Origin of the sequence: Pseudoalteromonas sp. S554 (assembly GCF_005930865.1) — a bacterium.
Classification (GTDB): domain Bacteria; phylum Pseudomonadota; class Gammaproteobacteria; order Enterobacterales; family Alteromonadaceae; genus Pseudoalteromonas; species Pseudoalteromonas marina.
This window is the reverse complement of the sequence record NZ_PNDV01000043.1, coordinates 1-57,671: the sequence shown is the minus strand read 5'-3', so window position 1 is coordinate 57,671 and position 57,671 is coordinate 1. Positions and strand designations below refer to the sequence as shown.

The following is a 57,671-nucleotide window of genomic DNA, read 5'->3' as shown; positions in this document are numbered from 1 at the left end:
TTCGCGTATGAAAAAGGCTATATGGCTTGATGTCAACGGGGATAACTTACTTGATATAATGACGTTAAAAGAAGATGGGTCAACGAACAAGTTGTATTGGTTTATGCACCTTAATTTTGGTGGCGGGCAATTTTCAACAGGATCAAACACAGGGCTACCAGAGTTTAATGTGTGGGCTGATGCACGTGAAAATACATATGAAGAGTCGACAATTAATAGCTTTGTACAAGTGTTTGATTATGATAATGACGGGCGAATGGATATTCTTGCCCCTTATAGAAGAGCATATGCTTACCATTGTTGGGATGCAACCAACAATCAAGTTTGTTTAATTAGGGATGAAGATACAGGGGAGCGTAGTTATTATCATAAATATGATGTGTGGACTTGGCGTGTTCTTAAACCGAACGAAAATGGTTTAACATTTGAAGAGATAATATTACAAGCCGATGGTGCAGATTTATTAGGCGGCTTAGCAACAACGAGTGTTGTTGATGTAAACGGTGATGGCTGGCAAGAAGTAGTTACAGCTCTTGGCTTTAGGCAACATTCTTCAGATACATCTTGCGGTGTACAAATACCTTATTCAAGCGGTCGTTTTTATTGTTATCCTGATGCAGCACCTGATGCGGGGATTTATACATATGCATTAGAAGGTGGGACAAGTCGGACGTTAAAACGCATTGATAATGACTTTGGTTTAGTGGCAGAGTTTGAATACCAACAACTTGGCCGCAATGCAAACTTGAGTACAGGTATTTACAGTGTTAATAATGCGCCTTTAGCTGATGTGACATTGAGAAAGCTAGGGTCTTCACAAAAAGTTGTTGCTAAATTTAAGCAGCCGAACGGGCTTGGTGAAACACGTAGTAAGCAATACCACTACATTGATGGTGTTTACCAAACGCAAGGCCGTGGTTTTATGGGTTTTAAATCAATTATAGAAAAAGATGTAGATCGTGCTTTAGTCACTCAAACTGATTTTGAGCAAATTTTTCCGTATCAAGGCAAGCTAAAGCGACAAGCTACATTTAGCGAAGATGATTATGCAACAAGGGGAAGCGGGCACCTAGGTATTAGTGATAATGAAACCTATGCGGTAAGTTATTCAAATACTGAGTGGCAAGAGAACTCAACTCACAGTGTAACTGACGTTTATAATTTATACCCAAATGAAACTACACAAATTACTCGAGATTTAGTTACTAAACAAGATCTAACACGCATCGATAAAAATATTACTAGGTTAGATCAATATGGCAATGTAACTGCATCATCTACGCAAGTTGAAGACGCTTGGGGTACGTATACCACAAGTGAAACACGCGAGTATGAGGGTAACGAAAGTAACTGGTGGTTAAATAAACTTAATACTAAAATACAAACTATAGCTCGTGTAGCTGGGCGCAGTACAAACGACCCAATAACGGATGCAGACTTAGATCAAGAAACGAGCATTAGAAGTGAATACAGTAATTACCATGGTAGTAGACAGCCACAAACAATAACAACTACAGCAACACTTGGTGGCTCATCATCTGGTTATGGGAGTGAAATAGATACTATCTATAATGCCTACGGCCTTCCATTATCTGTTAGTCAAACCACAAAAGTGCGTAATAGTAGTGGTAGTTGGATCGACCAAACACGTACAACTTCAACCACCTACAGTAAAGACGGAACTGTTGAAGCTACTGACGGTTATTTTCCATATAAACAAACTAATGCTAAAGGGCATATTAGCTACACCGAAGTAAACCCTGCAACAGGGCAGATAACCCAAACTCGTCAGCAGCTTAGTAGCAATAGCTATCAAGTGACAAACTTTGGTTACGATGATTATAACCGCCCTTACAGTATTCAGACTGATGGCAGTCCGGCCCGTTACAGTGCAATGCAAACACCTGACGCACAAGCACCAGCTAATGCAATAATACAAGTGTTAAATGTCTCAGCAGGGCAGCCTATGCAAAAAATCTATCTAGATGCGCTGGGACGAACATTACGTACAGCTGTGCAGAATTTCGATGGTGACTGGGTGTTTAGTGACGTTAATTATAACAGCCTTGGCTATAAAACGTTTGAATCTATGCCCTATAAAGAAGGAGGTGCAGTTTATGGTACGTCATACACCGAACACGATGCACTTGGCCGCGTAATCGAAAAAGTAACCAATCAACATTGCGGTAACATGACTACTAATTACAGCTACAGTGGACTTAAGACAGATATTGAGGTCTATGATAGTTGTTATGGCATCACCTTGGATATGTCGCGTACCTACAATAGCCTTAAACAGCTTATGCAAACGGTGGATGCTGATAATGGTGTTACTCGTTACAGCTATAATAACCAAGGCTTACCTATTGTTATTCAAGATGCTAATGGCAACAACATAGAGGCAACCTACAACGGCTTAGGCCAAAAAACACAGGTGGATGACCCTAACCAAGGCGTCACTAATTTTGAGTACAACGGCTTTGGTGAGCTGCAACGAGAGGCACGCGTTGGCAGTAAAACATTGACTTATGTCACCGACGTATTAGGCCGTGTAACGCGGCGCACCGCCACAGGTGAAAATACATTAACGTATACCTATGACAGCGCAACGTATGGTTTAGGGCAGTTAAACCAAGCCACAGGCAATGGCGTAACCAAAACCTACACTTACGACAGTCGCGGTCGCCCAAGCGGTCAAACCATTGCAGGCAGTGGTAAAAGCTATACCACAACCACCTTCTACGACAGTAATTATGGCCGCGTAAAAGGGCTGCGTTACCCCAACAACCTCACACTTGAATACAGTTACAATGACGTAGGCTATCAAACGCAGGTAAAAAATGCGGCTAGTGGTTATGTGTATAAAAATATAACTGAATTCGACATATTTGGTAATGGCTCTCAAAATACGCTAGGTAATGGACTCACTGAAAATACTGCTTACAGTAACAAAAGTGGGCAAATGCTCCTAAAAACAATAGCTAAAAATAATAGCAACATTATGAACATCGATTACTCCGCGTACGATGGTTTTGGTAATTTAAAAGCAGTTGATATTACGACAGGTAATATTGGCAATCAGCATAGCTTTAGTGAAACTTACAGCTACGATGCACTACACCGTTTAGAGAGTAATGCCGTTAATGGTATCAGCACAATCAACTATAGCTATGATGCGGTGGGTAATTTGTTATCAAAATCAGACTATGCAACGCAGTATGATTATGAAAACGGCGTAACAGGCGGGCCCAATGCAGTAAAACGTGTTTATCGCGGTGGTTGGAAGTCGTTTGGTTATGATACGAGAGGCAACATGACCAGTGGTGATGGTTTAACCAGCGCTGCCTATAACGCGATGGATAAACCCACACAAATAGTAAAGGACGGTAAAACTCTCAATTTTACTTATGGCCCGCAGCATATGCGCTTTAAACAAGTAAATGGCAGCGTGACTACTTTTTACAGTGATAAATTATATGAAGAAGAAGTTACTGGCACAAAAACCACCTGGCGAGCTTACATAGACGACATTGCCGTAATAAGCCAAACCACTAATGAGGGCGCAACCATCCGCTATACCCACCGCGATCGCCTAGGCAGTGCGCGGGTATTTACCGACCACAACGGGCAAGTAGAATCAGAGCGAAACTACGACCCATTTGGCAAACCACGTTTAGCCAGTGGTGGATTAAAATCATTTGGGGCTTCAAAACTAGATGATTTGGCGGATGCAAAAACGAATCGAGGCTTTACTGACCATGAGCATTTAGATAGTGTAGAGCTAATCCATATGAACGGTCGGGTGTACGATTATAACCTAGGTCGGTTTATGAGTGTTGATCCTGTTATTCAAAGCCCAACGAATAGCCAGAGTATTAATCCTTACTCGTATATAATGAATAATCCTGTGAATGGGCATGATCCTTCAGGCTATGAAGAGGAGCCTCTTGATATTGTGATAACTTGCGCTCCGGATCCTTGTGCAAAGGAAGAACAAAATAACCCTAGTAATAGCGCAGCATCTGGAGATACGAGTCGAGATGGTAATAGTGATAACCCTAGTGCACCCATAAACAATACACCTAGTAATGGAGCACCAAATAAACAAGAGAAAGCGCGAGCTACAGGACCAAATTTACCAGATATAAACTCACCGAGCGAAACTGCTAATAACTTAAGTGACTTTACTTCAGGAAGTATAACGCCTATATCAGGTAGTCGTGCCTTTGGCTATCTTAAGTCAGTAGTTAAGACAGCATCATTTGATATTTTGTACGGAAATAGTTCGCGACTTCCTTGGTTACATCCATCTCCACAAAGTGTTGCTGATATGGATGCATATGAAAAAGAAGCAGGGTGGGAACAGTATGCTACATTAATAATTCCTGGAACTTTGGCAAGTAAAGCTCAGCAAGGGATAAGAGCATCATTTTCTATACCAATAATTAGTCCTACTTTCGCCAATTTGCAAGGAATTGCGAAAGGCTTTCAAGCGCATCATATTTTACCTAGGTATTTAGGGAAAATGTTAGGGTACACTGAAAGTATGATGAAAAATCATCCTGCTACAATGATAACGCAGTTTTCTCATACAGGTGCGGGAAATCCAAAATCCATGCACAGTGCAATTAGAAAGTACCTCCCCCCAATGGTTGGAGGTAAAAAAGCTGAATATAGTTCAGAACAAATAAGAACAGGGTTAGAAAAAGCGTATAATGATTTAGGACGGCCTGATTTATATCGGTCAATTGAACATCTGATACAATAAGGTTGATTAGATTTGGATAAGCAAGTTTATGATTTAAAAGAAGAAGACATTAAAGGGTGTCCAGTGTGGTATTTCCCATTGGATGACTCAGTTGAAGATGAACTTACAGTACGTCCGCTTAAAAAAGAAGACTATTTAAATAATTATCAGTTGTTAGTTCGAACTAATTTTGAAGATAGTTTAGGTAATATTTACATGGGATATGTTTATTGGGATAAATCTAATTCAGTTGAATATATTCAGCCAGTAATATTCACTAATAATGACGAGTGTATCAATTTATGGAACGGTATGATTGAAGCTACATGGGAAGATTATAATAATGAACAGCAAAAAATAAGGAATTACTTCCCTATTAAATATACTTCTCAGTGTTTCTCTAATTTACCATCATTAGTTGGTACACTGGATGGTATTTACTATTTAGCAGGTAATAAAATTAAATGTAAACCTTAATGAATTTATCCTTTGAAAAATTAACAGGGTCAGGTCTTGCATCTTGCAAACCCCTTAAAAGTCTACAAACTGGTACTATAATTAGCCTCGTTTTTAAAGTGATTAGGGTCAAATCTTGACTTCAGACATCAAAGATCTAAATTTATGTCTACAGCTAATTGCTTATGGGGTCAGGTCTTGTTTTTTGCTTTTTAGCCGACTAGTGCTTAATCTTTAGTTATTAATTTACTAACATAGATAGGTAAAAAAGTGGCTAGGCCGTTAATATTAGAGTTCGAAGGTGCTTTGTATCATGTTACGTCGTGAGGGAATGAGCGAAGAAGGCGGCTTACGTGCACAAATTTATCTGCCTATAAAAATACAAAACTCTGCACAATAACCTGTGCAGAGTTTTGTATTTGTAACACTTAAATATCTGTAAAACTGATATAACCGTGAAGCCTAAAGTGCTTTAAAGCGGATGGCAGTGCCGCCGCTTGTTGCTAGTTTTAAAGTTAGCTTATCGTTTGCACTAACTACGCGCTTTTCGATATCTAAATCATACGGCTTGTTTTTCCATTCAGCGTTTTTGCCGTCTTGGTATATATGCGCTTCAAACTCTTTACCCTTTTCTAAAAAGTCGAGTTTTACTTCAATAGTGCGGGCTTTTTCGTCAGTCACTGCACCTAAGTACCAATCGTTTCCTGAGTATTTATCGCGTTTTCGTTCTTTACGAGCGAATACAATAAAGTCGCCCACCTCGCCATCAAGCGCAATACTCTGCTGCCAATCGGTTGGTACATCTTGAATAAACTGAAAAGCATCGGGTTTAGCTAAGTAGTTTTTAGGTAGGTCGGCAGCCATTTGAATCGGGCTATACAGCACAACATAAAGTGCAAGTTGCTTGGCAAGCGTTGTTTGTGGGCGGTTTGTATCATCGCCTAAGCCATTAAAGCCCATATCAAATATACCGGGAGTAAAGTCCATTGGCCCTGCCAGCATACGGGTAAACGCAAGCATAGGGATATGCTCTGGCGGGTTAGGCGGTGTGCCCCATGCATTAAACTCTTGCCCACGTGCGCCTTCGCGCGCAATCCAGTTTGGGTAGGTACGGCGCAGGCCAGTGTCTTTTATAGGTTCGTGAGTGTTGATACTAATTTTATGTTTAGCAGCGAGCTTTACGTTATAAAGGTATTCGTTAACCATAAATTGACCGTCGTGCCACTCATGGCGGGCAATGCCGTTTTCATCTATGCGTTTTATGTTTCCGCCATCGGCCACATAGCCCGTTTTAACTTGGCTTACGTTTGACTTTTCGTAAAGGGCAAAGGCATCTTCCATTTGATTGCGATAGTTAGTTACATTGCCTGAGGTTTCGTGGTGGCCAATTAACTGCACCCCTTTTTGCTTACCGTAGCGGGTAAGCTCCTCAATATCGAAGTCGTCGTAGGGTTGTGTAAAGCTAAACACATCGCCATTAAAAAACCAGTCGCCATCCCAGCCTATGTTCCATCCTTCTACTAGCACGCCGTCAAAGCCATACTCTGCGGCAAAGTCCATGTAGTATTTGGTTGTTTGAGTTGTAGCACCGTGTTTTTCACCACTGCCCCATGTTTGCGTATTTATATGCATACCCCACCAAATACCGACGTATTTACCCGGTTTTACCCACGAAACATCACCTAATTTATTTGGCTCATTAAGGTTTAAAATAATATCGGAGTTAATCAGGTCGACTGCTTTACTGCCTATTTGAATAGTACGCCACGGTGTATTAAATGCGCCTTGCTTTTTTACTGCAATGCCGTCAGACCACGGTGTTAAATCAGCTTGAAAAACACCTGGTCGACGCTGGTTAAGGGTCATACCTGCATAATCGACAAGGGCTGCTTCGTGAATGCTAACGTGTACGCCCTCTTTGTTTTTAAACGTAAAAGGGGTGTGTACTAAGGGAGCGTCGTTAACTGGGGTGGTGTTATAAACATATTCGTAACGGTTCCAGCCTCGGGCTGGGATCCACCACGCTGTTGCACTTTGGCTGTCGGTAATGGCAAATTCGGTAAGTTCTTTTGTGATTTCTATATTTTCAAAACCGGGTTGCTTGGGTACTTCGTATCTAAAGCCCACGCCGTTGTTAAAGGCTCTAAATTTAACAGTAAATACGCCGCCTTGTGGTTTTTTAAATGTAACAGCAACTTCGTTATGGTTGTCGGTAACGATTTGTCGTTCGCCCCAAGGTTGTTGCCACTGGGTGTTTTGTGTGTTTTGTTGTGTGTGGGTTATTTTAAAACCTTCGCTAAAGGGGGCTTGTTGTTTAAATTTAAAACCAAGCGCGGAGCTATTAATAACCGGTTTGTTTTTAAAGTCGATTGAATAGCTTGGGGTCGTTAATTCGTCAGAAATAGTTATTTTAATATTGCCGTTGGGCGATTGTAATGTGGCTGTTTGTGCAAAACAGCTGCCCGAAAAAGCGAAAAGCAAAAGTGCTGATGTTCTCATTTAAGAGATCCTTACTGTGTCAGTGTGACTTATCAGAATAAAGGCTGTTGTTAACAAATACGAATATCTACATACGTATTCATTTATCAATAAAATAGAAAGAAATAAGTAATCTAATAGGTCTATACTGTAAATAATTTGAAAAATAAGAATAGTAAGATGATGTTCAAATATTTAACGTTAATTATTGTCATGTTATTAACTTGGCAGGCACAAGCGGTTTCTATCACGGTTAACAATAATAAAAACGAGCCTATGGCTGATGCCGTGGTGTGGCTGACTTCTGAGGTGCTTTCTAGTCAATCCAGCCAAGTAGATATGCTTTATTCTATGGTGCAAAAAGATAGGGAGTTTACACCGCGCATTTTAGTTGTACCACAAAATGCAAAAGTGGAATTTCCAAACGCCGATTCAATTTTGCATCATGTGTATTCGTTTTCTGAGGCAAAAACGTTTGAATTAAAGTTATATAAGGAACAACCCAAGGCGCCATTAGTGTTTGATCAAACCGGTGTTGTTGAGTTGGGATGTAACATTCATGATTGGATGCTTGGTTATATTGTGGTTGTTGATAGCCCTATTTTTGATATTACCGATAACAGCGGACATGTAAATTTAACCGTAGAGCCAGGTGAGTACACCCTTAATGTGTGGCATTCAGGGTTTGGCGATATAAGCCATGTTGAGTCTAAAAAAGTAACCATAGGGCAAGCTCCATTTATATATAAAATTAAACAAGCGATAACTGAGCAGTTTGATTTTGCTACGGATGAATTTGATGATTATTAACCACATGCTTAAATATGCGGTTGTGAGTGGTGTGTTTTTATTTAGCGCGTCAATCAGTGCACAGGTTAAGGGGCTGCTACAAGTGCGTGCAGTTCAAGGTGATGCGCTAAAAAGTTTTCAAGATGGAGGCACCGGCTTATACCGACACGATGCTAAAAACGATGGCGTTTTATTATCGCAAGGTATTATTGACGTGCGCGCCGATTTAGCAACAAGTTGGTCTGCTCATGGGGTGTTAAACGTTAATCAAGACCCTGATGTAGGTTTAGGTTTAACACAAGCCTATTTTACATATAAACCATTAACTAGTAGCGCTTATAAGTGGCATGTACGAGTGGGTGGGTTTTATCCGCTAATGTCGTTAGAGAACCCAGATATTGGCTGGACATCTCCTTACAACTATACCAATTCAGCAATTAATAGTTGGATAGGTGAAGAGCTTAGAACCGTTGGCGCAGAGGTAACAATAAAACGCCCCGCTAAACGTTTTAACAGCCCGCATAGTTTTAGTTTAGTGGGGGCAACATTTAAAGGTAACGACCCTACAGGCACGTTACTATCTTGGCGTGGCTTTGCCATGCACGACAGGCAAACTACATTTAACGAAGGTATTAGGTTTGCACCCGTTGCGGCACTTGATGACTTTTCACTGCGTTGGCAGGCAAATCAGGTTTTACCATTTGAAGAAGTTGATGGGCGCTTTGGTTATTACCTTGGTGCACACTGGGATTATTTAAAACAATCACAATTTAGAGTTTATTATTATGACAATAATGGCGATCCAACTAAACTGAACATTAGCTCAGGACAATATGCATGGCATACACGTTTTACCAGTGCTGCATGGTTATATAAATTTAATAATAAAACGCGTTTTATAACACAGGTACTAAGCGGTAAAACCGAAATGGGGCATAGCAAATTAATAGATAACGACTTTTACAGCCATTATTTAATGCTAAGCCATAAAGAAGGTAAACATAGAATATCGTTGCGGTACGATTACTTTAAAGTAACCGATAACGACACGACGGTATTTGACCCAAATGCAAGCAATGGCGAAGGGGTAACAGCCTCTTGGCGTTACGCGTTTAGCAAACATGGTCAAATTGGTATTGAAGGCTCAGCACTAAAAAGTTTTGTAGACAATAGAGTTGCAATGGGGCTGCAGCAGCGAGCTTCGCAGCAGCAAGTAATGATTAACACGCAATGGAAGTTTTAGGTTTTATCAACCTACTGCAATTTTAGGTTTAATTTGTAAGAGGCGTTTAGGGCCTTGCAGGGTGATAAAATGAATTTGCATAGTATTCGCGTTAAAGTGTCGTTTCCGATAGTTGTTTTAGGACTTGCCATACTCTCGTTAATTGTGGGGTATACCTACTTAATAACCTTACAAAAAAATGCACTTGATGTGCAGTCTGAAAAGTTTATTAAGGCGCTGTCTCTTGCTTTAAACGCAGACCGCGACCTATACCAAGCTAAAGTGGCCGAATTAAATTTAGTAGCTCATTCAAAAAATACAGAAAAGTACCAGGCAGAGCACGAAGAAAATGCAATGCAAGTTACTGATAAACTTAATCAGTATTTATCTTTAATGAAAGATTACCCCAGTATAGCTAAAGAGCTAAATGGCTTTGAAAACGACTTTAATGCTTGGCTTGCAGCGTCAAAAAGCTACATGGCTGATAAAAATAGCCAAGCTAAACAAACGAATTCAGAGCAAGCATTTGCCACTTTAAGGATTAGGCTTGATAAAGCCGGTGAGCTGGCTGAAAAAACCTCTGAGCAAGAAATCATCACGCTTTCATCCAATATCATTTCAACAAAAATGATGATGCTGACAGTGGTTACTATTATTTTAATTGCAGCGAGTTGGTTTAGTTACAGTGTACCTAAACAACTTACTCGCCAAATTAATTATGTAACTAAGCGTATTAGTGATATTGCCTCAGGAGATGGCGATTTAACTGGCCGAATACAAGTAACGTCTAAAGATGAGTTTTCTGACTTAGCCACCGAATTTAATACTTTTTTAGATAATTTACAGCAATTAATACGCGATATATTAGAGCAATCTAAAGAGTTAAATGGTTTAGGTGTTGAGCTTAGCAAAGTGGCTACCCAAAATAACAGTGTAAACCAAGCCTTGGGACAAGCGTCAGAATCTATTGTAAGCGCAGTACATGAAATGAGCACCGCTAGCAAGGAGGTTGCAGGGGTTGCACAGCAGTCATCAAGCGAAGCCGATAATTCGTTAAAACTAGCGCAACAAGGGCTTAGTGCGGTGGCTAATTCTAGTTCGCGAATTACCTCTCTCTCTAGCAACATGGAGCAAGCTATGGCGCGCTCTACTGAGCTACAGCAAAGCTCTGACAACATCGCTAAAGTTTTAGAGGTGATTCGTGCCATAGCAGAACAAACAAACTTATTAGCACTTAATGCAGCAATAGAGGCGGCACGTGCTGGCGAATACGGACGAGGCTTTGCGGTTGTGGCTGACGAAGTAAGGACGCTCGCTACGCGCACACAAGATAGTACCAACGATATTCAACAAATGATTGAGTTGTTTGCATCGAGTGTATCGCAGTCGATTAATGCTATAGGTGAGAGTAAGCAATTTGCAGATGATGCTGTGGAGTCGTTTTCGCAAACTAACGATATACTCAATGCCATGCAAAGTTCATCTACTAAAGTAAACGATATGGCTATGCAAACTGCGCAAGCTACCGAAGAGCAAACAACGGTTTCTGATGAAATAAGCCATAACTTATCGTCACTTAACGATCAAACCTTAGAAGGTGGGTCGCTGGCGCGCACAACGCAAGATGTATCAACTAAAATGGAGCAGCTAACAGATGAGCTTAATCGATTAGTTAATCGGTTTAAGGTTTAATATAACAAAAAGGGAGCCTGTAGAGCTCCCTTTTTGGCGTATTAGCATTTATTATTTTTTATCAAACGCGCGTTTCATAAAGTTAGGTGTTGCTAATGCACCATGGTGAATACCGCTGTTGTAGTATTCACTTTGCTCGGCTATTTGTGCTGCGCCATCTTCTCTGAAGCCGTTAAAGGTTTCAGACTTACGAGCAAGTGTTACCGACCATAAACCGCTTGGGTAAATTGGTTGTGGGAATGGTAATGTTTGTAAATCGTTAAAGCCAACACTTAACATCGCTTCACGCATTTCAACCAGTAGTGGCATATGCATAAGTGGCGATTCACTTTGCTGTACTAAAATACCACCAGGGCGAAGTGCATTTAAGCAGCTTGTGTAAAATGCATGGTTAAATAGACCTTCGCCAGGTCCTACCGGGTCAGTACCATCAACAATAACCACGTCGATAGACTCACTAGCTGCTTCGCGCATGTACTTAATACCATCGTCAAACATAACTGTAGCGCGTGCATCGTTATTAGACTCGCATAGCTCTGGGAAATATTTTAACGACATTTGCGTGACTACTTCGTCTATGTCAATTTGCGTTACGCTTTCTACGCCAGGGTGCTTTAATACTTCACGTAACGTGCCGCAGTCGCCGCCACCAATAATAACCACATTTTTAGGGTTTGGGTGTGCTAAAAGTGCAGGGTGGCTGATCATTTCATGATAAAAAAAGTTTTCGCGGGTTGATACCATGGTACAACCGTCGATGATCATTAAATTACCAAAGTCTGTGGTTTCGAACATTTCTACTTTTTGAAAAGGAGACTGTTTTTCATCTAACTTTTTGTTAATACGTAATGAAAATGCGCTGCCGTCACGGTCGCTAATTTCAGTAAACCACTTACTTTGATCTAAGTTTGCCATAGTTGCTGATACACTTTTTAGGTTGAGGTAAAAAAAGGGCAATTCTGCCAGTGCTTGGCGGTTTGCTCAATGACATTTTAACTGATTTAGCGAATAAAGTTAGTGAGGAGTGAGTGAAAGTTCAATTTTTGTTAGCCTAGGAGATAGCGACGTATTAAAATGCGCCTTTATACCTAATTGACGAAAGAAGAGTTGCCATGACCTGGGGTTTAGAAACAGCACGTGCCACTTATAATGTTGCTCATTGGAGTGATGGCTATTTTGATATTAATGCACAAGGCGAATTGGTTGCCTACCCCGACGGCGATCAAAGCAAAGCTGCAATCTCTTTAACCGATTTAACTGAGCAATTTAAACAGCAAGGGTTAACACTGCCTGTTTTAGTGCGCTTTACCGACATTTTAAAAAATCGTGTCGATACGCTTACTAATGCTTTTACTAAAGCGCGCAGCAGTCGTGAGTACAATGGTAAATACACCTGTGTTTATCCTATCAAAGTAAATCAGCAGCGCTCTGTTGTTAGTAAATTATTGGCGCACCCAAGCGGGTTAGTTGGCCTTGAAGCGGGCTCAAAACCAGAGTTAATGGCTATTTTAGGTGTGGCAAAAGAGCCAATCACTATTGTATGTAATGGCTATAAAGACAGTGAGTTTTTACGTTTAGCGTGCATTGGCCAAGCTATGGGGCACAGCGTAAAAATAGTAGTAGAAAAGCTATCTGAGCTAACCACTTTACTTGAAGAAATCGATAATTTGGGTATTGAACCTGCAATAGGTATTCGTATACGCTTAAATTCGGTGGGTAAAGGTAAGTGGCAAAATACCGGTGGCGAAAAAGGTAAGTTTGGTTTAACTGCAGGGCAAGTATTAAGTGCGGTAGAAGTGCTTAAAAAACACAATAAATTACACTTGATGCAAATGGTGCATTTTCATATTGGCTCTCAAATTGCCAATATACGTGATATACACCGCGCACTTCGTGAATGTGCGCGTCACTTTGCAGAATTAACACAGCTAGGTGTGCCGCTCAATACCGTAGATGTTGGGGGCGGTTTAGGCGTTGATTATGAAGGCTCGGGCTCTCGTAGTGCATGCTCAATGAACTACACAGTGGAAGAGTATGCTCGTAATGTAGTCAATGCGTTTGCTGAGGTGTGCGACCAACACGATTTAACCCATCCGGCTATTATTACAGAATCAGGCCGTGCTTTAACCGCGCATCATGCGGTACTCATCACCGATGTGATTGACGTTGAAAAAGCACCCAATCATTTAAATCCAGAACCACCGCTTGAAAACAGCGTGTTAGTGCTTGATGAAATGTGGCAATGCTTACAGCGTTTGAATCCGCGTATGGCGCTAGAAATTTACCACGATGCGATGCACTTATTTAGCGAAGCTCACGATCAGTACGTACATGGTTTAGTAAGCATGTTAGAGTGGGCGAAAATAGAGCAGCTTTATTTTACTATTTTACACCGCGTGCGTGCATCGCTTAGCAATAACGCCCGCGCACACCGAGAAGTACTTGACGATTTAAATGAAAAATTAGCCGATAAACTGTTTGTTAATTTTTCACTTTTTCAGTCGTTACCAGATGTGTGGGGCATACAGCAGTTGTTTCCGGTTATGCCAATCGAAAACTTAACGCAACCACTTACTCAGCGCGCCATAATCCAAGATATTACTTGTGACTCGGATGGGCAAATACGCGAATACGTTGAAGGTGCAGGTATTGAAACAAGTTTACCAATCCCCGAATATAAGCATGGCGAACAATACCACCTTGCTATGTTTATGGTGGGCGCGTATCAAGAAATATTAGGCGATTTACATAACCTATTTGGCGACACCGATTCAGTGCATGTTGAGCTAAACGACGACGGCTATGTATTAACCAATGCCATAAAAGGTGATAGCGTTAAGGATGTATTAAAGTTTGTTGATTACGATAGCGCTATTTTAGCTGAAAATTTTGCTTATCAAATTAATAAACTAGATGCCTCAGAGCAGTGTAAAGCAAGTTACCTGGCTGAACTTAATGCAGGGCTTGAAGGCTACACCTATTTTGAAGATTAATTTTTAAGTATAAAAGCGCAGTGTTTGCTGCTGCGCACCGTTAAAGGAATAGAAGTAATGTCAGTTATTCGTAGTGTTTTTAGTCTTATTTTTTATGCATTAAACACACTTTTTTGGTTTATACCTATTTTTATATGTGGCTTGTTAAAGCTTATTCCTATTAAACCATTACAAAAGTTATTGAGCTGGATTGCTAAACAGTGCGCCACTATTTGGGTGTCGTTTAATACCTTAAACCAGCGGCTGTTTACACCAACAAAACTTAACGTGACGGGCTTGGATTCTCTGAAACTAAAAGATTGGTATTTGGTGATTGCCAATCATCAAAGCTGGGTTGATATTTTAGTATTGCAGCGCGTATTTAATCGCAAAATTCCGTTTTTAAATTTCTTTTTAAAGAAAGAGCTTATTTATGTGCCTATTTTGGGCTTATGTTGGTGGGCGCTCGACTTTCCATTTATGACGCGCACGAGCAAAAGTCAGCTTAAAAAGAACCCTAAATTACGTGGCAAAGACTTAGAAACAACACGTAAAGCCTGCGAAAAATTTAAAGAAATGCCTGTGACGGTAGTTAACTTTGTTGAAGGTACGCGCTTTACACAAAGTAAACATGCAAAACAGCAAAGCCCATTTCCGCATTTATTAAAACCAAAAGCCGGTGGTATTGCCTTTGTTATGCAAGCAATGGGTGAGCAAATTTCTCAAGTAGTGAATGTTACCTTGCATTACCCTGACGGTATTCCTACGTTTATGGATTTTGCTGGCGGAAAAGTAAAAAATATTAATGTACACGTGAATGTCATGCCGGTAAGTGATGAGTTAATTGGTGATTACACGGGTGATTCTGAATTTAGAGTTCGTTTTCAAAGCGAGTTAAATCGTTTATGGGAAGAAAAAGAACAAACGTTGCAATCACTTGACGCCCCAACAAGTACAAAATAACACGGTGAGCTTACAGTTATGCTAAAAAAATGGTTACCAAATTGGCTAAACGGCCTAATTGTAGGCTGCGTATTATTTACTAACCTTATAATTTTTGGCGTGTTGGTATTACTTTTGGGATTAGTGAAACTATTACTGCCTATTCATGCTGTTAATCGTTTATTACATAGCGCTTATCGGGGATGGTGTAATGGTAATCGATTAGGTTTATGGCTAGGTTGCCCAGACATTAAAATTGATGTGAAAGGTGATTTAAATTCAAAAAGTTGGTACTTACTAATTTGTAACCATATGAGTTGGTTAGATATTACGGTGCTTAGCTCTATGCATGCGTTACCCGCTCCTAAGTTTTTTTTAAAAGACGATTTAAAATACGTGCCATTTATTGGCACAGGTGCGTGGGCGATGGGAATGCCATTTATGAAACGTGTAAGCAAAGCGCAAATAGCTCAAAACCCAAAGCTTAAAGGGTTAGACATAGAGCGTACCAAAAACAGCTGTCGTAACTTTCGTAACCATCCAACAACTATTATCAACTTTGTTGAAGGAACGCGTTATACACCCGCTAAACACGCACAACAGCAAAGCCCGTTTAAGCATTTACTAAAACCAAAAGCAGGTGGAATTGCATTTGCACTTGAGGTACTTGGAACCCAGTTTGATGCTATGTTAAATACCAGTTTGGTCTATAGCGGTAAGTCAGATCATGTGTGCCGCAACTTATTAAAAGGTGAGCTAGACTCTATTCACGTATCAATTGATGTAATGGCTATTACCGACACTATGTTAGGTAGTTACCAAACAGATGAAGCGTTCAAAGCTAACTTTCAACAGTATGTGAACGACTTATGGGTTGCAAAAGATAAGCAATTGGCAGGTATTTATGCTCAGCAAGCTATGCCAGATGCACAAATTAGTAAGGAAGCCAAAACACTATGACCAACACCCATATACAAGAGCTAATTGCCCCTTGGTTTGAAAACGTCCCCGACGCTGCTTTTTTTAGTGCACTAACGGCTACCGCCATTGGCATTTGTTCGTTATTTGTTGTGTATTTATTTACTCGCAGGCTTATGCTGCCAGGTATTCAAAAGGTGGTTACTAAGTTATCACCTGAGCGTATTGGCGCGCTTTCTCCAATGTTAACTAAGCTTAATAAGCGTATTGCTGGGCTACTGTGTTGTGTACTGTTTTTAGCCACCTTCGATAGTGTATATCCGGTTGGTGAGTTAGCGGCTGAAATACTTAAAACCATAGGCCAAGCTTTATTAATTATTTATACCGGTTTTATTATCAGCAGTATTGTAAGTCTTGCGGCTGCTATTTATAACCAATTAGACTTTGCTCGAGAAGTCCCCATTCAGGGCCTTGTGCAAGTTGTAAAGCTAATTACCTTTATTGTTTGTGGCATTTTAATTGTTAGTATTGTGCTTGAAAAATCACCAACGTATATTCTTTCGGGTTTTGGTGCGATTGCCGCCGTCACTTTATTAGTATTTAAAGATACGATTTTAGGGTTTGTTGCCAGTATACAAATTGCGGCTAACCGATTAGTTACTTATGGTGATTGGATACAAGTTGATAATTATGGCGCCGATGGTGAGGTAATAGACTTAGGCTTAAACACGGTAAAAGTACGTAACTGGGATAACACTATTACGACTATTCCTACGTACATGCTGGTGGCAGGCTCGTTTAAAAACTGGCGTGGTATGCAGGAGTCGGGTGGAAGGCGGATTAAGCGCTCACTCAATATTGATATGAACAGCATTTGCTTAGTAAACGACGAGTTTAGAGCGCAAATAGACGCCGCTATTCCGCTGCACGAGTATATTCGTGTATCGGCATTGCCAGAGCCTGTGTCTAATTTAGGGCTGTTTCGTCGTTATGCCGAAGGGTATTTAAAGCAGCATAGTAAAATAAACTCTTCGCTTACTTTAATGGTGCGGGAGCTTCAACCTTTAAACCACGGTTTACCTATTGAGTTTTACTGCTTTAGTGAAGATAAGCGCTGGATTTCTTACGAACATTTGCAAGCCGAAATAATGGATCACTTACTTGCCGTGCTGCCTATTTTTGGATTGCGCGCTTATCAAAGTGTGAGTGGGCAGTTAAGCCCACCAACCAATGCAGGGCAAACTGAAAAGCCCAGTATTAAAGTGCCCAATAATGCTGTGCAAGACCCACACTAATAAATAATATTAATAGCCACCAAATAGGTGGCTTTTTAAGTCGTAGCCATGCAAAAGCTACAACAACTAACCCAATATGTAACCAGCTGTGCACTGCCGATGTCCAAATAGGTGAGTATAAAGCTGCGGCCAAAAAGCCCACAACGGCGGCATTAAGTGCGGCAATTGAACTAGCAAAACGCGGTTTATTAGCCAAGTTAAGCCAGCTTTTTTGAAATGCTAACATCAATAAAAAGCCGGGTGCAAAAATTAATAACGTAGCAACCAGTGCGCCAAATAAAGGCTGCGCAGTATTAAGTTGTGCACCTAAATAAGTAGCAATAGTAAACATAGGGCCAGGGATTGCTTGAGCGCTGGCATAAGCACTTAAAAATTGGTCATCACTCAGCGCAGGTACACCAGCTTGCAGTACGGGTAATACAACGTGCCCACCACCAAACACCATAGCGCCTGCTTGGTAAAAAGGCGCAAATAATGCAAATTCTTTTCCAAGCGGGGCAAAGCTAATAGCCAGTAATAATGCAAATAAGCTCAGAGCAACCCAGTTAATATTACTTTTTGTATCGGTATTCGTATTTTGATTTGCCTCGCCTAATTTTAATAAAGGCCATATAGCACCAATAGTTGCAGCAATAACTAAAACTGCAATTTGCGTGCTTAACACGGGCAGTAGAACAAGCGCTAAGGTGCTAAATAGCGTAAGTAACTTAAGCACCGCACTTGTGCAAAAGCTTTTAGCCATAGACAGTGTGGCATCAGCTACGATGACCACGGCAAATAGTTTCAAACCTGCAATAATCGCATAGTAAACGGCATCAAATTGGTGTGCACTAATGGCCAGTATCACCATAATTAAAAAAGATGGCAGCGTAAAACCAACAAATGCGGTAATACCACCTAATATCCCTGCGCGTTCAACGCCAATAGCAAAGCTCACTTGGCTCGAACCAGGTCCCGGCAACGCTTGGCTTAAACTAATTAATTGCGCGTAGCGTGTGTTAGTGATCCAATTTAGTGTATCTACAAAGTGGCGCTTAAAATAGCCTAAGTGTGCCGCTGGACCACCAAAGCTCATGCAGCCAAGTAAAAAAAACTGTCTAAAAATAGCAATCAGCATTGCGCTTTTATCCTTTTTTGAATTCATTAAATTGTCACAAAGGAATATGACATATTTATTAAAACTCAATTTTGTAGGGTTAATAACAAAATTATAAGGTGATTGTTACGCACTTCATAGTTTGTTCATACAGGTAATTACATACTGTTGTTAAATTCTAAATGAATAGGACATCATCATGACATTATCAAAATCACTTTTAAGCGTTACAGTGGTAGCCGTATTACTTTCAGGTTGCGAAATGAATAACACCGGCAAAGGCGCAGCAATTGGTGCAGCTGCTGGTGGCGTGTTAGGTAAAGCAACGGGTAACCACAAAGACAAGCGTATATTTATTGGTGCTGCTATTGGCGCATTAGCAGGTGCTGCTGTAGGTGACTACATGGATAAGCAAGAAGAAGCGTTTCGTGATGAACTAGCAGGTTCGGGTGTTGAGGTGGTACGCGAAGGCGATAACTTGCGCTTGGTTATGCCCTCTAATATTACGTTTGCAACCGACCAATCATACATTTCAACAGGGTTTAACGATACGCTAAACGCCATTGCTAAAGTTATGAATAAGTATGAAAAAACCTACCTAAGCGTAGAAGGGCATACAGATAGCACAGGGCAAGATAGCTACAATATGAACTTATCGCGCGAGCGTGCTCAAAGTGTAAAAGCTTACTTAGCCAACCAAGACATTATGGCAGCGCGTATTAGCACTAGCGGCTTTGGTGAAACACGCCCAATTGCCACTAACGATACTGCAAATGGCCGTGCTCAAAACCGCCGTGTAGAAATTCAAATAGTGCCAAACACAGAGGGTTAATCCTTATTAAACTGTAATTCACACAGCTTTTGATACAACGGGTTACTTGCGACTAATTCTTGGTGAGTGCCCGTTGCAATAATTTCTCCATTTTCCATGACTACAATCATATCTGCGTGGATAACTGTTGCTAGCCTATGCGCAATTATAAGCGTGGTTCTATTTTGCATTAAGTGCTCAAGCGCGGCTTGAACATGGTGCTCGCTTTGCGCATCGAGTGCGCTGGTTGCTTCATCAAGAAGGAGTATTTCAGGGTCTTTTAAAATAGCCCTAGCAAGTACAATACGCTGCTTTTGCCCACCGGATAACCTAACGCCTTGCTCGCCTAAAAAGCTGTTGTAACCTTGTGGTAATTGTTTAATAAATTCATCGGCATGAGCATGTTTTGCAGCAGCGTATACTTGTTCATCAGTGGCGTTTGGATTGCCGTAACGAATGTTATGCATTACATCTGAGCTAAATAAAATAGGGTTTTGTGCCACCATGCCCATTTTATCGCGCAGAGTGTTTAAAGAGAGCGACTTAATATCAATATCGTGAAATTTTATTGCGCCACTAGCTGGGTCGTAAAAGCGCTGTAGTAGCTCAAATAAGGTTGTTTTACCTGCGCCAGATGGGCCAACAATAGCGACTGTTTGACCTTGCGAAATGCTTAAGCTTATTTTGTTAAGTGCACTGACATCCGGGCGAGAGGGATAATTAAAGCTGATATTTTCAAGCGAGATTGCAGGTAAACTTGCGTTATTTTGTAGCTGAGCGTCTTGCGGGTTTTCAGGATTTTCAATTTCACTTTTTACCGCAAGTAATTCAAGTAAGCGGGCGGCTGCGCCTGCCGCTCTTTGCAATTCGCCGTACACTTCTGCAACCGTTGCCACCGACATTGCCACCATAATAGCGTAAAACACAAACGCACCCAGTTCACCCCCGGTCATAGTGCCTGCCAGTACATCACTGCCGCCAACCCAAAGCATTGCGCTAATGGCACTAAAGGTTAAAAATATTACAGCGGCAATTAAAAACGAGCGCTGTTTAATGCGGCTTTTGGCAACGTTGAAGGCTTTTTCGGTTTCAAGTGCAAAAGCATGTTGCTCTTGTGTTTCGTGGCTATAGCTTTGTACCACTTTAATATTTTGAATGATCTCGCCGGCATAGGTGCTTATATCGGCAATGGCGTCTTGACTCGAGCTTGCAAGTTTACGCACCTTTTTGCCAAATACCATCATCGGCACTAATACCAGCGGCACACACGCAACCACTACGAGCGTAAGCTTTAAGTTGGTAATTAATAACATTACCAAACCGCCAACCAGCATTAATGCGCTACGCAGCGCCATAGAAAACGATGAGCCAATAATTGATTGCAGCAAAGTGGTGTCGGTTGTTAAACGCGACATAAGCTCGCCACTGCGGTTTTCTTCAAAGTAGCTAGGGTGCAAAGTAACAATGCGATTAAACACGGCTTTACGAATATCGTTACTCACTCGCTCACCAATCCACGACATTAGATAAAAGCGGCTAAAGGTGCCTACAGCCAATAAGCTAATTAAACCAATAAGTACCAATACAGCTTGTTGAAGTTGCGCTTGAGAGCCCGCAATAAAGCCATGATCTATAACAAACTTAACCCCTTGGCCTAACGATAAATTAACGCCAGCCGTTACTAATAAAGCGCCAAGGGCTGCTATAACCATCCATTTATAGGGTTTTATAAATGCAAAAATAGGCAATAAACTGCTAAAGGCAGCTTTTTCAGTTGCGGGGGTACTGTTTGGCATAGTGGATTCTTTTTATAAGTTGAGGTATAGATATGGCATCATTGGATTAAAAATCAATAGCTTTAAAAATCATCAATAAGGAATTGTTATGACAAGCAACATAGTAACAGGCCAATTTACGGTGGCATTAGCCCCACTAGATGGCTATGCCAAAGGACAAAACGGCATTAATTTAGGGCGTATGTCGATTGATAAAACATTTACAGGCAAGCTTAATGCTTCTAGCCAAGGCGAAATGTTAAGCGCTATGACACCTGTGCAAGGCAGTGCTGGTTATGTAGCAATAGAGCAAGTAATAGGCGAACTTGAAGGCAAAAAAGGCAGTTTTGTATTACAACATTTTGGCACTATGGATAAAGGCCAAGACAGCCTAATTTTAACTGTAATTTCCGACTCAGGCACTGATGAGCTAGAAGGATTAGCTGGCAGTATGAAAATACGCATTGAAAACGGTGTACATTACTACGATTTTCAATACACGTTATAAGATACACAGGGATTTAAATGCAAAAAGTAATCGAATTTAGAAAGACCCGCTTTATGGGTGGGGTAGATATAGCCGCACTGAATGATCGCATACAGGAATTAAATCAAGATGGCTGGAAAGTAATTAGCGCAGTGCCAATAACCGGTTTTTATGGGCAAGTGCATGGTTATACATTATTTATTGAAATTGACGAGCTGTAAATGACTCTTTCTATGTGGTTAGGCCTAGTGGCTATTTGTATGATGGGCGCAATGTCGCCGGGTCCAAGCCTTGCGGTTGTATTAAAGCATTCGCTCAACGGCAGTATGAAAAATGGCATGCTAGCGGCGCTAAGTCATGGTATTGGAGTGGGATTATATGCGGGAGCCTCATTACTTGGCTTGGGTGCGTTAATGCTACAGTTTCCTACTGTGTATCAGGTGTTAGTGTATTTAGGCGCTGCCTATTTAGCTTACTTAGGAATTAAAATTTTATTGTCTAAACCCAACAATGATGAACTTAAAATACAAAATAGCGAAGTGAGTAGCATTAAAGCATTACAAGATGGGTTTGCCATTGCCTTTTTAAATCCCAAACTTGCTATTTTCTTTTTAGCCTTGTTTTCACAGTTTATTGATCCAGAAAATCTTACCCTAAGCATTGCAATGGTGATGTGTTTAACTGTATTTGTGATTGATACCGGTTGGTACTTACTTGTTGCCGCCCTAACAGAGTTTTCTAAAAACCGTTTTGGGTTTACTAAACACAATCCATGGTTAGACAAAGTACTGGGTTTTATATTTGTTGCCTTAGCCATTAGGGTGGTAGTGAGTATTTAAGCTATTGCTAGCTAAATTGCTCAAAATAGCTGCAGCCTAAGCAGGCTATACTGCATACGTATTCATCACAAAATATTCACCTTTTGGTTACAATTTGTTGGTTGTGTTTTTACTGCACTGACACACCACACAAAACAATAACCAAAAGGCACACACATGCAAAAGTTTAAATTAAATGCGCTCATGCTGGCATTATTTGCCGCCAATAGTGCTATTGCAGCTACTGAAGAACCACCTGAGGAGACGAGCAAAACCGCTCAAGTTCAAACCGATGTAGAAGTGATTGAAGTGCGCGGCTTTAGTCGCAGCTTAATTCAATCGCTTAACCAAAAGCGATTTAGCGATACGGTGTCAGAACAAATTTCTGCTGATGACCTAGGCGCATTACCTGATATTTCAATGGCCGATGCACTGACTCGTTTACCGGGTATTTCAGCTGTGCGTACTGGTGGGCAGGCTGCACAAATTAATATACGCGGGCTGTCGGGCGGCTTTGTTTTTTCAACACTTAACGGTCGTGAGCAGGTATCTACAAGTGGTAGCCGCAGTATTGAGTTTGACCAATACCCATCAGAATTAATTAGCTCTGCGGCGGTATATAAATCGCCAAAGGCATCGCTTATAGAAGGTGGTGTGGCAGGTACGGTAGAGCTTGAAACAGCCAGCCCACTCAATAATGATCAAAAGCATAAATTTGTAGCTAATGTGCGCGGTATGTATAACGACCGTGCATCTGAGGTATCGGATGCCACTGAGTTTGGTGACCGAATTAGCTTTTCGTATCAAGGTAAATATTTAGACGATACATTAGGTGTAGCACTGGGGTTTGCGCGTTTATTTCAGCCAAGTGTAGCAACACAGTTTATTGGCCTTGCTTACAACGATAGAAAAGATGTTGATGGCGTACCAAACGACACAAATGGCCCCATAGATAGCCCAGAAAGTGAATACATTAGCGAGGGCTTTGAGCTACAGCATTTAGGCGGTGAAGAAACCCGTAATGGCTATTTGGCTGCCATAGAGTGGGCACCGGTAGATAATTTTAAATTAAAAGGTGATGCGTTTTTATCGCGCTTTGATAAAGAGTCATTTGCCCGCGGTTTTAGGGTTAAATTAGGCGGCCCATCTGCAGCATACGCAAATGCGCAACTTGATGGCAATGCTGTAATTGGTGCTGCGGTTAATCGTACTTCGAAAAGTTATACCCGTGTTGAAATAGTGAATGACGACAACCAAGATTTTGACGAAGTAGACAGCTTTGGCGTTAATGCCGATTGGCAAGTAACCGATAGACTAAATGTTAATGCTGATGTAGCGCTTTCTCGCGCAAAAAGTAATTTTAGAAACGGTTTGTTGTGGAGCTTAGTGGCTGAAGATGCCAATGCAGAAACGCCGGTATTTGATAGCAACGTTGCAATTAACTATCAGTTAAATGGGTTAAATTTACCTGACGTTGGGTTTAATCAGGCGGCCGCCTTTAGCGATATAGACCGAGTAATGGTCAGTAAATATGGTATTTACCCTGATCAAACCGAAGATGAAGTAACGGCATTTAGACTCGATTTTAAATACGAGCTAGAAAGCGATATTTTTAGCTCAGTAGAATTTGGTGCACGCTATTCAGATAGAGAATACAGCCGAAAGCGCTCGGTGTTTGAGTACGGTAACGACGGGGCATTTTCAACAACGCAGCCCCCTTTGCGTTTAACCGACGATATGGCATCAGTGGTTGATTGGCAGGGCGACTTTAGTTATTTCCCATCGTATTTAGCCATTGATTTAGATAAAGCACTTAATGCATGGTTTCCAGATGGCACGCCAGAACCCGTTCAAACATGGGGCAACGCCGATGGCGTAGACGACGCGCAAGGTTACACAACTAACTATTCGTGGTCAGTGTTACAAAGCGGTTCAGTGTTTGAAGATGTGCTAGCCGCGTACGTGATGGTAAACATTAACACGCAAATTGCAGGCCTTGACCTATCAGGTAATGTGGGTGTGCGCCGTATCGAAACCGACCAATCAGCAACCGTACTTGAAAACGTAGCAGGCGATGCGCGCTTAGGTGCGCAAAATATTGTTGATGAGAATGGCATTGTTAATGACTTATACGCGCCTAATGTATTAGGCACTAAATATACAGATTACCTGCCTTCGCTAAATTTAAACCTGCAACTTAACGACAATTCACTTGTACGCTTTGCTGCGGCTAAAGTCATGTCGCGTGCGCCAATTAACCGCTTAGCGGGCGATGCCAGCGCAAACGTAAGTGACGATGGTGTTATTAACGGTTCAAGTAACAATAACCCATTTTTAAAACCCTTTTATGCTGACCAGTACGACTTATCTTACGAATATTATTTTGAAGAAGGTAACGGCACTGTTGCTGCGGCGTTATTTTATAAAAATATAGACTCGTTTGTTGAAATCTTATCAATCGAAAACTTCGACTTTAAAGGCAATGGCTTTAACGTTCCTGACTCTATAGAAGATCCGGTCAGTGGTGAGCAAGTTGCTACAACAAACGGTATTTACACCACGGCAGTTAATAATGGCGAAGGTGGCTACATTAGAGGGCTAGAGCTTGCCTATACGCAAGTGTTTACCTTTTTACCAGAGCCATTTAATGGCTTAGGCGCTAATGCAAGTTACTCATACACCGAAAGTGAAATTGAATCGATCACCAGTTTAGGGGGCGATACTCTCGTTCAATCTTTACCTGGATTATCTAATAATGTGCTTAATGCTACGTTATTTTATGCTTTAGACGATTTTGAAACGCGCCTTAATGTACGTTACCGCGATGAGTTTGTATCAGAGCAGGTTGCCATTAACGAACAAGTGGTCAATTTTGATGCTGAAACAGTCATCGATTTTCAAACGTCTTATCGCTTTAGCGATTCACTCACCATGCTTTTGCAAGTTAATAACTTAACCGATGAACCAACCCAAAGTTACTTTGGCTCAGAGCAGCGAACAGGGACTACTCAGTACTTTGGTCGTCAGTTTTATCTTGGTTTTACATACAGTCATTAATTAGCAAACGGAGCGTTTAAAAATGAAAATTATAACAATGTCTAAATATTTGCTAATAGCCTTAGGGTTAATGATATTAGCAGGATGTGGTGGGACAGATGAAGTTGAGTCGGGGCAGCAGCTTTTAACCTGTAATGTGCCACAAGTACCAAACGAAGCAGGCTCGCAATGTGTGGACCCTGAGCCTATAACGTGTGCAGCGCCTACTGTACCGGATGATAAAAACGAAAGCTGTGTAGTGGGCGCCGACCCAACATTGCCTGATCCTATTGTATTTGCTGGTGAAGGTGAGGCAGTTTTATTTTATAACCGTTTAGCCGACGATAACTACGAAGGTTACCGATTACATTCGTGGAATAACGATGTGTGTGATGCTTACGCACCTCCGTTTGACACGAGCGATTGGGCTAACGGCCATGAATACGATGGGATTGACCCAAACTACGGTGCCTACTGGATAATTGACCTCAAAGAAGGATATAACGAGTGTGCTAACTTTATTGTGCACATTGGCACAGAAGGATCGGGTAAAGCGTTTGGTGATGTTGATTTAACCATGCCGCTTATGCAAGACGATGAAAAGTTTCAGCGTATGAACTTTACCATTCATGGTGAGCCTTCGGTGTTTGAATACCCTATTTTAAGCTTGGGCGAACGTCCGGTGGCGATAGATGGTGCATCAGCACATTGGATTGATTTAAATACAGTATTGTATAAGCCAAGTAATGAGCTTACACAAATCATTAAGTTACATTCTTCAGCAGCCGCTGACTTGGTGGTTGATTTAGACACTGGGCTAAATGGTGAAACCGTTGAGCTGACTGCAAGCGAGTTAACTGATGAGCAAGCTGCAAAAGTACCACACTTAACGGATTGGACTGCTTATGAAGGTAGTTGGGATGCAGACGCTGCAAAGCAGCTTATAAAGCAACAGCTTGTTGTTGCAGGCTACGATGCCGATGGCAAGCTACTAGAAGCAACCTTTGTACAAACCGCTAAAGCACTCGATGCCCTTTACACACAAGGCGAAGACGATGCTAACGAGGCATTACTTGGCGTAAATTATGGCAATAACACGATTGATGTAACTGTGTGGGCACCCACCGCGAATAACATGGTGCTAAACGTGTTTGATGATGCAAAAACACAAGTGCACTCCACGCCAATGACATTAAATACACAGACAGGTATTTGGCAAGTAAGTTTAGATACGCAATATGACCGCCATTACTATCGCTTTAATTTTGATGTTTACCACCCACTGACTCAGCAAATAGAGTCGCTATGGAGTACCGACCCTTACTCACTCAATGTATCTGCTAATGGCTTATACAGCCAGCTGATTAATTTAGCCGATGAAGACACTAAACCAGAAGGCTGGGATGAGCGTATCGTACCTACGATTACTAACCCAGAAGATGCGGTTATTTATGAAGGCCATGTACGTGATTTTAGTGTGCGTGATCAGTCAGTAAGCGAAGCAAACCGTGGTAAATACCTTGCATTCACTGAACTTGAAAGCGTGCCAATGCAGCACCTTAAGCAATTAGCAGATAAAGGCTTAACACACTTTCATTTACTGCCAGTGACTGATATTGGCACCATTGAAGAAGATGCTTCACAGCGTGTGGAAATTACAGACACCTTAGGTAAATTATGTGAGCGTATTAACGATGAAGCTGATGCATGTAAAATCGAAGATAAAAACAGCGCCATTGTCGATATTATGCAAAGTTACCTACCTGGCTCAGACGATGCACAAGCATTAGCCAGTGCGATGCGTGATTTAGATGGCTTTAACTGGGGTTATGATCCTCATCATTTTATTGCGCCTGAAGGCTCGTATGCATCAAGCAGCGATGGCATTGCTCGCGTAGTTGAGACACGCGCTATGGTGCAATCACTGCAAGAAGTAGGACTTCGTGTTGTACTGGATGTGGTTTATAACCACACAACATCATCGGGTATTTGGGATAAGTCGGTATTCGATAAGCTAGTACCAGGTTACTACCACCGCTATAGCGAAGTAAGTGGTGAAATAGAGCGCTCAACCTGTTGTGAAAACACAGCTACAGAGCATGTAATGATGGATAAGTTTGTTACTGATTCAATGGTTATTTTAGCGCGTGAATTTGGCTACGACAGTTTTAGATTTGATGTAATGGGGCATATGCCTAAATCATCAATATTAGCTGCGCGTGAAGCCGTGCAAGCCGTTGACCCTGATAACTATTTTTACGGTGAGGGCTGGGATTTTGGTGAAGTAGCCAACAATCGTTTATTCACACAAGCTAAACAAGCTGATATGGCAGGCTCAGAGGTAGGCACATTTAACGACCGTATTCGCGAAGCCGTGCGTGGTGGTGCAATGTTTAGCAATAACCCGACAGATGGCAACCTAGCCGAACAAGACACGTTACGGTTATCGCTGGCGGGCAACTTACAAAATTACATTTTAAAAGACTTTAAAGGTAATTCATCTAAAGGTAATAGCTTTACTTGGAACACTCAACCAACGGCGTATGCACTTGACCCAGCGGATAGCATTCATTACGTATCAAAACACGATAACGAAACGCTGTGGGATCAGTTGCAATACAAACATGCATCAAGCATGAGTATTGAGCAACGTGTGCGCGCGCACAATGTGGCATTGTCGATTCCACTTATGAGCCAAGGCATCCCATTTATGCAATTGGGCGCTGATTTACTGCGTTCTAAGTCAATGGACCGTGATAGCTATAATGCCGGTGATTGGTTTAATGCTGTTGATTTAACCAAAGAGAATAATAACTGGAACATTGGTTTACCTAACGCAGAGAAGAACCAAGAAAAATGGTCTGAAATTATGCCTATCTCTGCTAATGCAGATGCACAGGCAATGCCGCAAGACATAGCTTATGCAGGTGATGTATTTCAAGAATTCTTGGCTATCCGCAGCGCAAGCCCGTTATTTAGATTAACAACTGAACAAGATGTTATCGACCGTGTCGGATTTCACAATGTGGGTAAAAACCAGCAGCACGGCTTAATTGTAATGAGCATTGATGATGGTGAAGAACTCACAGACTTAGACCCAGCACTTGATGCGCTTGTTGTGATAATTAACGCAACCGAGCAAACTCTTAGCCATACTATTGCCACTGCAGCGGGTTTTGAATTACATGACGTATTAAAAAACAGTGTTGATGCAAGCATGGCCAGCGCCAATTTTGCCGAAGGCGATAACGAAGGCACATTCACTGTACCGCCTTATACGTTAGCTGTTTTTGCTAAAAACCAAGGTGAGAGCCAAGGTACTGGTTTAAGTGCAAATGCAACCGTAGGCGCACCTGATGTAGTACCTTATGGCAGCAACGCTGTGTTTGTTCGTGGTACGTTAAACGACTGGGGCACACGTGATGCATTTGAATATATTGGCGAAGGTGAATACCGTATAGCAATTGCACTCAGTGCTGGCGATTACGAATTTAAAATTGCCTCAGAAGATTGGTCTACGGTTGATTTTGGTGCGCTTTCTGATGCCGATAAAGACGTTGTAGAAAACCAAAGTGAGCCACTAACGCGCTCAGGTGCCAACATGATCTTTAATGCAGCCATTGATGCAACTTATGTATTTTCGCTTGATGCTTCAAACCCTGAAAATCCAACGCTTACTTTATTCAACGAAGAGCCATTTGTAGGCACCGCTATTTATGTGCGCGGTACGCTTAATGATTGGGGAGTAACCGATGAGCTGAGCTATCAAGGCAAAGGCATTTACACCTTTACTAAAACACTGAGCGCTGCAAGCTATGAATTTAAAATAGCGTCAGAAGATTGGAGCACGGTTGATTATGGCTCTGGCGAGGGGGATGCAAGTGTGATGATAGGCACAGCAGAGCAGTTATCGGTTGCGGGCGCAAATATGACCTTAGATATTGCCGAGCAAGGTGAATACCAGTTTGTATTTGATGCCAGTGATTTAAATAATGTAACGCTCAAAGTACTTAACGCTGAAATGTTTGCACAAACACCGGTGTTTATTCGCGGCAGTTTAAATGGATGGGGAACAGACAACCCACTGATGTACGAGGGTAATGCGGTTTACTCTACATCCATAGAGTTAGAAGCGGGCGACTATGAATTTAAAGTAGCGTCTGAAGATTGGAGTACCGTTGATTATGGCGGAGCAGGTGATGCACCTGTAGCCACCATTGGTGAACTTACTTCACTCGAAGCTATAGGTGCCAATATAGCACTGAATATTACCGAACAAGGTACTTACACCTTTAAGGTAATAGGTCCAGATAGAGAAAATGTGAGCATACTTATAAACAAACAGTAGCAGTTATATTTTCCCAGACCTAAGCCGAGCATAATCCTGCTCGGCTTTTTTAATGCCTCACTAATACATAATTAAAAGCATATTAAAAACGGGTGTTAACCCATGGTATTCGCGTTCTAATGCAAAAATAAACTTTATGTAAAGTGAAGCCAGTTCAGAACTGAGGTGGAAGATATTTTTTGTTTAAAGGGGGGGGTTATAAAAGGAAGTGTGACAATTTATTTCAGTGTAATAAGTTAAATTGCATTAAAGTTACTGTTCACGTAACTTAAGTAACTAAAGGCGTAAAAACGACCTAGTACAGGGTATACGCTCTCATTAAATTAAGGATAAATTTATGAATAACCACGTTTTAAAAAGCGCAACTTTCGACCCCAAAGTGCAGCAATACTGGATGTTAATGGCCACTTTTTTTAGTGTACTAGCACTGGTGACGATTCCGTTGTTACCTATTGTTTTGGCGATTGTGTGGCTAGTGGGAGGGCGAATATTGGCGGCTATGTCGGCACAATTACTCACGCAAAAACTCGTTGTAAAACGCGGCGTGTTTTTTAAAGAAGAAAAATCGATACCACTTGAAAAAATAACCGATGTAGGCCTAAGTCAAGGCCCAATAATGCGCATGTTTGGACTGTATCGTTTAAGTTTTGAAACAGCAGGGCAGTCTGGCCACGGTGCATTAGTGTCATTACTTGGTGTTGAAAATGCCAGTGAATTCAGAGAAGCCATACTTGAGCAAAAAGATAACTTAACTGCAAACACACCAGCAAAATCATCAAATGAAGAAACCCCGCAAAGCCAAGTAGAGCTAATACGTACACTTACCTATAGCGTAAAAAACATAGAGAATATGCTTGTTACGCTACTTGATGAAAAAAAATAGCTTTTGCTACACAAAAAATCACTTACTAAGGAACTTAAAAAATATGCTGAGATATGGACTGTTTTTATTTTTATTGATTAATTCGGCTACGATTAAAGCCAGTGGCATGCCACCTTATTTTAATGAGGATATAGACGCAGAATATAGAGCATTGCTAAAGCATGCTGGAGATATATTACCTAAAAGTGATTTACCTCTCGCGTATCTGCCGTTATTTTATCCTTTTAGTTTTCTTGATATTCACCCAACTAAGTTTAAAAGTGATAAAGATAAACAAGCGTTTGCAAACTTTAATTTAGGTGTTTTGGGTCGTAATTTTTTAAGTATAAATAAGGCACAACTCTCCAATTTACCTAACGTTACGATATGTAAAAAGCAAGCCTGCAAAGAAGAACGGTTAGGCTTAATTAACGACTTTTTAAAAGTAACGATGAATGAGCTTATTAAATTCAATCAGTCAAAAGATCTAAATCTTATTCAGCAAACAGACATGTTTGTTTATCGAATAAATAATACATTTTTCACGCCAGCTCAACTTGTTACTTATTATCCTTCTAAGTATGCGGGATTTGTTCCGTCAGCTAATTATAAAGTTTTTGAGTTAGGTGAAAACGAAGAGTTAATGACGTTATCAGCAGAAACTAAGCAAGTTAGGGAGTTAATGAATGCTTATAATGTTGCTGCTATCACTAAAAATGATGACAAGAGCATGAGCATAATTTTTGGAGGGGTGAGTGATAACCATTGGGGTGTCGTTGTTAATTACAGTTCAAGAATACCAACTCAGGGTGAGTATAACCACATGGGCTTAGAGTATGACATTATTGAAAAAATAACAGAAACGCGCTTTTATTTTCAAACAAATTAAGCCCAACTTGAATCAGTAGACTCGACGATTTTTATCGTCGAGTCTACTAACTAAGGCCCTAATTATTTGGGTTTACCATAATTAAAAAGCTTCACACACTTGCGTTGCGTTACAAGTAATAACGGTGACGTTTTCATATCCTATACGTGTAATTGCTTCAGCACTTAATGTGGCGCGTGCGCCACTAGCGCAGTGCAGATAAATAGGGCGGGAAGCGTCTTTTTCTATTTCCATCAACTTCATTTCAAGTAAGCCACGCGGAATATTAATAGCGCCTACAGCAGGATTGGTAGCATGTTCTGCGGGTTCACGCACATCAATAAGTAAGCCCTTGTTTTCGATAATCTCTTGTTTTGCTTGTTCAGCGTCGATACGTCGTTGGTTAGGTGTAATAACTTTTAGTAAATCGGGGATAGAAGTAAGCATTATATTTATTCCTTAACGCCAAATTTGCGTAGTAGTGTAATCATAGGGCACCAGCTAGTGAAAGCCGATTGCATCAAGTTTAGGGCAATAAACACTGTAAAATATACCCACCTAGGATCGTGATAGGTTTGTAATAAAATTGAGATCACAATCATTATGCCAGCGATCAGACGAAGCGCATTATTGAGTTTCATTATAGTCGGTCACTTATCCAGTTAAATACCTAATTACTATAATCGTATTTCATATATTAGTAAATCCTAATATTAGACTTTTCTAATGTAACAATTTATACTGCGATCACATTAGATTATTAGAGCTTTATATGAATATTGATTTTACTGCTATGGCGGGGAACGTTGAGCAAGCAGAGCAGCTATTAAAAATTTTAGCTAATAAAAATCGTTTAATGATTTTATGTTCGTTGCAAGATACCGAAATGAGTGTGACACAGCTTAATGAAGCGGTGCCGTTAGCGCAGTCGGCACTTTCTCAGCATTTAGCTGCCCTTAGAAAAACGAATATTGTTGCTACTCGCCGTGAGGGGCAAACTATTTATTACCGTGTGATTGATCAGAATGCTATTCATCTTTTAGGCACATTGTATGGTTTGTTTTGTAAGGGGTAGTGGTAATGAACATGATTGATAACGCAGTAAAAAGCAGTTTAACGGGTCGTATTCCGGTTATTATTTTTGTGTTATCAATTTTGTTTGGCCTGTTTGCTTTAAAACAAACGCCTCGCGAGGAAGAGCCGCAAATAGTGGTGCCTATGCTTGATATATATGTATCGGCTCCGAATGTAGAAGCGCCCGAAGTGACACGGCTGGTGACTCAGCCTCTTGAGAAGTTACTTTCCCAGCTTGGCGGTGTTGAACATATTTATTCAACCACACAAACTGGTGCTAGCGTGGTGACACTTAGGTTTGAGGTGGGGCATGATCGTGAACAGGCTATTTTAGATACCTACGCCAAGCTTAATGGTTACCAGCATACAATGCCTTCTGTTATTAAAGATTGGCAAATTCGGCCCATTGAGGTCGATGATGTTCCCATTGTTATGCTTGGGTTGTACAGCAAAGATCCACAACTCTATAGCGATTACGAATTAACACGATTTGCAAACGAAATTGCGAGTGCTTTACAACGTATTGAAAACACCAGCGAGGTAAAAGTGATTGCTGGGCGTAAACGCACGCTCACTATTAATTTAAATGCCAGCGCGTTGGCTGCTCACCAAACAACTATAAGCGATGTACTTTATGCATTAAGTGTATCTAATCAACTTACGCAACTAGGCAGTGTTGTAAATGGTCAGCAAAAAATAGCTTTGCAAGCGGGTGACGTTTTACGTAATAAGTCTGCAGTGGAGCAGCTTGTAGTAAATGTAGTAAACGGTAAGAGTGTTTACTTACTTGATATTGCAAGCGTGATTGACGGGCCTGGCGAGAGCGAACATTACCAATGGCTTGCACAATCTTCTAATGATCAACAGTTACCCATGGTCACATTAAGTGTGGCTAAGCAAACAGGCACGAATGCCGTGGCGGTGGCAAATGATGTTCACCAAGTGATGGCCGAGTTATCACGCACGCTTTTACCGCCAGAAGTGAGCTACTCGGTATTAAGAGATTACGGGCAAACCGCCAATGAAAAAGTAAATAATCTAACATCAAGCTTAGTGTTTGCAGTATTTACGGTAGTGATATTTGTTGGGGTGTTTTTGGGCTGGCGACCCGCCATTGTTGTTGGGTTAGCGGTGCCTATTTGCTATGGCATTACACTGGCACTGGATTTTGCGTTTGGTTATACCATTAACCGAGTAACGTTATTTGCACTTATTTTATCGTTAGGTTTATTGGTAGATGACCCAATTACAGGCATTGATAATATAAGCCGTTTTTTAAATAAAAAAGGCAACAAAAAACAGCAAATAGTTGGCGCAATGAGCGAAATTCGCGGTGCGTTACTTATGTCTACGTTAACGATTATGGTGGCATTTATTCCGCTGGCATTTATTACCGGCATGATGGGGCCGTACATGGCACCTATGGCATTTAACGTTCCAATCAGCGTGATGGTATCCACCATTGTGGCGTTTTTTGTAACTCCATGGCTTGCGATGAAGTTACTCAAGCCCAATACAGATACCCACACTGAAATTGAGCCCCAAATTAGTATTTATCAAACGTTATTAAGCCCGCTGCTTGTCTCAAAGCAGCGCGCAAAATGGGTATTATGGGGCACATTAATTTTGTTTATTATTAGCGCCATGCTACCAGTTATGCGTTTAGTGCCTTTAAAGCTATTACCGTTTGATAATAAAAATGAGCTACAAGTATTAATAGACATGCCAGAGGGCACAAATTTAGAACGAACCGCAGCCTTTACCAAACAAGTGCAAACACTCACTTGGCAATTAAACGAAGTAAGTGAAATAGCAGCCTACGTTGGTAAGCCTTCAAGTATGGATTTTAATGCCATGGTACGTGGCTATTATCGCCGTGAAGCGACACATTTAGCAGAGCTAAGAGTGCTATTGATTGATAAATCTGAGCGCGAGCATCAATCACATGCTGTGGTTATGCGCTTACGTAAACAGCTCGCACCTTTAGCAAAACAAGGCATAGTAATAAAAGTTGTTGAAGTGCCTCCTGGTCCGCCCGTATTAAGTACTTTAGTTGCTGAGGTTTACCGAGATGATTTTGTTGATGAGCAAACTCATTACCAAGCAGCTAAACAATTAGCTGAACGTTTAAAGCAAGAGCCACACGTAGTCGAAGTGGATACCTCTATGGTTGCACCTTCACCTTTACAGCGTTTTGTAACCGATAAGAGCAAAGCGGCAATCAGTGCAGTTTCTACTCAAAATATTGCTCAATCGTTAAGTGTTGCAACACAAGGTGAAACCATGGGGGTACTTTACGTAAGCTCTGAAACTGAGCCTGTTGATATTAAATTACAGTTACCATACAGCGAACGTAATCAAATTTCGCAATTACTTGCACTGCAAGTCAGAGGTGATAGAGATTTAGCTAAAACCAGTGATGAATTTGGCTTACAAAGTGCACCTAGGCCATTAGTGTCGCTTTCAGAATTAGGTGAATTTACGCAACATCAGGTTGCTGACATTCGGGTTCGTAAAGATCAACGCGATGTAATTTATGTTATGGCTGAGCTAAACGGGCGAACGCCAGCAGAGATTATTGCAGACGTAAATGCTGATTTTAACGCCGAGCCTAACTATTTTGAAAAAACACCGTGGATAAACCGCCACTTTTTTAACAATGGCGGTACTGCACCATGGCAATTACCTAAAGGCACTCATGCCAACTTTAGTGGTGAGGGTGAGTGGCGTATTACCATAGATGTGTTTAGGGATATGGGAATTGCATTTGCCTTTGCGCTTAGTGCCATATTTATTATTTTACGTGTTCAAACACAATCTGCGAGCTTGTCGCTAATTATTATGTCGGCTATTCCGCTCACGGTCATAGGTATTATGCCAGGTTTTTGGTTATTAAATCAGTTTGGAGAACGTGCTATAGCTGGCGCTCCTGAGCCAGTATTATTTACCGCCACAGCAATGATTGGGATGATTGCCCTTGCTGGTATTGTGGTTCGTAATTCGCTTATTTTAGTTGAATTTATTAATCAAGCCCGAGGTCAAGGTATGGCTATAAAAGATGCGCTGATTGCTGCTGGAACAGTGCGCATGCGCCCTGTATTACTAACCGCAGGCACGACCTTATTGGGTAACTTAGTAATCACACTTGACCCGGTATTCAGCGGGCTCGCGATTGCGATAATTTTTGGTATTGTGGCGTCTACTGTATTTTCGTTATTTGTAGTGCCACTTGTTTATTATTTAGTGTTTGCAAGTTCAGAGGGTGAAGCGCATGCAGGGTAAATCAAAACTAATCGGCGCTTTAATCGCTTTATTGGTAATTATTATGGCTGTGCTTTACATGGCTGGTAGTTTTTCTGACCAACAAACGGCTGGTTTAAAAGAATCACAACAAAGTAATTATCAGGGGGAGCGCGTTACCATTTCGCTGCAAAACATCACCGGTATTGAGCAGGTACCGGGTAGTGTAATTGCTAAACAAAATACGCAAATTTCATCAAATGTTATGGCGCAAGTTGAGCAGCTAAAAGTACGAGCGGGCGATAAGGTCACTAAAGGCGATTTACTTATTACCCTCAAGCAAGATGATTTTAAAGCGGCGTTAGCACAAAGCGACGCGAATATTAACGCGGTGAAAGCATCGTTGACGCAAGCTCAAAAGCAATTAGTTAGAATGAGTGATTTAAATGCTAAGGGGTTGGTGCCTGTTAGTGAATTAGATGATGCTAAGGCTAAATTTGATAATCTCACTGCTAATTTAGCCGCCGCTCAGCAGCAACAAGCACAAGCAAAAGTGGCGCTAAATTATACTCAAATTATAGCGCCTATTTCAGGGGTTGTGGTTGAACGTTTAACCGAGCCCGGCGACACCGTAACACCGGGCAAGCCACTTATTACTGTGTATAACCCATTGCAATTACAGCTTGAATTTAATGTGCGTGAACAACAAGCTGTAAAATTAAAACTTGGAGATAGCTTAAATGTGGTTCTTCCATCTTTGGCAATAACAACACCTGCCGTAGTAAGCGAAATAGTCCCTGTTGCCGACAGTAGCGCGCGTAGCTTGCTTATTCGCCTAGACACGAATACACAATTAGGGTTAATTCCTGGGCTTTACGCACAGTTGCAGTTACCTACAAAAAGCGCTCAAGGTATTTTAATTGAGCCAAGCTGGGTACATGAATTTGGGCAATTAAACATGGTGTATGTACTAGAAAACGAAACGCCAGTTAAACGTTTCGTAAGGTTAGGTACAATGGTTAATAACAAGCACCATGTAATTGCTGGCCTTAAAGAGGGAGATGTACTTGCTATTGATTATTCCCCCTTGCACGGTATTAAATAAAACTGGCTATTTCATCAATCGATTTTTTATCTAGGGCGTGCATTGGTACTGTTGCATGCACATCCGGATAGCCTGCAATTAATAGCATATAAGGGCGCTCGTTATCTTTATCGCGGCCACAAATGTCTGTTAAAAAGCTCATAGGTTTTGGGGTGTGAGTAAGTGTTGCAAGGCCTGCTCGGTGCAGAGCTTGTATTAAAAACCCCGTTGCTAACCCAACAGACTCATGCACATAGTAATTTGTATTTTTATCGTCAGTACTCACGCCGCCCTTTTTTTGACTAAACACAGCAATAAGCCAAGGTGCATGCTCTAAGTAGGGTTTGTTCGCGTCAGTCCCTAATGGTTTTAATGCATCCAGCCACTCCTCGCCTGCTCGCCCTTCGTAAAAAGAGCGCTCTAGCTTTTCAGCCGCGTCGCGTATTTGTTTTTTTACATCGCTACTGTTAATAGCCACAAAATGCCAAGGCTGGTGGTTTGCACCACTAGGTGCTGTACCCGCTGCTTTTATACAGGTTTCGATAATCTCTTTTGGCACTGGGCGGTCACTAAAACTGCGAATGCTATGGCGGCGCTGGCTTGTTTGTAAAAATTCATTTGCACGGGCTAACATTTCATCGTGTGAGTATTCTATAAAATCGGTCAATGGCTGGTTTTTATGTTCTTGCATGGCTTTTCGCTTCTTATCAATGGTGTGTGGTTTTTATACCCAGAGGCTCACTTCTTAGCAAGTGTTATTAGAGTGTGTTGCTGTTTATTTATTGTTACAAAGTTGGCCACAGCGTAACTTATGTTCCCGTTTTTAATGTGGTATAAAACAGTATAAAAATAATACTTACAATTCAAGGAAGTAAAAAATGCTATCAATAACAGGGTTATCAAAAACCTACGACAACGGCGTGCACGCTCTGCAAGGTGTTGATTTATCAATAGGTAAAGGCATGTTTGGGCTACTTGGGCCAAATGGTGCCGGGAAGTCATCGCTAATGCGCACTATTGCAACGTTACAATCTGCCGACGCGGGGGCAATTACCTTTGATGGTATTGATGTGTTTAAAGACCCACAAGCACTACGCCAACGTTTAGGTTACCTTCCGCAAGATTTTGGTGTTTATCCGCGTGTTAGTGCTTACGACTTGCTAGACCATATGGCTGTTTTAAAGGGGATTCATAATAAAGGGGAGCGTAAAGAGTCGGTTGAAGGCCTACTAGCACATACTAATTTATATCAACATCGCTCAAAAGCGGTCAGTGGCTTTTCGGGCGGGATGCGCCAGCGTTTTGGTATTGCTCAAGCGTTATTGGGCGACCCTGATTTACTAATCGTTGATGAGCCAACCGCAGGGCTAGACCCTGAAGAGCGAAATCGCTTTCATAACTTGTTAGTAAGCTTAGGCGAGCAAAAAGTCGTTATATTATCAACCCACATAGTAGAAGATGTGGCTGAACTATGCCCTAATATGGCGGTACTGGCTGGTGGTAAAATTTTATTAGAGGGTAACCCGATTGCCCTCACCGATAAACTGCAAGGGCAAATTTGGCGCAAAGCCATGAGCCAAGAAGAAGCGCAAGAGCTTGAGCCACAGCTACCTGTTATTTCTAAACGCTTATTTGCTGGGCAAACCATATTGCATGTATTAGCCGAACAAGCTCCTGAAGGTTTTCAACCAAGCCATGCAAACCTAGAAGACGTGTACTTTTCTACTTTGCTCAATCATCGTAATAGCCAAGTAGCATAGGAGGCGTTATGTTTTTTAATATGCTCGCATTTGAGCTGCGCTATTTTGTGCGCCAGCCTTCGTTTTATATTGTTTCATTAATGTTCTTTTTTATGGCGTTTTTTATCAGCTCTTCTAGCAAATTTCCGCTAGGCGGCGCTAATGTACATATGAATTCGCCTTTTTCAATTATGATGTTGACCATTACATTTTGTGTATTTGCAATGTTTTTGGTAGTTAACTTTGTTGCCAGCTCCGCTATTAGAAATAGTGAAAGTAAAATGGACGAACTGGTTTTTAGTAAGCCTGTTAATCCTATTCCTTATCAAACAGGGCGTTTTTTTGGTGCTTATTTAGTGGTGCTGGTTGTATTTTTAACCGTGCCGTTAGGAGTACTTTTAGGGTCGCAATTTGGCTTATCAGTTGGGTGGCTCGATAGTGAGCTAGTAGGTCCAAATAAATTTGTGTATTACGCCGCACCTTATTTTTATATTGCAGTACCAAGTTTGCTGGTGCTTTCGGCTATTTTTAACAGCGTAGCTGTCTATTTTAAAACCATGATGTCGGTGTATGTCGCAGCCGTTGTTATTTTTATTGCTTATCAAATCGCCAGTGCTTATTTTGATGATTTAGCATTTAGAAATATAGTTGTTTACGCCGACCCATTTGGCCTAGGGTCTTTAATTGATTTGACGCGTTACTGGACTGTGAGTGATAAAAACACAGAAGTGCTTACCCTCAGCGGTGATTTGTTAGTTAACCGTATTTTGTGGGTTGTACTGGGCTTAGCTATGTTTTTTAGCCTTGGAAGATTAAGTAACCGCATAGTAGCTAAAAAACAGAAAAAGCAATTTAAAGTCTCTGCATTTGTGCAAAATAAACAAGCTGCACTGATTAATAATGCTAAAAATTACAAGTCTGCAGGAGCGAGTACGCAATCGCAGTTAATAATGCGCAGTATATTTGAACTTAAACAAGTTATATTTAGCGCGCCATTTATGATTTTAGCGGGTGTAAGTATTGTAACGCTTATGATTCCGCTGTTTGCTCCCATTGGTGCTTACGGTACAACTAACTGGCCAATTACCGCGAATATGGTCAATATTATTAGCGGTATTTCGGGTTTATTTTTGTTTGTTATTATCGCTTTTTATAGCGCTGAGCTTGTTTGGCGAGAACGTCAAAGTGGTATGGGCGATATTGTTGACAGCTTTCCAGCACACAACAGCGTTTTTTGGGTATCAAAAATACTGGCGTTAATAACAGCTATTTCAGGCTTGTTTCTTGTTGGAATGATACTAACAATTACAGTGCAGCTATTTAAAGGGCAATTTAATTTAGAGTTAGGGCAGTATTTATTCAGGATTGTTTATTTATCGCTTTTACCGTTAATTATGCTTACGGTGCTTGCCTTCTTTTTACAAATTATTAGCCCAAATAAATACGTAGGAATGGGGTTATTTATTTTGTACTACATAGTGCAAATGGTAATGGATTCGTATGGATTTGAACACCATATGTATCATTTTTCGAAAAGCAGTAGCGTACCGTACTCTGATATAAACGGCTATGGACACTTTTTGCAAGCAGCGCATTGGTACACATTGTATTGGGGCGCGTTAAGTCTTGTTTTGGCTATTGTAGGATTTGCGTTATGGCATAGAGGACCTTCACAAACGCTGCGTACACGCCTGTCTATGCTTCGTTATAATATGTCGTTAAAGGGGCAAGTAATTGTTTGTGTTAGTGCACTGGTGTTTGTTGGTGCAGGTTATAACATTTATTACAATACGCGTGTTTTAAACGAATTTACCACAAGTGATGCGTTTCAAGACAAGCAAGTAAGCTATGAAAAACAGTTTGCACAATACAAAGATTTAGCCGTGCCTATGGTGACAGATGTAGACTTAACTGTTGATATTTATCCTAAAAAGCGTGCTTTGAGTGCAGTTGCAAAAATTAAGTTTACTAATACATCTAATGAGCCAATTTCGCGAGTGTTAATAAGTTCACCGCAACACGGCAAAAGCTGGGATGTAACGATGGCTGGCGGTAAAATTGTTGAAAAATTACCAGCGCTTTATTCTGCATGGTTTGAATTTGATCAGCCCCTTATGCCAAACGAAATAAGAGAAGGGCAGCTGTCTGTCACTCGCGAGCATACCGGCTTTACCGATAGAGGCTCCGATACACAGTTAGTGGCTAATGGCACGTTTATTAATAACTGGGAGCTCTTTCCCAATTTTGGTTACAACCGTCGTTTACAGGTGGCTGATAAATTTGAGCGCCGTAAACATGATTTACCTGAGCTAGAACGAGCAAATAAACTTGAAGATAGCCAGTACTATACACAAAGTGATTTTGGTCAAGCCACGGGGTTTATTAATTTTAAAGCAACGGTAACGACCGATGAATCGCAATTTGCGATTACACCTGGTTATTTACAAAGTGAAAGCGTAAAAGATGGGCGCCGAACCTTTGTTTATGAAATGGATGCACCTATTATAAATTTTTATGCGGTGCAGTCGGCTGAATTGGAAAGTAAAAAGGTTGAGCATAATGGTGTAAATATTGAGGTTTATTTCCATAAAAGTCATGCGTGGAATGTTGACCGCATGATTGAATCGGTTCAAGACTCGATAGATTATTTTACACAAGCATTTGGCCCCTATCAGCATAAGCAATTACGTATTATTGAATTCCCTCGCTATCGCTCATTTGCGCAAAGTTTTGCTAATACTGTTCCTTATTCAGAAAGCATTGGTTTTGTTACAGACTCAAGGGATGAAAGTAAAATTGACCTACCTTACTATGTAACCGCACATGAAGTGGCGCATCAGTGGTGGGGTCATCAAGTATCAGGCGCCAATGTAGAAGGCGCCGCCGTTATGTCGGAGACGCTTTCACAATACAGTGCGCTAATGGTGCTTGAAAAACGCTTTGGCCCAGAAAAGCTACGTAAGTTTTTAAAATACGAGTTAGATAGGTACTTAATGGGCCGCACTGGAGAAGCGTTTGAAGAAATGCCGCTATATAAAACACAAGCTCAGCAATACCTTCATTACAATAAAGGATCTGTTGTTATGATGGCGATTTATGATCGCCTAGGTGAAAAACGTTTAAACGCTGCCCTTAAGGCATTTTTAAATGAGTTTAGATACCAATCAATGCCATACCCAACAACGCTTGATTTACTCAGTTATTTAAAACAAGACGCAACGCAAGCTGAGCAAAACTTTATTGATGATCAGTTTAAATATATCACTTTGTATGAGCTGGAAATGAAAGAGGTTTCAATTTCAGACGAAGCCGACAGTGATGGCTTTTACAGTGTTACGTTAAACGTTGAAGCTGTTAAGCAGCGTGCTGATGGTCAAGGTGAAGAAACAGAACAGCCACTCGATGAGTTAATTGATATTGTATTGTTTAGTGACGATCCTGAAAATCTACTCGCCGAAGATTTTGTGATTTACTCACAAAAACATCAAATAGTAACGGGTACTAATATTATTGAGTTAAAGGTAAAAGAAAAACCTTTATTTGCAGGAGTCGATCCGTACGTAAAACTGGTTGATAAAGATAACGTAAATAACTTAGCTAAGTTTTAATAGCTGAAACTAAACTTACTCAAAGGCCGCAATTTTGCGGCCTTTTTTGTGTAAAAAAATGTTTGAAATCTGTAAGGTTGGCTACATTTTTCGCACAGCTTTTTACTCATTATTTTACTGGTTTACTGTAAAGTTTATTTACTGAAAGTAAGTACCAAGTAAGGACAAACATGAAATCATTAATAATGGGGTTTGTAGTATTAGGCTTAAGCGCCTGTTCTGCGGTTACCATACAGCCACACGCTATCACAAAAATTACAAGTAAAGCGACCTACGAAGATAGCCGTCCATTTTATTTATGGGGATTAGTAGGAGAGGAACGTGTGGATGTAAAAGAGATTTGTACAGATACACAAGCGGCTCAAATGCAGTCGCAACAAACATTTAGCGATGGTGCGTTGGGTTTAATTACGCTAGGCATTTATTCACCACATACCATAAAGGTATGGTGTGAAGAGCAAAATACGCAGGAGGCGTTATGAATCTTAAATTAATTTTAGGCAGTATTACTTTTGCTATGTTAACTGGTTGCACAAATATTTACTTTGATAATGGTGTACCTGAAAAAGTTAATAACCAGTCGCACAATAGTTCTCAGTGGCATCATAATTTTGCTTTAGCTTTGTATGAGGGATCTGATGCGGTTGACTTAAGTGAGCATTGTCCACAAGGACAATGGCAAACGGTGCACACGTATAAGTCATTTAGTAATGGAGTAGCGGAGGTTGTAGTTAATCAGATAGGCCCGGCTTGGTACCCTAAAACAGTTGAAGTGAGCTGCACTAAGGTACCTTTTAAAGCTGAGTAATAATTTAAATATAACCCAATACAAAGAAAAGATGCTAGGTGCTAAAAAAGGGCCAAATGGCCCTTCAGTTGCAGCAAGTAACACATGTTTGTTTATAGGCTGAAGTCTACAGCGTAAGCAACGTAAACTTTTACATCTGACTCGTCCATATCAGTGTCTGATACGCCAAATGTGAATCCATCTTTTGATACAGACACACCGTAATCAATGATGTCTTCGTCACCAATAAAATCGCCAGAATAATGACCTATGTGTAAAGCCATTTCTGTACCATTGCTGCCTACGGCAAAGCCGTAATCAGCTGTCAAATAAAGTGAATCACCAAAGTCTGTACCGTCGCCACTTGCAGCAGATGTAGCAAGCACTGATGCACCAAAGGTAAAGCCTTCGACACTGATGCTACCGTAAATTTCTGAGAAATCAGCGTCTGCACTTGATGCCGCGTCTGGGTAAGCATAATAAATGTAACCTACATCGTAGCTAACACCTTCGCTAATATCGCCACCAAAGCCTGCGTAAAAATCTAGCTCGTAGGTCATTTCGTCAGCCCAAGATGCATTAGATACCCATGTACCAGCATAAAACCCAGATTCGTCAGCGTAATCAATACCACCAGAAATAGCAGCGTCGCCGCCAGTTTGTTCTTGTCCACGCCATAAGTAATTTGAGGTAGCTGCTACATTCGCAGACACTTCAGCATTTACTGCTGTTGATGTAAGTGACGTTGCAGCCATTAATGCCACGGCGCTAAAAGCGATTGTTTTTTTTAGTTTTAACATGTTCCATTTCCCGTTATATGATTTTTTGCATAGGAAGGCTTTTTATTATGAAGTACCGTAGCCTTTTGATTTATGCGTTTTTATTGTTTAACTGAGAATAGAATTGCACTGTGTGTGCCAGCTTGATTTATTTTGTTTAAGATTTAAGTTTTATTATTTATTAACAATGGCTTGCGTTTGGGGTGGGTGGTTTAGATTATGAGGAAGAAATATTCTATCGCACATCGCTGGTGCATAAAATAATCAAGCTGCACCATGAAAGTACAGCTTGTTTAGAATTATTTAGCCAAATATGGTGCGCATTAGACTAATTGTTTCGTTTACACTGCGACCTTTTTGAACTTCGCTGATTATTGAGTCGCGTTTGCTACGAATATGCTCAGGAATATCATCGGCAGCCAAAGCGCGGTCAACTAAAATTTCAGCAGACTCTTTACCTCTGCGTTGTGTTTTACCCGTTTTAGTGGTGCTACGCTTTGGTTTATTAAGTAATTTAATATAGTTAGAGCTATCTGGTGTTTTGTTATCCGCGTAGTAAAAAAAGCACGGTATAAGCGCTTTAATTGACACTAGTTGCTCTTCTAATTCATTTGAAGCATTTGCCATTTTGTACCATGACATAGCTTGAATGCCTTTTACAATATCTTGCCAGTAACGCTCAAAATCACTATTTTTAAGTTTTGTAACCGCAAGTGCTGCGCATAATGCATCTAAACGACTATTTGTGATTGGCGTAAAAATATCAGGGCGACGCATTGCAAGTAGTCGTGTTGCCGGAGCAAGAGTTGGCTTTTCACTGCTATCAGTAAATATTTTGCTATAAGCAGCTACAAACTGTTGGTACTCGTAATGGGTAATGTCACCTTCAAGAGGAATATTAGCCAGTGCGTCATCAAACGCACCCGGTAAATCACCAATGAGTTGGTGGAAAACTTTAGCACTCTTAGTTGATGCAAACCACTCAACATCAAAATCGTAAGTGCTTGGATCAAGTGAAGCCATATGCTTGCCAGTAAAAGCAAGAAGGTCTTCAGGGATCATGTCTTTTAATGATTGCTCACGAATACTTTTTACGTAACTTGCTAAACGAAGTTGTTCATCAAGTGCAATAACGTCTTTATGTTGCTCTATAAATACACTTACCACAGGCCAAGGGGCTACACGAAGCGTTTTAACTTGTAAAAAGCTGATAGCCGAAATAAGCTGATCATGTAGTTTTTTAAGAACAGGTAGCTGTTGCGGCTCAAGTAAATCGTAGTTAATACGATCTCTGCTTGCGTTTAATAGCTCGTAACACCAAGGTAAAAAATCATCAGGATGGTTTTCTACTTTCACGGCCATAAGGTTAAGGCTTAATTCTGAAGATTGTTTCAGAATGTTCTGATAGATTTGATTTTCTTGCTCGCCTAGTGTCATTTTTGACGGTGAAATTAGCAGTTTTTTCATGCCTTGTAGATACTCCGGATTTATATATATGTATTAGCATTGTGTATTTTAGCTCAAATACGCTAATAACAACAGCGCTGTCCTGCGCGCTGCAGTATTATGGTGTTTAAAATCGGGGTTAATCTAACCTGCTCGGTTATTAATCAGCCTCATCTAATATAAAGAGGCTCTCAACGGGCACGTTAAAGTTAGCTGCAATTTTAAGCGCTATAATGACCGATGGCGTAAATCGATTTGTTTCTACAGTGCTTATTGTTTTACGCGATACGCTTACAGCATCGGCAAGTTCTTGCTGCGAAAGCCCTGCCTCTTTACGAAATTTTGCAATGTTATTTTGCACTTTTGTTCCTAATCTTTGCTTTGCCAAAGAATTGATACGCCATATATTAAACACATTACAGCAAGATAAAACGAGGCCATCATGGTGTGAGACACTTCTAAAGCCAAATCATCTGAGAATAAGTAAACGCCACCCATGCTAAAAAGTAAGCCAAGGACTACATGTTTATAGGCAATGGTGTCGATGGTGTTTAAGTACTCATCTTTGTAGGTTAAGGTGGTATTTCATTTTCCATGTAAACCCGCCTCTGATCACAAACATACAGAATGAACCTAAAAAAGCAGCAGTACCAAAAAACAACAGCGGGGCTGATGTTTGAGTAAGCAGTGGGTAAACACTGATGATTAATAAAGTGACTCCCATGAATAATGAAAACCAAGCATTTTGGCCCATAAACTTTTCTTCATTTTTAATATCATGATTTGACATATATCATTTCCTTTTAAAATTTAACATTATGTAACCTCAGGGTGTCAATGCAACCTTGAGGTATCAATGAGTCAATTATTTTTTGTAACCTAAAGGTATCAAAATGTTTCAGGAACGATTCATATGAAATAAGTAAACTGCTTTTATGAGCTTTTTTTATCTACAGCAATGCTTTTAGGCTTAACACTCGCTATGATAAAAACATAATTTGACCGCTTAAAGGACGAACATGAAAACCTTACTCAAAATTTTTGGTGTAATACTCTTTCTTTGTATTGCGTTAATTGTTGCAGCACCTTTTTTAATTCCTACCGATACCATTTTTAATAAAGTATCAGAGGAAGTTCAAAAAACGACGGGAAGAACGCTAACAATTAATGGTGATAAAACGCTTAGTGTGTTTCCTGCACTAAAGTTAGAGTTGAATGATGTCCACTTTGCTAATATGCAAACAGGTTCGCGAGCTGATATGGCAAGTATGCAGCAGTTAGCGATACATATACCTTGGTTTTCATTATTTGGCGGTGAATTTAAGCTTGATAAGTTTGTAATTAACGAACCCGATATTTTATTAGAAACAGATAAGAATGGTAAAGCTAACTGGCAGTTGTTTGATGCGGTAGCAGAAAAACCAACAGAGCAAGCTGAGCCTGGTGAGGCAATTAAGCTGCCTGCTAGCTTTGATATTGAGCTGGGTGAGGTCGCTATTTATGGCGGGAAGTTTACTTACCTTGATGGAGTAACTGGCGCGAAGCAACAAATTAGTGATTTAGAGTTAGCTATTTTACTCCCTTCTCTTCGCAAAACATTAGAAGTTAAAGGCGGTATTACTTATATGCAAGAGCGTTTTGAGCTGGATATAACATTAGATACACCAGCTAAAGCAATCGAAGGCTCTACATTCAAAGTCACGCAAAGTCTTGACTCACGCTTAGTTAACTTAACTTTCAATGGGGATATTGCTCAGCAGGGGCAAGATATAAAAGGTGAATTAGCGCTCAGTGGTAACTCTGTTAAAGACCTAGCAACTTGGCAAGGGGTAGACTTAAACGCCAAAGAAAACGCGTTTAATGCCTTTAGTGTAAACGGTAAAATGCATCTTGCAGGTGAAACTTTTAATCTTGAACAGTTAATCGCTACATTAGATGAGCTAGAAATAAAAGGTAAGAGTGAGCTTAATTTAGGAGGTCGATTGGCCGTTAATGCTGATATTGACTTGGGCATGCTCGATTTAAACCCTTACTTACCAGAAGCCGTAGCAAAACAGCAAGAACCCGAAAGTAAAGAATCTAAGCCTGCACAGCCAATTGTATGGGACGATACGAAAATTGATTTAAGCGCATTAAATGCACTAGATGCTAATGTAGTTATTCGTTCAAGCGGTTTAAAAGCAAACGATATTGAGCTTGGTGCAAATCAATTTACAGTGGCGATTAACAAGGGTGTGGCTAAATTAAGCTTAGACAGTTTTTCAGCGTATGAAGGCGCTGGTAAAGGTGTAATTACTATTGATGCTCAAAATGCTCCTTATAAGATAGCTACAAACTTTAATTTAACAGATATTGATGCACAGCCGTTATTAACTGATGCAACTGGTTTTGACAAGTTACTCGGTAAAGGCTCTTTAAATTGGAATTTATCTACAGTTGGACAAAGTCAAAAATCGTTTATAAGTGCACTTAATGGCCAATTAGGATTTAAATTTGCAGATGGTGCGGTAAAAGGAGCGAATGTCGCTGAAATGGTTCGCAAAGGTAAAGAAATTATATCAGGGAACTTTGGCGCAGCTTCAGAGGGTTTAGATACTGGTTTTGAAGACGCTGAGCAAACAGACTTTTCTGCGCTTACTGGTAGCTTTGATTTTATAAACGGCGTAGGTAAGAATAAAGACCTGTCGCTAATAAGTCCTTTAATTCGTATTTCCGGTGAAGGGGATGTGGATTTACCCTTCACTAAAGTAGATTACCGCTTGGTAACGGGCATTGTGGATTCAATTGAGGGTCAAGGCACAACCGATGACAGTACAGGCTTTAAAATACCATTGCGTATAAAAGGACCATTTCACGATGTGGGTATAAACTTAGATGTAAGTAATGCCCTAAAAGATGAAGCTAAAAAGAAACTCGATGACGCAAAAGAAAAAGCGAAAGAAAAGGCCAAAGATAAAGTAAAAGACAAATTAAAAGGGCTATTTGGCTAAATAACCACTAGTAAAATAAACAAGGCACTTTTTAAGTGCCTTGTTTATTTTATAACCATTTAAAAAATAGTCACATAGCTTTACCAAGGTTAATAAAATTTCTTCAGTCCTTAAATTAATTAAAAAATAACCTATCGCTGCATGCTCAATGCTGGTACAATTGCCCGCCCTTAAGAGACAACTCGTTTGTTTTTGAGTGGGATTTAATCGAAATGTCTTGATTTTAAACAATTTTAAGACACGTTGTAATTACTACACCGGAGGTCATTAACATGATCCAAATGCAAACTCAGCTGGAAGTTGCTGATAACAGCGGCGCTCGCAAAGTGCAGTGTATAAAAGTCCTTGGTGGTTCACACCGTCGCTACGCAGCGATTGGCGACATCATTAAAGTTTCTGTAAAAGAAGCTATTCCTCGCGGTAAAGTGAAGAAAGGTGATGTTAAAAACGCGGTAGTTGTGCGTACCAGAAAAGGTGTTCGCCGTCCAGATGGTTCTCTGATCCGTTTCGACAGCAACGCGGCTGTTATCTTAAATGATAACTTGCAGCCAATTGGTACACGTATTTTCGGCCCTGTGACTCGCGAACTTCGTAATGACAAGTTCATGAAAATCGTTTCACTAGCCCCAGAAGTACTGTAAGGAGCCAATCATGGCAGCAAAAATCCGTCGTGGTGACGAAGTAATCGTACTAGCAGGTAAAGACAAAGGTAAGCGCGGTAAAGTGCTTTCAGTTGTTACTGAATCTGGTCGAATCTTTGTCGAAGGCATAAACTTGATCAAGAAACACCAAAAGCCGGTTCCACAATTGAACCAAGCTGGCGGCATTGTTGAGAAAGAAGCGTCTATGGACGCATCAAACGTTGCGATCTTCAACTCGGAAACGAGTAAAGCAGATCGTGTAGGTTTCAAGATTGAAGATGGTAAGAAATTACGTATCTTTAAATCTACTGGTAAAACTATCTAATAGTTGGAGTAGAATGATGGCGAAACTGCATGAAGTATATAAAGACAAAGTAGTAGCTGAACTTCAAGAGAAGTTTGGTTTCAGCTCTGTCATGCAAGTCCCTCAGATCGAAAAGATCACATTAAATATGGGCGTGGGCGAAGCCCTAGCTGACAAGAAAATTTTAGATCACGCTGTAGCTGATTTAACTGCAATCTCTGGTCAGAAACCTTTAATCACTAAAGCACGCAAATCTGTTGCTGGCTTTAAAGTGCGTGAAGGCTACCCAATTGGTTGTAAAGTAACCCTACGCGGCGAGCGTATGTGGGACTTTTTTGAGCGTTTGGTATCAATCGCTATCCCACGTATTCGTGACTTCCGTGGCGTAAGTGCTAAGTCTTTTGATGGACGTGGTAACTACAGCATGGGCGTACGTGAACAAATCATCTTCCCAGAAATCGATTACGATAAAGTAGACCGTGTACGCGGTATGGATATCACTATCACTACTTCTGCGAAATCTGATGAGGAAGGCCGTGCGTTGTTAGAAGCGTTTAACTTCCCATTTAAGAAATAAGGGTAGGGTTATGGCAAAGAATTCTATGAAAGCGCGCGAAGCAAAGCGCACAAAACTAGTTGCTCAGTATGCTGAAAAGCGTGCTGCACTAAAAGCTATCATCAGTGATGTTAATACATCTGAAGATGATCGTTGGGACGCGGTACTTAAGCTACAAGCTTTACCTCGTGATTCTAGCCCTGCACGTCAACGTAATCGTTGTAACATTACGGGCCGCCCACATGGTTTCCTTCGCAAATTCGGCATGAGCCGTATTAAAGTTCGCGAAGCAGCTATGCGCGGTGAAATTCCTGGCCTTAAAAAGGCTAGCTGGTAATAGAATCATGGGAGTAAGACTATGAGCTTGCAAGATCCTATCGCGGATTTGTTCACACGTATCCGTAACGGTCAATCAGCGAAGAAAGTATCTGTAACGATGCCAACTTCAAAGCTGAAAGTAGCATTAGCTAAAGTACTAAAAGACGAAGGTTACATCGTAGACTACGCAGTTAACGGTGAAGTTAAACCTGAGCTTTCTATCGAGTTGAAGTACTTCGAAGGCAAAGCTGTAATTGAAAATATCCAGCGTGTAAGTCGCCCTGGTTTACGTATCTATAAGAAACGTGACGAATTACCGAAGGTAATGGGTGGTCTTGGTATCGCTATCGTATCAACTTCTAAAGGCCTAATGACAGACCGCGCAGCACGTAGTGCTGGTGTTGGTGGTGAAATCATTGGCTTTGTAGCTTAATCGGAGGGGAACTATGTCTCGCATAGCAAAGGCACCAATTAATGTTCCTGCCGGTGTAGAAGTTACATTGAAAGGCCAGGAAATCACAGTTAAAGGCAAAAACGGTGAACTTACTCGTACTATCAACGACGCAGTTGAAGTACAAGTTAACGACAACGTTATTACAACTTTACCTCGTGAAGGCGTAGCAAATGCATGGGCACAAGCAGGTACTGCTCGCGCTCTAATCAACAACATGGTTGTTGGTACGCATGAAGGTTACGAGAAGAAACTTCAGTTAGTAGGCGTTGGTTACCGTGCTGCAGCTAAGGGTAAAGTTTTAGACTTAACACTTGGCTTCTCACACCCAGTTAATTTCGCAGTTCCTGAAGGAATTACGATTGAAACTCCAAGCCAAACAGAAGTTCTAGTTAAGGGCGTAGATAAGCAGTTAGTTGGTCAAACAGCTGCTAACATTCGTGCATATCGTAAACCTGAGCCTTATAAAGGTAAAGGTGTTCGCTATTCAGATGAGAATGTACGCCGTAAAGAGGCTAAGAAGAAGTAAGGTAAGACGATGGATAAAAAAACAGCTCGTCTACGTCGTGCTAAACGCACTCGTAGAAATTATATTGAACAAGGCACAACGCGTCTTGTTATCCACCGCACGCCACGTCACATTTACGCTCAAGTAATTAATGCTGAGGGTAATGTACTGGCTGCTGCTTCTACTGTTGAGAAGGCTATTAGCGAAACAGTTAAAGGCACCGGTAACGTTGAAGCTGCGCAAGCAGTTGGCAAAGCGGTTGCTGAACGTGCGGCTGACAAAGGCATCGAAAAGATTGCTTTTGATCGCAGTGGCTTTAAATATCACGGCCGTGTGAAGGCGCTAGCTGATGCTGCGCGTGAAGCCGGTTTGCAATTCTAGGAGTAGACAATGGCTAACGTAGAAGCAAAGCAACAACAGCCTGATCTAGCTGAAAAGCTAATCGCGGTAAACCGTGTGTCTAAAGTAGTTAAAGGTGGTCGTATCTTTAGCTTTACTGCACTAACTGTAGTTGGTGACGGCGCAGGTAAAGTAGGTTTTGGTTATGGTAAAGCACGTGAAGTTCCAGCTGCTATTCAAAAAGCAATGGAAAAAGCACGTCGCAACATGATCAATGTAGACCTAAATGGCAATACATTACAGCATCCTGTTAAGGGACGTCATGCTGGCTCACTAGTGTTCATGAAACCAGCCTCTGAAGGTACTGGTATCATCGCAGGTGGTGCTATGCGTGCAGTACTAGAAGTGACTGGTGTTCAGAACGTACTATCTAAATGTTACGGTTCTACTAACCCAATCAACGTAGTACGTGCAACGATTTCGGCTCTTGAGAATATGAATTCTCCACAGTCTATCGCTGCAAAACGTGGCCTTCGCGTAGAAGAAATACTGGGGTAACCATGGCTAATCAAACTGTAAAAGTAACACAAGTAAAAAGCTCTATCGGTCGTTTACCGAAGCATAAAGCTACATTACGCGGTCTTGGTTTACGTCGTATCAATCACACTGTTGAGTTAGAAGACACAGCATGTGTACGTGGTATGATAAACAAGGTTTCTTACATGGTTAAGGTAGAGGGTTAATTTCATGCATTTGAATACACTTTCACCTGCTGCAGGTTCAAAAACTGCCCCTAAACGTGTTGGTCGTGGTATCGGTTCTGGTCTTGGTAAGACTGGTGGCCGTGGTCACAAAGGTCAAAAGTCACGTTCTGGCGGTAAAGTACGCGTTGGTTTTGAAGGCGGTCAAATGCCTATGCAACGTCGTCTACCTAAATTTGGTTTTACTTCACGCAAATCGTTAGTATCTGCAGAAGTTAACCTTTTTGAAATCGCTAAAGTTGAAGGCGATGTGGTAGACCTAAGCGCGTTACAAGCAGCTGGTCTAGTTAAAAAGAACGTTCTTTTCGTTAAAGTTGTTAAATCTGGTGAAGTTTCACGCGCTGTTACACTTAAAGGCCTTAAAGCCTCTAAGGGTGCACGCGAAGCTATTGAAGCTGCCGGAGGCAAGGTAGAAGACTAAGGAAGTACAAATGGCTAAACCAGGTCAAGATACACAAAGTGCACAAGGTGGGCTTTCGGAATTGAAGCGTCGATTACTCTTCGTATTGGGCGCTATCATAATTTACCGTCTAGGTTCATTTGTGCCGATCCCTGGGATTGACGCCGCTGTACTTGCCGATTTCTTCGAGCAACAAAAGGGCACCATTGTTGAAATGTTCAACATGTTCAGTGGTGGTGCACTTGAGCGAGCTTCAGTGTTAGCGCTGGGTATTATGCCGTATATCTCGGCTTCGATTATTACGCAACTATTAACGCATATGTATCCTCCGTTTATAGAGCTTAAGAAAGAAGGTGAGCAAGGGCGTAAAAAAATTAGCCAGTACACACGCTACGGCACGCTTGTGCTAGCTACTATCCAATCTATCGGTATTGCTACTAGCTTACCGGGCATGATGAACGGGTTAGTTGTTAATCCGGGTATGGGTTTCTATTTCACCGCTGTGGTGAGCTTAGTAACTGGTACTATGTTCCTTATGTGGTTGGGTGAACAAATAACAGAACGTGGTATCGGTAACGGTATTTCAGTTCTAATATTTGTTGGTATTGTAGCTAACTTGCCGTCTGCTATTGGTTCGACAGTCGAAATGGCGCGCCAAGGTGATTTGAATGTTTTTGTACTACTGATGGTTGCGGTTATAGTATTCGCTGTTACTTATCTTGTAGTGTTTTTCGAACGTGGACAACGACGTATTGTTGTTAACTACGCTAAACGCCAACAAGGTCGTCAAGTATTTGCTGCTCAAAGCACGCATTTACCACTAAAAGTAAACATGGCGGGTGTTATTCCACCAATCTTTGCTAGTAGTATAATTCTGTTCCCTGGTACAATTGCTAGCTGGTTCGGCCAAGGTGAAGGTCCTGTCGCTGATGCATTACAAGCTGTTGCTACAACGTTGACTCCAGGTCAACCTTTGTACTCACTTGTATTAGCTGCGGCAATTATCTTCTTCTGCTTTTTCTATACAGCGTTGGTGTTTAACCCTCGTGAAACTGCAGATAACCTTAAGAAATCTGGCGCATTTATCCCAGGTATTCGTCCAGGTGAGCAGACATCTAAATACATTGATAAAGTGATGACACGCCTGACATTGGCAGGTGCTTTGTATATAACCTTTATCTGTCTGGTGCCCGAATTCATGACTATGGCATGGCAAACGCCATTCTATTTCGGCGGTACATCAATTTTGATTATCGTTGTTGTAATCATGGACTTTATGGCACAAGTACAGACTCACCTGATGTCTCATCAGTATGATTCTGTGCTGAAAAAAGCGAACCTTAAAGGCTACGGTCGATAAGGTCAGTTTACGGAGTTGAGCAATGAAAGTACGTGCTTCCGTTAAGAAAATATGCCGTAACTGTAAAGTTATTAAACGTGCTGGTGTAGTACGCGTAATTTGCAGTGAGCCTAAGCATAAGCAAAGGCAAGGCTAAGTAAACAGTCGTGCAGGCTGAGATTTCTCGGCCTGTGTTTTTAGTAGTGATTTGGTCTTCGTTTGAGTATCCTTACGGGCTTTTCAAACTTTTGATTACCAAATTCGAATATAGGAGATGTGTTAGTGGCCCGTATTGCTGGCATTAACGTCCCTGATCATAAACATGCAGTTATTGGTTTAACAGCTATTTATGGCATAGGTAAGACTCGCTCTAAGGCTATCTTAGCAGCGACTGGTATCGCCGAAACCACAAAAATCGGTGAACTTTCTGACGAAACACTTGACGTACTGCGTGATGCAGTTGGCAAGTACACTGTTGAAGGTGACCTTCGTCGTGAAGTTACATTAAATATCAAGCGCCTTATGGACCTTGGTTGTTACCGTGGCCTACGTCACCGTCGCTCTTTACCACTACGTGGTCAAAGAACTAAGACTAACGCGCGTACCCGTAAGGGTCCTCGTAAGCCTATTAAGCGATAAGGGGATAGTATTATGGCTAAGACACCAATTCGTCGTAAAAAGGTTAAAAAACAAGTTGCTGATGGTATGGCTCATGTTCATGCTTCTTTCAACAACACTATTGTAACGATTACCGACCGTCAAGGTAATGCACTATCATGGGCTACTGCCGGTGGTTCAGGTTTCCGTGGTTCACGTAAATCTACACCATTTGCTGCTCAGGTTGCTGCAGAGCGTGCAGGTACTGCTGCTCAAGAATACGGTTTAAAAAATCTAGAAGTTTTCATCAAAGGTCCAGGTCCAGGTCGTGAATCTGCCGTACGTGCTTTGAATGCTGCTGGTTACCGTATTACCAACATTACTGACGTGACGCCAATACCACATAATGGTTGTCGTCCACCGAAGAAACGTCGCGTTTAACAATAGGTTAGGAGAAATAACATGGCAAGATATTTGGGCCCTAAGCTCAAGCTGAGTCGTCGTGAAGGTACTGACCTGTTCCTTAAGAGCGGCGTAAGAGCTATCGACTCTAAGTGTAAACTTGAGACTGCACCTGGTCAGCACGGCGCTCGTAAAGGTCGTCTATCTGATTACGGTTTACAATTACGTGAAAAGCAAAAAGTTCGTCGTATCTACGGTGTACTAGAAAAGCAATTCCGTAACTACTATAAAGAAGCTGCTCGCCTTAAAGGTAATACAGGTGAAAACTTGTTACAGCTTTTAGAGCAACGTTTAGACAATGTTGTATATCGCATGGGTTTTGCTAGCACACGCGCTGAAGCACGTCAGTTAGTAAGCCATAAAGCGATTCTAGTTAATGGTCGTGTTGTGAACATTCCTTCATACGTAATTACTCCAGAAGATACTGTAGTAATCCGTGAGAAGTCTAAGACACAAGCACGTATCATCGCTGCTCTAGAGTTGGCTGAGCAACGTGAAAAGCCGACTTGGGTTGAAGTTGACGGTAAGAAATTGGAAGGCAGCTTTAAGCGTCTACCTGAGCGTTCAGACCTGTCTGCGGACATTAATGAACAACTAATCGTCGAACTTTACTCTAAGTAAAGTTAAGAGTTAAGAGAGGATAAAATGCAGGGTTCTGTTACAGAATTTCTAAAACCAAGGTTAGTCGACATCGACGCTATCAACCCAACGCGTTCTAAAATAGTTTTAGAGCCATTAGAGCGTGGCTTTGGTCACACTCTGGGTAATGCTTTACGCCGTATATTACTTTCATCTATGCCTGGATGTGCAGTAACTGAAGTAGAAATCGACGGTGTATTACATGAGTACAGCGCGAAAGAAGGCGTTCAAGAAGACATCATTGAAATACTATTAAACCTTAAAGGTTTAGCAGTAACGTTAGAAGGCAAAGATGAAGTTTTTCTGACCCTGACCAAATCTGGTGTAGGCCCTGTTACTGCGGCTGATATTCAGCACGATGGCGATGTAACTATTGCTAATCCAGATCACGTTATCTGTAATTTAACTACAGGTAACAGCGAGATCAGCATGCGTATTCGTGTTGAGCGCGGTCGTGGTTATGTGCCGGCATCTAGTCGTTTATCCTCTGATGACGATGAGCGTCCAATTGGTAGATTGTTGCTTGATGCATCATTCAGCCCAGTTGAACGTATTGCGTACTCGGTTGAATCAGCTCGAGTTGAGCAACGTACAGATTTAGACAAATTAATCATTGATATGGAAACAAACGGTACATTAGATCCTGAAGAAGCGATCCGCCGTGCGTCTACTATCTTAGCTGAGCAATTAGATGCATTCGTAGATTTACGCGATGTAACTGAGCCAGAAGAGAAAGAAGAGAAACCAGAATTCGATCCTATTCTGCTTCGTCCAGTCGATGATCTTGAACTAACAGTACGCTCAGCAAATTGTTTGAAAGCCGAGCAAATTCAATATATCGGTGATTTAGTTCAGCGCACTGAGGTTGAGCTTCTTAAAACGCCTAATTTAGGTAAGAAGTCTCTAACTGAAATTAAAGACGTGCTAGCTTCACGTGGTCTTTCTCTAGGTATGCGCCTAGAAAACTGGCCACCTGCAAGTTTAGCTGAATAATCTAAATCACTATATTAGTTTAGTTAGAAGGATAGGGTCATGCGCCATCGTAAGAGTGGTCGTCAATTAAACCGTAACAGTAGCCATCGTAAAGCGATGTTCAGCAATATGGCAGGTTCTTTGGTGAAACATGAAATCATCAAAACTACTTTGCCAAAAGCGAAAGAGTTACGTCGTGTAATTGAACCTTTAATCACACTGGCTAAGACTGACAGTGTAGCAAACCGCCGTTTAGCGTTTGCTCGCACACGCGACAATGAAGTTGTTGGTAAATTATTCAGTGAAATCGGTCCACGTAACGCGGATCGTCCAGGTGGTTACACTCGTATTCTTAAGTGTGGCTTCCGTACTGGTGATAATGCACCAATGGCTTATATTGAACTAGTTGGTCGCCCAGCGACTAGCGAAGAAGTTCAAGAAGACGCACAGTCTGCAGAGTAAGTCTTAAAGAAACCTAAAAGCCGAGCTTATGCTCGGCTTTTTAATGCCTGAAATTTACAAATTAAACTTCTGCATTATTATATTTACCTATTACCTATTACCTATTACCTATTACCCATTTACCACTAATCTCAAGTGCTCCAAAACACAGCTCTATTACATTAATGATTCAGCGAAGTGAGTAGCATTGCTATAAAAACGGTAACGTTAAACCTAAGAAAAATCATAAGCTAATATGGTTGTTACCATAATTTCCTTTCAAATAAGCACTAGAAAGATATTTATCATCATACACTTAGTAAAATGGCGCTATTACATAAATAAAGCTTACTATTAGTTGTGTTTTTGAGCGTTTAGCTCAAATACTCATCGAACAGTATGTTTTTTCAAGTTTTCTTCAAAAAAGGGTTGATCTGTTTTCGGATCTCCCTATAATGCGACCCTACTGAGACGGCAGAGCAGGCAACGCCTAGCGAGGCAAGCAAACCACTTAGTGAGTCGAGTAAAACTTGAGTTTAGATTTTTATAAAATTTAAAATTAAGTGTTGAGAATAATAAAGTAA

Annotated in this window: 53 protein-coding genes (1 of these 53 running past the window's edge); 42 read left to right on the top strand and 11 right to left on the bottom strand. The window is 41.1% G+C overall.

Annotated features, from left to right (window positions below):
* Positions 1-4,768 carry the 3' portion of a SpvB/TcaC N-terminal domain-containing protein gene (locus CWB65_RS11390; RefSeq protein WP_138740610.1) on the top strand. Its footprint begins 2,810 nt before the window's first position, so only the last 4,768 of its 7,578 coding nucleotides appear in the window; its start codon lies beyond the left edge, outside the window; its stop codon occupies positions 4,766-4,768.
* Between the two features lie 12 nt (positions 4,769-4,780).
* Positions 4,781-5,224 carry a hypothetical protein gene (locus tag CWB65_RS11385; RefSeq protein ID WP_008129844.1) on the top strand — a complete coding sequence of 148 codons (444 nt, stop codon included), beginning with the start codon at positions 4,781-4,783 and terminating at the stop codon, positions 5,222-5,224.
* 441 nt (positions 5,225-5,665) lie between these two features.
* Here the strand turns inward: CWB65_RS11385 and CWB65_RS11380 are convergent, their stop codons facing one another.
* Positions 5,666-7,702 carry a glycoside hydrolase family 97 protein gene (locus CWB65_RS11380; protein WP_138740609.1) on the bottom strand — a complete coding sequence of 679 codons (2,037 nt, stop codon included), beginning with the start codon at positions 7,700-7,702 and terminating at the stop codon, positions 5,666-5,668.
* A gap of 162 nt (positions 7,703-7,864) precedes the next feature.
* Here CWB65_RS11380 and CWB65_RS11375 point away from each other — a divergent pair, with 162 nt between their 5' ends.
* The 3 genes from CWB65_RS11375 to CWB65_RS11365 all read left to right on the top strand — a co-directional run bounded on the left by CWB65_RS11375 (position 7,865) and on the right by CWB65_RS11365 (position 11,384).
* Positions 7,865-8,491, top strand: coding sequence for a methylamine utilization protein (locus tag CWB65_RS11375; RefSeq protein ID WP_171047585.1), 627 nt, complete (start codon positions 7,865-7,867; stop codon positions 8,489-8,491).
* Positions 8,481-9,713, top strand: a complete 1,233-nt coding sequence (locus tag CWB65_RS11370; RefSeq protein WP_138740607.1) for a hypothetical protein — start codon at positions 8,481-8,483, stop codon at positions 9,711-9,713. Before CWB65_RS11375 ends, CWB65_RS11370 begins: the two co-directional genes overlap by 11 nt.
* A gap of 69 nt (positions 9,714-9,782) precedes the next feature.
* Positions 9,783-11,384: a methyl-accepting chemotaxis protein gene (locus CWB65_RS11365; RefSeq protein WP_138740606.1), complete on the top strand. Its 1,602-nt coding sequence runs from the start codon at positions 9,783-9,785 to the stop codon at positions 11,382-11,384.
* A 51-nt stretch (positions 11,385-11,435) separates the two neighbouring features.
* Here CWB65_RS11365 and speE read toward each other — a convergent pair whose 3' ends face one another.
* Positions 11,436-12,299: a polyamine aminopropyltransferase gene (speE, locus tag CWB65_RS11360; protein ID WP_058403599.1), complete on the bottom strand. Its 864-nt coding sequence runs from the start codon at positions 12,297-12,299 to the stop codon at positions 11,436-11,438.
* A gap of 197 nt (positions 12,300-12,496) precedes the next feature.
* Here speE and speA point away from each other — a divergent pair, with 197 nt between their 5' ends.
* Genes speA through CWB65_RS11340 form a run of 4 tightly spaced genes read left to right on the top strand, consistent with a single transcriptional unit; the run spans position 12,497 to position 17,511 of the window.
* Complete coding sequence (speA, locus tag CWB65_RS11355; protein ID WP_138740605.1) at positions 12,497-14,377, top strand: biosynthetic arginine decarboxylase; 1,881 nt, start codon at positions 12,497-12,499, stop codon at positions 14,375-14,377.
* Positions 14,378-14,434: 57 nt separating this feature from the next.
* Positions 14,435-15,319, top strand: a complete 885-nt coding sequence (gene yihG, locus CWB65_RS11350) for a 1-acylglycerol-3-phosphate O-acyltransferase, YihG family (RefSeq protein ID WP_138740604.1) — start codon at positions 14,435-14,437, stop codon at positions 15,317-15,319.
* Positions 15,320-15,337: 18 nt separating this feature from the next.
* On the top strand, positions 15,338-16,258 hold the full coding sequence (yihG, locus tag CWB65_RS11345; RefSeq protein WP_010557733.1) for a 1-acylglycerol-3-phosphate O-acyltransferase, YihG family: 921 nt from the start codon (positions 15,338-15,340) through the stop codon (positions 16,256-16,258).
* Entirely contained in the window at positions 16,255-17,511 is a 1,257-nt protein-coding gene (locus tag CWB65_RS11340) for a mechanosensitive ion channel family protein (protein ID WP_138740603.1), read from the top strand. Before yihG (CWB65_RS11345) ends, CWB65_RS11340 begins: the two co-directional genes overlap by 4 nt.
* On the opposite strand, the gene chrA is transcribed toward CWB65_RS11340, so the two are convergent.
* On the bottom strand, positions 17,474-18,628 hold the full coding sequence (gene chrA / locus CWB65_RS11335; RefSeq protein ID WP_138740613.1) for a chromate efflux transporter: 1,155 nt from the start codon (positions 18,626-18,628) through the stop codon (positions 17,474-17,476). The two genes, CWB65_RS11340 and chrA, sit on opposite strands and share 38 nt — an antisense overlap.
* Positions 18,629-18,806: 178 nt before the next feature.
* Here chrA and CWB65_RS11330 point away from each other — a divergent pair, with 178 nt between their 5' ends.
* Positions 18,807-19,439, top strand: a complete 633-nt coding sequence (locus CWB65_RS11330; RefSeq protein WP_008129859.1) for a YiaD family glycine zipper/OmpA-like lipoprotein — start codon at positions 18,807-18,809, stop codon at positions 19,437-19,439.
* On the opposite strand, the gene CWB65_RS11325 is transcribed toward CWB65_RS11330, so the two are convergent.
* Positions 19,436-21,214, bottom strand: coding sequence for an ABC transporter transmembrane domain-containing protein (locus CWB65_RS11325; protein WP_006794215.1), 1,779 nt, complete (start codon positions 21,212-21,214; stop codon positions 19,436-19,438). The two genes, CWB65_RS11330 and CWB65_RS11325, sit on opposite strands and share 4 nt — an antisense overlap.
* Positions 21,215-21,302: 88 nt before the next feature.
* Between CWB65_RS11325 and CWB65_RS11320 the strand changes: the two genes are divergently transcribed.
* The 7 genes from CWB65_RS11320 (at position 21,303) to CWB65_RS11290 (ending at position 31,633) form a co-directional block, all read left to right on the top strand.
* The gene (locus tag CWB65_RS11320) at positions 21,303-21,701 is read left to right on the top strand and encodes a DUF3224 domain-containing protein (protein WP_006794216.1); all 399 of its coding nucleotides are present in this window, start codon (positions 21,303-21,305) and stop codon (positions 21,699-21,701) included.
* A 17-nt stretch (positions 21,702-21,718) separates the two neighbouring features.
* A complete protein-coding gene (locus tag CWB65_RS11315; protein WP_058403592.1) occupies positions 21,719-21,901 on the top strand; it encodes a DUF4177 domain-containing protein in 183 nt (60 codons plus the stop codon).
* Positions 21,902-22,519: a LysE family translocator gene (locus tag CWB65_RS11310; RefSeq protein ID WP_008129861.1), complete on the top strand. Its 618-nt coding sequence runs from the start codon at positions 21,902-21,904 to the stop codon at positions 22,517-22,519.
* Between the two features lie 156 nt (positions 22,520-22,675).
* The gene (locus CWB65_RS11305; protein WP_138740602.1) at positions 22,676-25,555 is read left to right on the top strand and encodes a TonB-dependent receptor; all 2,880 of its coding nucleotides are present in this window, start codon (positions 22,676-22,678) and stop codon (positions 25,553-25,555) included.
* Positions 25,556-25,577: 22 nt separating this feature from the next.
* Complete coding sequence (locus tag CWB65_RS11300; RefSeq protein ID WP_138740601.1) at positions 25,578-29,882, top strand: alpha-1,6-glucosidase domain-containing protein; 4,305 nt, start codon at positions 25,578-25,580, stop codon at positions 29,880-29,882.
* 337 nt (positions 29,883-30,219) lie between these two features.
* Entirely contained in the window at positions 30,220-30,765 is a 546-nt protein-coding gene (locus CWB65_RS11295) for a PH domain-containing protein (protein WP_008129868.1), read from the top strand.
* Entirely contained in the window at positions 30,752-31,633 is an 882-nt protein-coding gene (locus CWB65_RS11290) for a hypothetical protein (RefSeq protein ID WP_249365032.1), read from the top strand. The genes CWB65_RS11295 and CWB65_RS11290 overlap by 14 nt, the downstream gene beginning before the upstream one ends.
* A gap of 81 nt (positions 31,634-31,714) precedes the next feature.
* On the opposite strand, the gene CWB65_RS11285 is transcribed toward CWB65_RS11290, so the two are convergent.
* Together CWB65_RS11285 and CWB65_RS11280 are read right to left on the bottom strand one after the other, a co-directional pair.
* Entirely contained in the window at positions 31,715-32,059 is a 345-nt protein-coding gene (locus CWB65_RS11285; RefSeq protein WP_006794223.1) for a rhodanese-like domain-containing protein, read from the bottom strand.
* Between the two features lie 5 nt (positions 32,060-32,064).
* Positions 32,065-32,253 (bottom strand): YgaP family membrane protein, encoded by a 189-nt coding sequence (locus CWB65_RS11280; RefSeq protein WP_006794224.1) that lies wholly within the window; start codon positions 32,251-32,253, stop codon positions 32,065-32,067.
* 131 nt (positions 32,254-32,384) lie between these two features.
* Between CWB65_RS11280 and CWB65_RS11275 the strand changes: the two genes are divergently transcribed.
* The 3 genes from CWB65_RS11275 to CWB65_RS11265 are packed head-to-tail and all read left to right on the top strand — an operon-like array spanning position 32,385 to position 37,031.
* Complete coding sequence (locus tag CWB65_RS11275; protein WP_006794225.1) at positions 32,385-32,687, top strand: ArsR/SmtB family transcription factor; 303 nt, start codon at positions 32,385-32,387, stop codon at positions 32,685-32,687.
* A gap of 5 nt (positions 32,688-32,692) precedes the next feature.
* A complete protein-coding gene (locus CWB65_RS11270; protein ID WP_033025496.1) occupies positions 32,693-35,968 on the top strand; it encodes an efflux RND transporter permease subunit in 3,276 nt (1,091 codons plus the stop codon).
* The gene (locus CWB65_RS11265; protein ID WP_008130032.1) at positions 35,958-37,031 is read left to right on the top strand and encodes an efflux RND transporter periplasmic adaptor subunit; all 1,074 of its coding nucleotides are present in this window, start codon (positions 35,958-35,960) and stop codon (positions 37,029-37,031) included. Before CWB65_RS11270 ends, CWB65_RS11265 begins: the two co-directional genes overlap by 11 nt.
* Here CWB65_RS11265 and CWB65_RS11260 read toward each other — a convergent pair.
* Entirely contained in the window at positions 37,024-37,701 is a 678-nt protein-coding gene (locus CWB65_RS11260; RefSeq protein WP_138740600.1) for a nitroreductase family protein, read from the bottom strand. The genes CWB65_RS11265 and CWB65_RS11260 overlap by 8 nt on opposite strands.
* 187 nt (positions 37,702-37,888) lie before the next feature.
* On the opposite strand from CWB65_RS11260, the gene CWB65_RS11255 reads away from it, so the two are divergent.
* The 4 genes from CWB65_RS11255 to CWB65_RS11240 all read left to right on the top strand — a co-directional run bounded on the left by CWB65_RS11255 (position 37,889) and on the right by CWB65_RS11240 (position 43,165).
* Positions 37,889-38,770: an ABC transporter ATP-binding protein gene (locus tag CWB65_RS11255; protein WP_138740599.1), complete on the top strand. Its 882-nt coding sequence runs from the start codon at positions 37,889-37,891 to the stop codon at positions 38,768-38,770.
* Between the two features lie 8 nt (positions 38,771-38,778).
* On the top strand, positions 38,779-42,357 hold the full coding sequence (locus CWB65_RS11250; RefSeq protein WP_138740598.1) for an ABC transporter permease/M1 family aminopeptidase: 3,579 nt from the start codon (positions 38,779-38,781) through the stop codon (positions 42,355-42,357).
* Between the two features lie 170 nt (positions 42,358-42,527).
* Positions 42,528-42,839 (top strand): Bor family protein, encoded by a 312-nt coding sequence (locus CWB65_RS11245; RefSeq protein ID WP_138740597.1) that lies wholly within the window; start codon positions 42,528-42,530, stop codon positions 42,837-42,839.
* The gene (locus tag CWB65_RS11240; protein WP_008127820.1) at positions 42,836-43,165 is read left to right on the top strand and encodes a Bor/Iss family lipoprotein; all 330 of its coding nucleotides are present in this window, start codon (positions 42,836-42,838) and stop codon (positions 43,163-43,165) included. The genes CWB65_RS11245 and CWB65_RS11240 overlap by 4 nt, the downstream gene beginning before the upstream one ends.
* A 92-nt stretch (positions 43,166-43,257) precedes the next feature.
* On the opposite strand, the gene CWB65_RS11235 is transcribed toward CWB65_RS11240, so the two are convergent.
* The 4 genes from CWB65_RS11235 to CWB65_RS20055 form a co-directional block, all read right to left on the bottom strand.
* Positions 43,258-43,944, bottom strand: coding sequence for a TorF family putative porin (locus CWB65_RS11235; RefSeq protein ID WP_006794238.1), 687 nt, complete (start codon positions 43,942-43,944; stop codon positions 43,258-43,260).
* A 282-nt stretch (positions 43,945-44,226) separates the two neighbouring features.
* Positions 44,227-45,390 (bottom strand): hypothetical protein, encoded by a 1,164-nt coding sequence (locus tag CWB65_RS11230; protein WP_138740596.1) that lies wholly within the window; start codon positions 45,388-45,390, stop codon positions 44,227-44,229.
* A gap of 139 nt (positions 45,391-45,529) precedes the next feature.
* On the bottom strand, positions 45,530-45,730 hold the full coding sequence (locus CWB65_RS11225) for a helix-turn-helix transcriptional regulator (protein ID WP_138740595.1): 201 nt from the start codon (positions 45,728-45,730) through the stop codon (positions 45,530-45,532).
* A 198-nt stretch (positions 45,731-45,928) separates the two neighbouring features.
* Positions 45,929-46,159, bottom strand: a complete 231-nt coding sequence (locus CWB65_RS20055) for a hypothetical protein (protein WP_249365031.1) — start codon at positions 46,157-46,159, stop codon at positions 45,929-45,931.
* A 229-nt stretch (positions 46,160-46,388) separates the two neighbouring features.
* Between CWB65_RS20055 and CWB65_RS11215 the strand changes: the two genes are divergently transcribed.
* The 18 genes from CWB65_RS11215 (at position 46,389) to rplQ (ending at position 57,108) form a co-directional block, all read left to right on the top strand.
* Positions 46,389-48,359 carry an AsmA family protein gene (locus CWB65_RS11215; RefSeq protein WP_138740594.1) on the top strand — a complete coding sequence of 657 codons (1,971 nt, stop codon included), beginning with the start codon at positions 46,389-46,391 and terminating at the stop codon, positions 48,357-48,359.
* A gap of 272 nt (positions 48,360-48,631) precedes the next feature.
* Positions 48,632-49,000, top strand: a complete 369-nt coding sequence (gene rplN, locus CWB65_RS11210; protein WP_002959498.1) for a 50S ribosomal protein L14 — start codon at positions 48,632-48,634, stop codon at positions 48,998-49,000.
* Between the two features lie 10 nt (positions 49,001-49,010).
* Positions 49,011-49,325: a 50S ribosomal protein L24 gene (gene rplX, locus CWB65_RS11205; RefSeq protein WP_006794243.1), complete on the top strand. Its 315-nt coding sequence runs from the start codon at positions 49,011-49,013 to the stop codon at positions 49,323-49,325.
* A 16-nt stretch (positions 49,326-49,341) separates the two neighbouring features.
* On the top strand, positions 49,342-49,881 hold the full coding sequence (gene rplE, locus CWB65_RS11200; protein WP_006794244.1) for a 50S ribosomal protein L5: 540 nt from the start codon (positions 49,342-49,344) through the stop codon (positions 49,879-49,881).
* A 10-nt stretch (positions 49,882-49,891) separates the two neighbouring features.
* A complete protein-coding gene (gene rpsN / locus CWB65_RS11195) occupies positions 49,892-50,197 on the top strand; it encodes a 30S ribosomal protein S14 (protein WP_006794245.1) in 306 nt (101 codons plus the stop codon).
* Positions 50,198-50,218: 21 nt separating this feature from the next.
* Positions 50,219-50,611 carry a 30S ribosomal protein S8 gene (rpsH, locus tag CWB65_RS11190; RefSeq protein WP_006794246.1) on the top strand — a complete coding sequence of 131 codons (393 nt, stop codon included), beginning with the start codon at positions 50,219-50,221 and terminating at the stop codon, positions 50,609-50,611.
* A gap of 13 nt (positions 50,612-50,624) precedes the next feature.
* Positions 50,625-51,158 carry a 50S ribosomal protein L6 gene (rplF, locus tag CWB65_RS11185; RefSeq protein WP_006794247.1) on the top strand — a complete coding sequence of 178 codons (534 nt, stop codon included), beginning with the start codon at positions 50,625-50,627 and terminating at the stop codon, positions 51,156-51,158.
* Between the two features lie 9 nt (positions 51,159-51,167).
* Positions 51,168-51,518, top strand: a complete 351-nt coding sequence (gene rplR, locus CWB65_RS11180) for a 50S ribosomal protein L18 (protein WP_006794248.1) — start codon at positions 51,168-51,170, stop codon at positions 51,516-51,518.
* Positions 51,519-51,527: 9 nt separating this feature from the next.
* A complete protein-coding gene (gene rpsE / locus CWB65_RS11175) occupies positions 51,528-52,034 on the top strand; it encodes a 30S ribosomal protein S5 (RefSeq protein WP_006794249.1) in 507 nt (168 codons plus the stop codon).
* Positions 52,035-52,036: 2 nt separating this feature from the next.
* Positions 52,037-52,219: a 50S ribosomal protein L30 gene (gene rpmD / locus CWB65_RS11170; protein WP_002959482.1), complete on the top strand. Its 183-nt coding sequence runs from the start codon at positions 52,037-52,039 to the stop codon at positions 52,217-52,219.
* 4 nt (positions 52,220-52,223) lie between these two features.
* Positions 52,224-52,658 (top strand): 50S ribosomal protein L15, encoded by a 435-nt coding sequence (gene rplO / locus CWB65_RS11165; protein WP_006794250.1) that lies wholly within the window; start codon positions 52,224-52,226, stop codon positions 52,656-52,658.
* Positions 52,659-52,668: 10 nt separating this feature from the next.
* Positions 52,669-53,997, top strand: a complete 1,329-nt coding sequence (secY, locus tag CWB65_RS11160; RefSeq protein ID WP_006794251.1) for a preprotein translocase subunit SecY — start codon at positions 52,669-52,671, stop codon at positions 53,995-53,997.
* 22 nt (positions 53,998-54,019) lie between these two features.
* Positions 54,020-54,133 (top strand): 50S ribosomal protein L36, encoded by a 114-nt coding sequence (rpmJ, locus tag CWB65_RS11155; RefSeq protein ID WP_002959476.1) that lies wholly within the window; start codon positions 54,020-54,022, stop codon positions 54,131-54,133.
* A 125-nt stretch (positions 54,134-54,258) separates the two neighbouring features.
* Positions 54,259-54,615, top strand: coding sequence for a 30S ribosomal protein S13 (gene rpsM, locus CWB65_RS11150; RefSeq protein WP_006794252.1), 357 nt, complete (start codon positions 54,259-54,261; stop codon positions 54,613-54,615).
* A gap of 12 nt (positions 54,616-54,627) precedes the next feature.
* The gene (rpsK, locus tag CWB65_RS11145; RefSeq protein WP_002959471.1) at positions 54,628-55,014 is read left to right on the top strand and encodes a 30S ribosomal protein S11; all 387 of its coding nucleotides are present in this window, start codon (positions 54,628-54,630) and stop codon (positions 55,012-55,014) included.
* Positions 55,015-55,035: 21 nt separating this feature from the next.
* On the top strand, positions 55,036-55,656 hold the full coding sequence (rpsD, locus tag CWB65_RS11140; protein WP_002959461.1) for a 30S ribosomal protein S4: 621 nt from the start codon (positions 55,036-55,038) through the stop codon (positions 55,654-55,656).
* Between the two features lie 24 nt (positions 55,657-55,680).
* Positions 55,681-56,667, top strand: coding sequence for a DNA-directed RNA polymerase subunit alpha (locus CWB65_RS11135; RefSeq protein WP_008127834.1), 987 nt, complete (start codon positions 55,681-55,683; stop codon positions 56,665-56,667).
* Between the two features lie 39 nt (positions 56,668-56,706).
* Positions 56,707-57,108 (top strand): 50S ribosomal protein L17, encoded by a 402-nt coding sequence (rplQ, locus tag CWB65_RS11130; protein WP_006794892.1) that lies wholly within the window; start codon positions 56,707-56,709, stop codon positions 57,106-57,108.
* Positions 57,109-57,671: the final 563 nt, after the last annotated feature.

Excerpts from the sequence above, each read along its gene's own strand:
- CWB65_RS11230 (WP_138740596.1), bottom strand. The coding sequence starts at position 45,390 with ATGAAAAAACTGCTAATTTCACCGTCAAAAATGACACTAGGCGAGCAA.
- CWB65_RS11320 (WP_006794216.1), top strand. The coding sequence starts at position 21,303 with ATGACAAGCAACATAGTAACAGGCCAATTTACGGTGGCATTAGCCCCA.
- rplE (WP_006794244.1), top strand. The coding sequence starts at position 49,342 with ATGGCGAAACTGCATGAAGTATATAAAGACAAAGTAGTAGCTGAACTT.
- speA (WP_138740605.1), top strand. The coding sequence starts at position 12,497 with ATGACCTGGGGTTTAGAAACAGCACGTGCCACTTATAATGTTGCTCAT.
- CWB65_RS11255 (WP_138740599.1), top strand. The coding sequence starts at position 37,889 with ATGCTATCAATAACAGGGTTATCAAAAACCTACGACAACGGCGTGCAC.
- rpsH (WP_006794246.1), top strand. The coding sequence starts at position 50,219 with ATGAGCTTGCAAGATCCTATCGCGGATTTGTTCACACGTATCCGTAAC.
- rpsK (WP_002959471.1), top strand. The coding sequence starts at position 54,628 with ATGGCTAAGACACCAATTCGTCGTAAAAAGGTTAAAAAACAAGTTGCT.
- rplO (WP_006794250.1), top strand. The coding sequence starts at position 52,224 with ATGCATTTGAATACACTTTCACCTGCTGCAGGTTCAAAAACTGCCCCT.
- CWB65_RS11250 (WP_138740598.1), top strand. The coding sequence starts at position 38,779 with ATGTTTTTTAATATGCTCGCATTTGAGCTGCGCTATTTTGTGCGCCAG.
- CWB65_RS11340 (WP_138740603.1), top strand. The coding sequence starts at position 16,255 with ATGACCAACACCCATATACAAGAGCTAATTGCCCCTTGGTTTGAAAAC.
- CWB65_RS11275 (WP_006794225.1), top strand. The coding sequence starts at position 32,385 with ATGAATATTGATTTTACTGCTATGGCGGGGAACGTTGAGCAAGCAGAG.
- CWB65_RS11135 (WP_008127834.1), top strand. The coding sequence starts at position 55,681 with ATGCAGGGTTCTGTTACAGAATTTCTAAAACCAAGGTTAGTCGACATC.
- CWB65_RS11330 (WP_008129859.1), top strand. The coding sequence starts at position 18,807 with ATGACATTATCAAAATCACTTTTAAGCGTTACAGTGGTAGCCGTATTA.
- CWB65_RS11235 (WP_006794238.1), bottom strand. The coding sequence starts at position 43,944 with ATGTTAAAACTAAAAAAAACAATCGCTTTTAGCGCCGTGGCATTAATG.
- rpsE (WP_006794249.1), top strand. The coding sequence starts at position 51,528 with ATGGCTAACGTAGAAGCAAAGCAACAACAGCCTGATCTAGCTGAAAAG.
- CWB65_RS11270 (WP_033025496.1), top strand. The coding sequence starts at position 32,693 with ATGAACATGATTGATAACGCAGTAAAAAGCAGTTTAACGGGTCGTATT.
- CWB65_RS11285 (WP_006794223.1), bottom strand. The coding sequence starts at position 32,059 with ATGCTTACTTCTATCCCCGATTTACTAAAAGTTATTACACCTAACCAA.
- CWB65_RS11215 (WP_138740594.1), top strand. The coding sequence starts at position 46,389 with ATGAAAACCTTACTCAAAATTTTTGGTGTAATACTCTTTCTTTGTATT.
- rpmJ (WP_002959476.1), top strand. The coding sequence starts at position 54,020 with ATGAAAGTACGTGCTTCCGTTAAGAAAATATGCCGTAACTGTAAAGTT.
- CWB65_RS11325 (WP_006794215.1), bottom strand. The coding sequence starts at position 21,214 with ATGCCAAACAGTACCCCCGCAACTGAAAAAGCTGCCTTTAGCAGTTTA.
- chrA (WP_138740613.1), bottom strand. The coding sequence starts at position 18,628 with ATGCTGATTGCTATTTTTAGACAGTTTTTTTTACTTGGCTGCATGAGC.
- yihG (WP_010557733.1), top strand. The coding sequence starts at position 15,338 with ATGCTAAAAAAATGGTTACCAAATTGGCTAAACGGCCTAATTGTAGGC.
- speE (WP_058403599.1), bottom strand. The coding sequence starts at position 12,299 with ATGGCAAACTTAGATCAAAGTAAGTGGTTTACTGAAATTAGCGACCGT.
- CWB65_RS11300 (WP_138740601.1), top strand. The coding sequence starts at position 25,578 with ATGAAAATTATAACAATGTCTAAATATTTGCTAATAGCCTTAGGGTTA.
- CWB65_RS11290 (WP_249365032.1), top strand. The coding sequence starts at position 30,752 with ATGAAAAAAAATAGCTTTTGCTACACAAAAAATCACTTACTAAGGAAC.
- CWB65_RS20055 (WP_249365031.1), bottom strand. The coding sequence starts at position 46,159 with ATGTCAAATCATGATATTAAAAATGAAGAAAAGTTTATGGGCCAAAAT.
- rplN (WP_002959498.1), top strand. The coding sequence starts at position 48,632 with ATGATCCAAATGCAAACTCAGCTGGAAGTTGCTGATAACAGCGGCGCT.
- rplQ (WP_006794892.1), top strand. The coding sequence starts at position 56,707 with ATGCGCCATCGTAAGAGTGGTCGTCAATTAAACCGTAACAGTAGCCAT.
- secY (WP_006794251.1), top strand. The coding sequence starts at position 52,669 with ATGGCTAAACCAGGTCAAGATACACAAAGTGCACAAGGTGGGCTTTCG.
- CWB65_RS11245 (WP_138740597.1), top strand. The coding sequence starts at position 42,528 with ATGAAATCATTAATAATGGGGTTTGTAGTATTAGGCTTAAGCGCCTGT.
- yihG (WP_138740604.1), top strand. The coding sequence starts at position 14,435 with ATGTCAGTTATTCGTAGTGTTTTTAGTCTTATTTTTTATGCATTAAAC.
- CWB65_RS11265 (WP_008130032.1), top strand. The coding sequence starts at position 35,958 with ATGCAGGGTAAATCAAAACTAATCGGCGCTTTAATCGCTTTATTGGTA.
- CWB65_RS11365 (WP_138740606.1), top strand. The coding sequence starts at position 9,783 with ATGAATTTGCATAGTATTCGCGTTAAAGTGTCGTTTCCGATAGTTGTT.
- rpsD (WP_002959461.1), top strand. The coding sequence starts at position 55,036 with ATGGCAAGATATTTGGGCCCTAAGCTCAAGCTGAGTCGTCGTGAAGGT.
- CWB65_RS11315 (WP_058403592.1), top strand. The coding sequence starts at position 21,719 with ATGCAAAAAGTAATCGAATTTAGAAAGACCCGCTTTATGGGTGGGGTA.
- CWB65_RS11310 (WP_008129861.1), top strand. The coding sequence starts at position 21,902 with ATGACTCTTTCTATGTGGTTAGGCCTAGTGGCTATTTGTATGATGGGC.
- CWB65_RS11280 (WP_006794224.1), bottom strand. The coding sequence starts at position 32,253 with ATGAAACTCAATAATGCGCTTCGTCTGATCGCTGGCATAATGATTGTG.
- rplX (WP_006794243.1), top strand. The coding sequence starts at position 49,011 with ATGGCAGCAAAAATCCGTCGTGGTGACGAAGTAATCGTACTAGCAGGT.
- CWB65_RS11380 (WP_138740609.1), bottom strand. The coding sequence starts at position 7,702 with ATGAGAACATCAGCACTTTTGCTTTTCGCTTTTTCGGGCAGCTGTTTT.
- CWB65_RS11305 (WP_138740602.1), top strand. The coding sequence starts at position 22,676 with ATGCAAAAGTTTAAATTAAATGCGCTCATGCTGGCATTATTTGCCGCC.
- CWB65_RS11370 (WP_138740607.1), top strand. The coding sequence starts at position 8,481 with ATGATTATTAACCACATGCTTAAATATGCGGTTGTGAGTGGTGTGTTT.
- CWB65_RS11260 (WP_138740600.1), bottom strand. The coding sequence starts at position 37,701 with ATGCAAGAACATAAAAACCAGCCATTGACCGATTTTATAGAATACTCA.
- rplF (WP_006794247.1), top strand. The coding sequence starts at position 50,625 with ATGTCTCGCATAGCAAAGGCACCAATTAATGTTCCTGCCGGTGTAGAA.
- CWB65_RS11375 (WP_171047585.1), top strand. The coding sequence starts at position 7,865 with ATGTTCAAATATTTAACGTTAATTATTGTCATGTTATTAACTTGGCAG.
- rpmD (WP_002959482.1), top strand. The coding sequence starts at position 52,037 with ATGGCTAATCAAACTGTAAAAGTAACACAAGTAAAAAGCTCTATCGGT.
- rpsN (WP_006794245.1), top strand. The coding sequence starts at position 49,892 with ATGGCAAAGAATTCTATGAAAGCGCGCGAAGCAAAGCGCACAAAACTA.
- rplR (WP_006794248.1), top strand. The coding sequence starts at position 51,168 with ATGGATAAAAAAACAGCTCGTCTACGTCGTGCTAAACGCACTCGTAGA.
- CWB65_RS11240 (WP_008127820.1), top strand. The coding sequence starts at position 42,836 with ATGAATCTTAAATTAATTTTAGGCAGTATTACTTTTGCTATGTTAACT.
- CWB65_RS11295 (WP_008129868.1), top strand. The coding sequence starts at position 30,220 with ATGAATAACCACGTTTTAAAAAGCGCAACTTTCGACCCCAAAGTGCAG.